Source organism: Kitasatospora sp. NPDC032150 (assembly GCF_055579945.1).
Genome location: NZ_JBVIMH010000028.1, coordinates 55,404 through 99,805, shown reverse-complemented (window position 1 = coordinate 99,805; position 44,402 = coordinate 55,404). Strand labels below are relative to the sequence as shown.

The following is a 44,402-nucleotide window of genomic DNA, read 5'->3' as shown; positions in this document are numbered from 1 at the left end:
AACCACCTGATCGACGAGTACACCGACGGCCGTCCCCTCGGGTTCCTCGGCCAGAGCGGCGTCAACGTCGTCCTGCTCAACAAGGCACTCGGCGAGAACAAGTGATGACGGCACATCAATCCAACGGGTGATCCGACCGACCCGGGCGCAAGGGGAGAACCCTGCACCCGGGTCGGTCGCCCATATGCCGTGTCCGCTGAGCGGGGCCGACCGTCCCGTGTGAGGTTCCGGCAGCCGTTCGACCTCATGTCCGGCCTCTCTCCCAGGAAAGAGCAGCGCCCATGTCCCGTGACCTCACGCCCGGCTCCTTGAAGCGCCGAGGACAGCTGAGGGTCTACCTCGGTTCGGCCCCCGGCGTCGGCAAGACCTACCGGATGCTGGACGAGGCCCACCGCAGACATGACCGCGGGGCGGACGTCGTGGTCGGCTACATCGAGTGCCACGGCCGCCGGCACACCGAGAACCTGCTCCAAGGCCTGGAACTCGTCCCTCGGCTCACCCGCCGCTACCGGGACACCGACTTCCCGGAGATGGACCTCGACGCGGTCCTCGCCCGCAGGCCCCAGGTGGTGCTGGTCGACGAGCTGGCGCACACCAACGTCCCCGGCGGCCGGCACGGAAAGCGCTGGCAGGACGTCGAGGAACTGCTGGACTCCGGCATCGACGTCATCACCACCGTCAACATCCAGCACCTGGAATCCCTCAACGACGTGGTCCAGAAGATCACCGGCATCCCCCAGCGCGAGACCGTCCCCGACGATGTCGTCCGCCAGGCCGACCAGATCGAGCTCGTGGACATGGCCCCGCAGGCGCTGCGCCGCCGGATGGCCCACGGCAACGTCTACAAGGCCGAGAAGGTGGACGCCGCGCTCTCCAACTACTTCCGGGTCGGCAACCTGACCGCGCTGCGCGAACTCGCCCTGCTCTGGGTCGCCGGACGGGTGGACGAGGGCCTGCGCGACTACCGGGCCAGCCACAACATCGACCGGGTCTGGGAGACCCGCGAACGCGTCGTGGTCGCCCTCACCGGCGGACCCGAGGGCGAGACCATCATCCGCCGCGCCGCCCGGATCGCCGACCGCACCGCCGGCGGCGAGCTGCTCGCCGTGCACGTCACCAGGAGCGACGGCCTGGCCGGTGCCTCACCCGGGGAACTCGCCCAGCAGAGACAACTGGTGGAGACCCTCGGCGGCAGCTACCACGTCGTCGTCGGGGACGACATCCCGAGCTCGCTGCTCGCCTTCGCCCGCGCCCACGACGCCACCCAGCTGGTCCTCGGCACCAGCCGCCGCGGCCGGGTCAACCGCTTCCTCACCGGCCCCGGCAACGGGCAGACCACCATCGACCTGTCCGAGGACATCGACGTCCACATGGTCACCCACGAGTTCACCGGACGCGGCCGGCTGCCCTCGCTGGGACGGCGACACTCCCTTCGGCGCACGGTGGCGGGGTGCGCCTCGGGTCTGGTGCTGCCCGTGTTGCTGACCATGGTCCTGTCCCAACTGCGGCACGGGATCAACCTCACCACCGACGCGCTGATCTTCCAACTCGGCGTCGTAACGGTGGCGTTGCTCGGCGGTGCGCTCTCCGCCCTGCTCGCCTCGGTGATCGCCTCACTGCTGCTCAACTACTACTTCATCCCGCCGATCCACACCTTCACGATCGACGAACCCAACAACATCGTCGCCCTCCTCGTCTTCGCCACCGTGGCGCTCACGGTGTCCTCGGTGGTGGACCACGCCTCCCGGCTGGCCGCCCGCGGCGCCCGCGCCACCGCCGAGGCCGAGACCCTCTCAACCCTCGCCGGCAGCGTGCTGCGCGGCGCCGACGCCGTGCCCGCGCTGCTGGACAAGACCCGCACCGCCTTCGGGATGGACTCCGTCGCCCTCCTCGACCGCACGAGCGGTGACGTCATCGCCCGCAGCGACACCGACGGGGAGCCCCCCGCCGACCATGAGGTCACCGAAGTCCACGTCAACGGGAGCGCGTTGATGATCCTGGCCGGCCGTCGGCTGCCCGCCTCCGACCAGCGCGTGCTCACCGCCTTCGCCGGCCACCTCGCGGCCGCCCTGGAACGCGACCGGCTCGCCACCGTCGCCGCCGAGATCGAGCCCATCAAGGCCGCCGACAAGATGCGCACCGCGCTGCTCGCCGCCGTCAGCCACGACCTGCGCACCCCGCTGGCCGCCGCGCTCGCCTCGATCGGCTCGCTGCGCAGCCCCGATGTCGAGTTCTCCCCCGAGGACCAGGCCGAACTCCTCGACCTCGCCGACGAATCGCTGGTCAAACTCACCCGCCTGGTCGACAACCTGCTCGACATGAGCCGCCTCCAGGCCGGCGCCCTCACCCTCCACCTCGCACCCACCGCACTGTCCGGCGTTCTCACCAGCGCCATGGACTCCCTCGCCCGGCCCGACGCCCCCGTGCAGCCGCTCGACCTGGACACCGTCCCACCTGTCCTGGCCGACCCGCCGCTGCTGGAGCGCGTCCTGGCCAACGTCATCACCAACGCCCTTCGCCACAACGCCCCCGGCGCACCCGTGTTGGTCGCCGCCAGCGCACACCAGGACCAGGTGGAGATCCGCGTCATCGACCACGGCCCCGGCATCGCCCCCGAACACCGCGACCGGGTCTTCCTCGCCTTCCAGCGCCTCGGCGACACCGACAACACCACCGGTCTCGGCCTCGGTCTCGCCCTCTCCCGGGGCCTGGCGGAGGCCATGGGCGGCACCCTCGACGTCGAGGACACCCCGGGCGGCGGCACCACCATGCTCCTCGTCCTTCCGGCTGCCCTCGGGGACGCCGAGCACCCGGCCCCGGAGCAGGGGCAGTGAGCACCGGCCGAAAGGGGGAACGGTCATGAGCGAGCGGAGCATGAGGGTCCCCCCGGCCGAAGGGAGAATCGTCGAAAGGCGCGCGTGCGCGAACGCCCCAGCCGAGCGGTGGGGACACCTCCCAGCCGCCAAGGCTGGGGAAGGGGCGGGCACATGAGCCACGTCCTGGTCGTCGAGGACGAGCCCGGGCTGCTGCGAGCGTTGCGGATCAACTTCCACGCCCGGCGTTACTCCGTGCTGACCGCGAGCACCGGGCAGCAGGCCCTGGACGCCGCCAGCCTGGCCGCACCCGACGCCGTCCTGCTCGACCTGGGCCTGCCGGACTTCGACGGCGTCGACGTCATACGAGGCCTGCGAGCCTCGCTGACGGTGCCGATCATCGTGCTCTCGGGCCGCAGCGGGCTCCATGACAAGGTCCTGGCCCTGGACGCGGGTGCCGACGACTACCTCACCAAACCGTTCGAGGTGGACGAGCTGTTCGCCCGGCTTCGCGCGGTGCTCCGGCGCGCGGCCACCGACATCAGCCCGCCGCCGACCGCGGTGATCGGCGCTCACACGGTCGACATCGCGGCGAGCACCGTCATCGGACCGCGGGGAACGGTTCGGCTCACCCCGATCGAGTGGGAGATCCTCAAGCTGCTGCTCGCCGTCCCGGGACGGCTGGTGCCCGGCCGGGAGATCCTGCGCAAGGTCTGGGGCCCCGGGCAGGAGCACCACGGCAACTACCTGCGCGTGTACTTCTCAGGACTACGCCGCAAACTGGAGCCCGACCCGGCCAGGCCCCGCCACCTGATCACCGAACCCGGCATCGGCTACCGGTACCAGCCGTGAGCGGTCGGAGCAGGCCGGATCAGGGGTCGGGCCGTCGCGGCCACCGACCAGGACCTCGGCACCGGCGTCGCCGTCGCCGTCGGCCTCGCACTGGCGATCGCCCTCACCCTGACCGTCCTCGGTGTCCGCCCACGACTGCGCGAATTCGGCTGACGGTCCACCCGCGCCCCTCTCCGGTGATCACGCCCCGTAGGTACGGAGTGGAAGACTCCCCACACTCATGGGCATCACAGCGGTGCTGATCGCACGCGACGGACACCGATCGGGACGGAGCCGCGCACGCCTGCCGACGGTTGCGCCATGTGATCGGTATCGTCCGCCGCAAGGCATCAGCCCTGGAGCAGAGCAACTCGCCCGGAGGAGGACCACCACCATGGCCGACAGTGGTTCCACACCGCGGCCGCCGGAGGCTCGCCACTCGAGCGAACACGACACGGCGCGCGTCGCACTGGTCATCGGTGCTCTCGGCGTGGTCTTCGGTGACATCGGGACCAGTCCGATCTACACCCTCCAGACCGTGTTCAACCCCAGTGACCCGCACCCCGTCCCGGTCACCGCGCAGAACGTGTTCGGGGTCGTGTCGCTGGTGTTCTGGTCGGTGGTGATCATCGTCCTGGTCACCTACGTACTGCTGGCGATGCGCGCCGACAACGACGGCGAGGGCGGCATCATGGCACTGATCACCCTGCTGCGGCGCTCCGGCTCACCACGGGGCCGGCGGACCACCGCCGTACTGGCCGCGCTGGGCATCTTCGGCGCGTCGCTGTTCTTCGGCGACAGCATGATCACCCCGGCGATCTCGGTGCTGTCCGCGGTCGAGGGCCTCAAGGTCGTCGAGTCGTCGCTGGAGAGCGCCGTCGTGCCGGGTACCGCGGCGATCATCGTTGCGCTGTTCCTGGTGCAGCGCAGGGGATCCGCGGCGGTGGGCCGACTGTTCGGACCGGTGATGATCGCCTGGTTCACGGCCATCGGCGCGTGCGGCGTGGCCGGCATCGCCGACCACCCGGAGATCCTCAGGGCTCTGTCACCGAGCTACGCCCTGGACTTCCTGGTCGACGACTTCGGCACCGCGTTCTTCGCGCTGGCCGCCATCGTGCTCGCGGTCACCGGGGCCGAGGCGCTCTACGCCGACATGGGGCACTTCGGCCGCCGGCCGATCACCCGCGCCTGGCTGTTCCTCGTCTTCCCCGCGTGCGTCCTGAGCTACCTCGGTCAGGGCGCACTGATCCTCGCCGCCCCGGACAAGGTCAACAGCCCGTTCTTCCTGCTCGTTCCCGACTGGGGACGGCTGCCGATGGTCGTTCTGGCCACAGCGGCGACGGTGATCGCCTCCCAGGCAGTGATCACCGGCGCGTACTCGGTCACCTCCCAGGCGGCCCAGCTCGGCTACCTGCCCAGGCTGCGCATCGCGTACACCTCCGAGTCCACCATGGGTCAGATCTACGTTCCCTGGATCAACTGGCTGCTGATGGTCTCGGTGCTCACCCTGGTCTTCGCCTTCCGCAGCTCCGCCGCGCTGGCCTTCGCGTTCGGCATGGCGGTCACCGGAACCATCACCATCACCACCTTGCTGTTCTTCTACGTCGCCCGTGCGAGGTGGGGCACACCGGTGTGGCTGGTCGCCGTCGGCGCGACCGTGCTGCTCTCCGTGGACCTGCTGTTCGTGGCGGCCAACGTGACCAAGCTCGTCCACGGCGCGTGGCTGCCGCTGCTGATCGGCATCACCGCGTTCACCGTCATGACGACCTGGCAGCGCGGGCGTGAGATCGTCACCGCGGAACGGGCACGGCACGAAGGCCCGCTGCCCGAGTTCGTCGAAAACCTCCACAGCGGACGGATGCCTGCGCTCCGGGTCCCCGGCACCGCCGTCTTCCTCAACCGGGGCAAGAAGACCGCGCCGCTGGCCATGCGGGCCAACGTCGAACACAACCACGTGCGGCACGACCAGGTCGTGATCCTGTCCATCGAGACCGAGCCGGTGCCGCGGTTCCCGGCCGAGCGGCGGATCACCGTCGACGACCTCGGCTACACCACGGACGGGATCATCCACGTCACCGCCCGGTTCGGCTACATGGAGACACCGGACGTGCCCGCCGCGCTGACGATGCTCGCCCCGTCCCGCACCGAGGGGCAGTTGCAACTCGACCAGGCCTCCTACTTCCTGTCGAAGATCGAGCTCCGGCGCGGGAAGGCACCGACGATGGCGCCCTGGCGCAAACGACTGTTCATCGCCACCTCCTACATCACGGCCGACGCCGCCGAGTACTTCGGTCTCCCCCGCGACCGCACGGTCATCATGGGCTCGCACATCGAGGTGTAGGCGGCCGTACCGACGGCGGACGCGCCTGACCGCAGTGCCGCCAGGCGCAGCGCTGCGGGCGTCGCCGATCTCGTGTGGCGCGGCACCGGAAGCAAGCCACAAGTTCCCGCCTGCGAGTGCCCGGGAATCTGCGTACCCGTTCAGGGCGGGGGCGGGCCGCACCTACGGTCACGGCTCGGGCCGACGGGCTCGCGCGGGCTCGGCATGCACCGAGGATTGCCTGGCTCCGGCACGGCGCTCCGCGGTTCGGTGAAGGCCGGCAGGCGCCTGGCGACCCGCGGCTGACAGGTCGTCGGCAGGTGCTCGAAATTCGTCGGCAACGGGCGGCAACCTGATCGGCGGGGGTGGTGCTCTGGTGGGGTGGAAGGGGGTGCGCCTGAATGCGCGCGGAAGACGAGACGGAGTTCAGGGAGTTCGTCCAGGGGCGGTGGTCGGTCCTGGTGCGAACGGCCTATCTGCTCACGGGGGACCGTCACCACGCGGAGGACGTGGCACAGACCGCACTGGCCAAGGCATACGCGTCCTGGCACCGGGTCAGGAACAGCGACAATCCGGACGCGTATCTACGCCGGATCCTGGTGACGAGCAATGCCGGGCGGTTCCGGAAGCGACGCCCGGTCGAGTTCCCGACCGAAACGCTCCCGGACCAGGCGCACCACGGCGAGAGCGACCCGAGTGTCCGGCTCGAGCAGCGGCACGTCCTGTTCGCCGCACTGGCCGAACTGCCGGCCCGACAGCGCGCCGTGGTGGTCCTGAGGTATTGGGAGGACCTGTCCGAGAGCGAGGTCGCCGCGGCTCTCGGCTGCTCCGTCGGAACCGTCAAAAGCCAGGCGTCGAAGGGGCTCGCGAAGCTCCGCACCCACCCCCAGCTGGCCGACCACTCATGGCAGACCCCCCTACCGGAGGTGCTCAATGGCTGAATTCGACGAGTCCGATCTCCAACTAACCCTCACCCACCAGGTGAACGAGCTGACGGTGGGCCCCGCGCCGATCGATGCAATCATGCGCGAGGGCGGCAGGCTGCGCCGTCGGCGCACCATCACCCGGGCCGCGCTCACCCTGGGCGCTGCCGGGGCGATGCTCTCCGGCCTGTTCCTGGCGCAGTCCGCGGTGGGCCGGTCCTCGCCCGCCGCACCGGCCGGGACCGGCGCCGCGACGGCGGCGTCCTCGGCCGGGCCGAGCGGCACCGGGTCCGCTCCGGCGCAATCGCCGGACGGTAAGGCGGGGTTCAAGCCCGTCCAGGAATCGGGGTCGTTCCCGAAGGACATCGTGGGCGCCACCGTCCAGGGGCGCGCCTCGGGGTTCAAGGGTCAGGTGATGGTGTGGCTGCCACCGCAGTACGACGACCCGGCCTACCGGGACCGCACGTTCCCCGTGATCGAGCTGCTGCCCGGCTTCCCGGGGTCGCCCGCCACGTGGTTCGGCACTCTCCGGACGTCCGAGGAGCTCAAGACGATGGTCTCCAAGCGGGATGTGCAGCCATTCATCCTGGTGGCGGCGCAGACCAGCGTACTCGGAAGCGGACCCGGTGGCACCGACCCCGGTTGCGCCGACGTTCCGGGCAAGGCCGAGGCGGAGACCTGGCTGGCCGAGGACGTGCCGCAGCTGGTGCTGGACAACTTCCGGGCCGCCCCGGCCGCCGACCAGTGGTCCGTGGCCGGTTACGGGACGGGCGCGCACTGCGCCACCCGACTGGGCATCGGGCATCCCGACCGGTTCCACGCGGTGGTGGGGTTCAGCGGCTTCAACGATCCGGCGAACAGGGGGAGTTCGGATGTCGCCGAGGACCCGGAGCTGCGGGAGTCGGCCAACCCTCTGAACATGCTGCGGAGCGCGGCTCGGCCTCCCCAGGTCAGCCTCTACGAGACCGGCAGCCCGAACGACGGGCTGGAGGACGCGAAGGCTCTCCAGCAGGCGGCCAAGTCGCCCACCACCGTGACCGTGGTGGAGACCCCGCCCGGCCACCGTCTCCAGATCTGGCAGCAGGCCCTTCCGAACGCACTGCGCTGGCTCTCCCGGCAGACGCCTGAGCGGCACTGACAAAGCGTCGGAATCCCGGGCACCGGCGGTGCCTCACTCCCGCCGCTCTCGCCGAAGAACCGTCCCCGGATCGGTGGCCATCCGCCCCGGGTCAGTCGGGCGGCTGGGGCAGGTAGCGATCGGCCCCGGACTCGATGACGGCGGCGCAGGCGGTGAACGCCTCCTCCGGCCGGCCCATCGGGTCGGGTACGTCCATGCCCTCCAAGTAGAGCCGGAGCTTGGGGGTGTTGCCGGCGCCGGCGCGGTCGCGTAGCGCGTCCAGTACGGCGGTGTCCATGGCGAGCACCAGGTCAGCCCAGTCCAGCAGTTCGGCACTGACCCGCACGCCGCGGTGGGCGGTGAGGTCGTAGCCGAGCCGGGCGGCCGCCGCGATCATGAAGGGGTGGGCGGACTCGCCCTCCCACTTGGCGAGCAGGCCGGCCGAGCGGACGGTCAGCACCGGCCCTCCTCGCGCGGCGAGCACCGCGGCGGCGAACGGTGATCGGCAGTAGTTGCCCAGGCAGACCGTCAGGATGCGCAAGGGTGCGGTCTCGTCGGTCATCGTGTCACTCCGGTGGCGGCGGGTGGCTGTTTCGGCCTGGGGACGGGTGGCCCGGCACCATCATGATGCGTCTCCGGTCCGGGCGGCGTCCGGGAAGGCTCCGGGCCGTACGGGGAGCCCGGACCGGGGTCACAGGGCGACGTGCCGGAGCACGGTACGCAGGATGACCTCCATCTCGGTCTGGGCGAACATGGCGCCGAGGAAGCGGTGCGCGCCGTCGCTTCCCCCTGGTCCGGGTCGAGCGCCGGCGTCGGTCGCCGCCGGCCCGCCACGGCCGGTCACCTCCAGCCGGGAAGTAGGGGCCGACGGGGAAGCTGGGTACGGGCTCGGGGTCGAGGGAAGCGGGTCGTAGGGTGTGGGCATGATAGGAAAGATCTTGGCCGAGGCCGCTGGTGGCGTGTTCCCGCCCGCCGACGGGTCGGTGACGGTGGTTCCGCAGCCGGACGAACGCGAGGCGGGTGTGGTCGCGTTCAGCGCCCATACGGTGGTGTTCACCCGGGAGGATCCGGACTGGGTGCGCGAGACGATCGCCGCCTCCCCGGCGGATCCGCTGGCCGCGCCGATGTCTCCGTTCTTCCTGAACGCCTTCTCAGCGCGGACCGGTCGTGTGATCAACACGATCGATCTGCTGACCGTGGCCGACCGGCTGCCCGGAGAACCGCCGCTCCCCGTCGTGCCGATCGAGGACCGCGAGCATCCGCGCGTCGTCCGCGCGCTGCTCTTCCGTGACGATGTCCGGGTTTGGACCACACCGGGTGGAGTGCTGGTGCTCGGGCGTGGCGTGGCCGGGCGCTGGGAGGTGGCGATCGAGGTCGACCCGGAGTTCCGGGGCCGCGGACTCGGCCGGGCGCTGGCGGTGACGGCCCGGCACCTGCTGCCGGAAGGCGAGCACCTCTGGTCGCAGCAGGCGCCGGGCAACGCGACCAGCGTCCGCACCTTCCAGGCCGCCGGATACCGCCCGGTCGGCTCCGAGGCCCTGTTGGTCCACCGCACGGGCTGAGGTCTCGCACATCTCCCCCGGCACTTCCGGGCTTCGGTACAGAACTGGCCATTACGAGACCTCTCGGCGGGGCGGAGCGGAGCGGCGGACACGGGACCGGTGATCGGAGCCGACGGATCTGCTGATCGGAGCCGGCAGCCCTGATGCTCGGAGCCCGCAGGGCCCGGTGATCCGAGCCGGCGAACCCGGATCCCGGAACTCGACGGCGGACGGCGAGTTGGAGATCAGCCCTCGGGCCGCTCCTACGGGATGAAGCTGCCGGGCGAGGCGGCGGGCCTGTCGAACAGGCCGGCGTCACGATGCTTCAGCCAGCGGTCGAAGAAGCCGGCGAGGTAGGTCTGTTGGGTGGTCAGCACCGGCCCCGGCGCTGACCAGCCGATCTCCCCCTGGAGGGCGTCGGCGGACAGCCCGGTCTGCTGGGCTATCTGCGGCAGCAGTTGCTCGGCGTCCGTGTAGGAGCCGTGCTTGGTGCCGCGCAGGTGCAGATCGCGGTGCCATCCCGGGGTGTTGTCCCAGAATGCCTCCCAGGAGCGGAAGGTGTGGTGATCGCTCGCCTGGCTGCCCATCAGCAGGAATGGCCGGTCCAGCCCGTCCACGGCGACCGGGGCGAGGTTGGGGCCGCCGTCGTCCAGGTTGGTACCGAGCGGGCCGTCCATGTTGACGCCGGCTTTGATCCGCTTGTCGTCATGCATGGTCTCGCCCGCGGTGTAGCCGCCCGCCGAATGGCCGAACATGCCGATCCGGTTCAGATCGGCGAGCTTGGCCAAGTCCGGCGGAAGCGTACCGGGGGTGGCCAGCCGGTCGAGCACGAAGCGGGTGTCGGCGACCCGGGTGTCGATCGTCTTCTGCGCCAGCGCCTGCATCCCGCCGTCCCGGATCGTCCTCTGGATCAACTCGTCGGTGAGGACCGTGGTGCGCACCGAGCCGTCCGGGAAGCGAACGGCCGGGGACTCGTAGGTGTGGTCGATGGTCACCACCACATAGCCCCGGCTTGCGAGATCCTCGACCAGGGTGGTGTCCCAGGACCTCGGATCCCCGGCGCCCGGGGAATATAGCACCACCGGCAGCGGCCCGCCGCGGGTGTCGGCCGGTGCGCCCCGGTGTGCGTGGGTGAGTGTGGCGCCCCAGTCCACCGTGCCGACCGGTATGCCGTAGTTCCGGTTGCCCGTGAACGTGTCGAAGGCGGCGGCTGTTCCGGGGTCGAGCTGCGGGGCCACCGGATAGCGACCTGTCTGGACTGCGGGATAGACCACGCTGACCATCAGTTCACGGTGCGGGACCGTGGTCACCCAGGGGTCGGGCCGCGAGGTGTCGACCAGGTCCAGGGAGACCGTGCCGAGCTCGTGCGACCCGGTGGGCGAGGGCAGGGTGAGCCGCGCCTGCTGCGCGGCGGGGCGCGGCCCGGCCGGGTGCGCCTGAACGGACCGCTGCTCCACCGGGCGCTGCCCGGATGCGAGCAACCCTGACGAGGGCAGTTCGGACGAGAGCTGCCCGGACGAGCGTTGCTCGACGGTCTGGGCGACGGGTACTGCCGGTGCGGCGGCCGCCGCGGTGAGGGCTGCCGGAGCGGCCAGCGAGAAAACCAGAGCGGAGGGCAGGATCAACTTTCGGACCATGGCACAAGTCTGTTGACCAGCCGTCTGCCGCTCGATAGTGCGGCCACCACTCTTCTTGGTAGGGCCTGCACCACCCTCGCCCCTGTACCCAGGTACAGGGGCGTCCAGGGACCTGGACCCGAGAAGACCTGCAGGACGACCGCCCGACCGGGCTGCGGCATCCTCGCCAGGCCGGCGGCGCCGCAGCCGCTACTCCTCTACGGGCTCCGTAGCCCTGACGATCTCGACGGCCTGGGAGATCTGGTCATCGGTCAGGTCGCCGCGGGCCGTCAGGCGCAGGCGGGAGATGCCGTCCGGGACCGACGGGGGACGGAAGCAGCCTACGGCGAGTCCGGCGGTGCGGCAGTCGGCGGCCCATTGGACGGCGGCCTCCGGCCCCGGGGCGCGGACCGAGACCACGGCGGCGTCCGGTGTACTCGCCCGCAGACCGACGGCGGTGAGCCGGTCCGCCAGGGTCCGGGCGACTTCGCGGGCACGGTCGGCGCGCTGCGGTTCGGCACGCAGCAGGCGCAGCGCGCCGAGCGCGGCGCCGACCGCGGCGGGGGCGAGACCGGTGTCGAAGATGAAGGTGCGGGCGGTCTCGGCGAGGTGTCTGATCACCCGCCGGGGTCCGAGCACGGCGCCGCCCTGGGAGCCGAGCGACTTGGAGAGGGTGACCGTGGCGACCACGTCGGGCCGGCCCGAGAGCCCGGCCTCGGCCGGCGCGCCGCTGCCGCCGGGACCGAGTACGCCGAGCCCGTGCGCGTCGTCCACCAGCAGCGCGGCCCCGTGTGCGCGGGCGGCGGAGGCCAGACCGGCGAGCGGGGCTGCGTTGCCGTCCACCGAGAAGACGGTGTCGCTGACCACCAGTGCCCGGCGGTGGGTTCGGGTGGCGAGCGCCTCGGCCACGGCTGCCGGGTCGCCGTGCGGGGCACGGTGGACGTCGCTGCGGGAGAGGCGGCAGCCGTCGATCAGGGAGGCGTGGTTGTACGCGTCGGAGACGATCAGCGTGTCGGGGTCGGTGAGCGCGGTGAGGGCCGCGAGGTTGGCCGCGTACCCGGAGGAGAAGACCAGCGCCGCCTCGAAGCCGCAGAACTCGGCCAGTTCCCGCTCCAGTTCGGTGTGCAGCTCGGTGGTGCCCGTGACCAGCCGGGAGCCGGTCGAGCCGCCGCCCCAGCGCATCGCGGCATCGGCGGCGGCCCGGGTCACGGCCGGGTGGTGGACGAGTCCGAGGTAGTCGTTGCTCGCCAGGTCCAGTACGGGGTCCTCGGCTGGCCGGCTGCGCAGGGTGCGGGTCAGCCCGGCTCTGGCCCGGAGCTCGGCCGCCTCGTCGAGCCAGTCGAAGACGGCGGCGGGGGTGAGGACCTGCTGCTCGGGAACTGAGGACGTGACCATGGCCCGCACTCTGTCATCCCCGGTGGCGGGCGGGCAATGTGCGTCGCGGCACACGCGCGCACCGGGCGACGCACACCCCCAGGCCCGGCCGCGAGCACGCGCGGCGTCCCACCCTTCACGCGGCCTGCAAGACCACGGCGAAGGCATAGTGCCGTACCGCACCGGCGCCGGATGCCCAGCTGCAAGCAAAACCGCGCCAGGGTGCAAGGCCGGGGCGTACACACCAGGTACACCCCGGCGCGTGCACCCCGGATTTCGCGCCCCGCACGTCTCCTAGACGCCTCCCGTACCCTCAGCGCCCGGCCGAACGCGCCACACCCAACGCGCCACACCGGACGCGCCATGCCCGACCCGCCACACCGAACGCGCTGTGCCGGACGACTATCCCGTGGCCGGGCACCGGTGCTCAACGCCGGACCTCCGACGCCGAGCACCAGGAGCATCAGAGGAACCGGGAGCTGGGCACCGGACCGGGGAAGCGGGAGCGGTCACGCGTTCCGTCCAGCCAGCGCTCCCGCACAGCGGTGGCGAAGGCCGCCAGGACCTCGTCCGAGTCCTCCGGGGACTCGCCGTCCCCCGCGTCCGGGGTCGGGTCGGCGGCGCAGATCTCCGCCGCGATCTCCTCGGCGGGCCGCTCGTCGGCCGGCAGCCGCGACGGCTCACCGCCCTCGGAGAAGTGGGTCCGCTCGCCCCAGGGTTCGACCACCAGCTGCGCCAGCAGCGTGCTGACGTCCGCAGAGACCGCCGGAGGCGCCGTCCAGCAGGTCGCGTGCTCGTACAGCACCTCGCCGGGAGCCCGTTCGTACAGCTCCGCGAGCAGTTCCTCGTCCACCTCGGTCAGGTCGTACGCCACGACGACCGTGTCGGGCGTGCCCGGCCGGTACGGCTGGGCGGGCAGGTCGAGCAACCGGGCGGCCGCGACTCCGAGGATCCGACTGGCGCGGTCCGGCAGCAGCGAGACCGTACGGGGTTGCCGGCCGGTTGCCCGCAGGATCAGCGCCAGCCGCTCCAGTCCGGCCCGGCACTGCCCGTAGCTGTCGGAGAGGTATGCGTAACGACCCGTCATCCCGGCCGTGAAGCCGTACGGCGAGAGCGTGCCGAGCAGACCGCCGGTCAGGACGTAGTGCCAGGCGCGCAGGTTCCGGAAGTCGAGCGGGCCGGCCTCCCGGGCGGCTTCGGCCCGGCCGAGGGCGCGGCTGATCCGGTCTGCGGCGGCCTGCCAGTGCTCCTCGTCCGGCGCGGCCAACAGGGCGAACTCACGCTCGGCGCGCTCCAGATCACCGGCCGTCAGGGCGTTGCGGACCAGCAGGTAGCGGTCCGGCCAGTGCGCCAGGACGGCGTCATGGCGTGCCAGCAGCTCGACCGCCTCGCCATGCCGCCCTCCGTCCTCCAGGGCGACCGCCAGCTCGGTCAGTACGGCTCGGAGGGACGGTCCCTCGGGGCGCCTGCGGCCGAACAGGCCCCGCTGCGGTTCGGCCGACGTCAGTGGCAGCGCCTCGGCGAGAGCGCGCACGGCCAGGGAGGACACACCGCGCTCGATGCAGGCGTAGCCGTAGTTGTAGCAGGCCAGCGCACGCTCGGGTGCGGGCGCCCGCTCCGAGGTCGCGGCGAGCACACTCGCCGCCTCGGCCAGGTCCTCGAAGCCGACTGCGCGGGCGAGCTGCTCGACCAGCGGCGCGGCCGCCCTGGCGGTCAACTCATCTGCACTCGAGCTGAGTTCACGCATGGCGCCGGAGACGTCTCCGGCCTGGAGCAGTTCCTGGGCCTTGACCAGCGCAGTCGTCATCTAGCGGTTCCTCCTGGGATGGGGTGAGAGCCTGCGGCGGATCGGCAGGCACAGGTGACGGGTGACAGGTGACGGGTAACAGATGAGGTGACAGAGCTCGCGGGCCCGCCCTTGGATCACTGCGGCGCAGCAGTACGGTCTCGAAGCTGTCAGCCGGATGCCTCTTGTCCCAGCCTCACGACCACACGCTTCACGACGATGCATGTGACAACCACCCACCTGGCGGCGTGCGCCCTCCACGGCCGCGCGCTTAACGGCCGCGCGCCTCATGCTCCGGGGCGGTAAGCGCCCTTCCTGCTCACGTCGCACACGCGCCCGATCATTCCCGAAGCCGGACCCCAGCCACAACCGAAATATCGCTTCCCGCCATCGAAAGCCCACCCCCGCCCGCGAATGCCACGCCCGACCTCTCACCTCCGCGCGCCGGACGCTCTAGACTCCCGCTCCACCGAAAGGGGAGATCTTGCGAGCGGAGATCCGTTGAACACGGAACCGCCCCCGGCGGCGCGGTTGACCGTGCGGGACGTACTGCGGCTGGAGTTGGTGACGCAGTGGGCCGCCGAGGTGGTGGCCTGTCCGGATCGGCTTGAGCGGCCGGTGCGCTGGCTGCACGTGGCCGAGGCGCCGGACGTGGCGGTGATGCTGGCCGGGGGCGAGATGGTGCTGACCACCGGTCTGCTGCTGGCCGGTGACGAGCGTGCGCAGGTGGAGTACGTCGAGTCGATGCGGCGGGCCGACGCGGCAGCGGTGGTACTCGGTCTCGGTCGGGCGTTCCGCACGACTCCCGAGGTGATGCGGCGGGCCGCCGAGCAGTGCGGGATACCGCTGATCGTGCTGCACCGGCCGGCGCCGTTCGCCCGGCTGACCGAGGAGGTGCACGCGCGGCTGGTGCACGGCCGGTTCGCGGCGCTGGACCTGTCCGAGCGGATGCGCAGCTCGCTGACCGCGCTCAATCTCTCCGGGGTCCCACTGCAGCGGTTGCTGGACGAGATCGCGGGTTACAGCGGTGGCCCCGTGGTGGTGGCGAACCTCGCGCACCGGGTGCTGGCGACGGCGGGTGAACGGGGCGCGCTGGACGACCTGTTGCGCGACTGGGAACGGGTCTCACGCCAGATCGCCGGCCTTCTCGCACCTGCGCCCCCGGACCGTCCCCCGGAGGCCGGCCGGAGTCACCGGCCTTGCCCTGTCCCGGAGACCCCCAATGTGCCGGAGGCCGGCGGCCCGGTCACGGTCGGGCCGGACGGCTGGGTGGTCGCCCGCCTGGAGGCGCGCGGCCGGCAGTGGGGTCAACTGGCGCTTTTCGGCCACCCGGGACCGGCCGAGGCCGGCCGGATGCTGGCGCAGCTGGCGGCCGAGGCACTGGCGGTGCACCGGCTGCTCTCCGACCGTCCCGGTGCTACCGAGGACGGACGGGCGCACTGTTGGGAGGACCAGGCGGCCGAGGCGCTGCTGACCGACCTGGCCTCGGGGACCGCCCGTCCCGAGCAACTGCTGCCCCGCGTCCGGGCGGCCGGGCTTCCGGTCGATCGGCGCCGGTTCGTCCCGGTGGTGTTCCGGCCGCGCCGGGCCGGTGCTTCGGCGGCGGTGCACGGGTCGGTCGAGCGCGCGCTCGCGGACGGCCGGCCCGCGGCGTACGCGAACCGGCGGACCGACGGCCGCCGGGCTCCCGAGCGGGTATCGGCCGGTCTCGCGGCCCGGATCGGCCCGGATGCGACAGCGGTGCTGCTGAGTGTTCCCGACGGGCAGGACGTCGATGCCGAGGTGTCCCGCTTCGCCGAACGGGTGCACGAACGGCTCGGCGAACTGGGCTCGGAGGCCGCCGCGGGTGCCGGCTTCGCCTGCCCCGTCCTGGACGAGGTGCGCCGCTCCTTCCTGGAGGCCGTACACGTGGCGGACGCCGCACTGGCCGCTCCTCCGGCCGGCCCGGTGGCCCGGCTGCGGGACGTACGGCTGCGCGGACTGGTCCGCCTGCTGCGTGACGAGCCGGAGCTGCAGGCCTTCATCGAACGGGAGTTGGGCCCGCTCCTCGGTCGCCCCGAGCTGCTGGACGTGCTGCGCGGCTACCTCCGCACCGGCCGGAACAAGTCGATGACCGCCCAGGAGCACCACATCAGCAGGCCCGCCCTGTACCGCCGGCTGCGGAACATCGAGCTGCTGCTCGGTACGGACCTGGACGATCTGGAGCAGTTCGCGTCCCTGTACGTCGCGCTGCTGGCACACGACGCCCAGCAGCAGACGGGGAGTTGAGCCGCCCGTACCCGCTGGCACGCCGACGCGGCCGGCACCGGCTCCCCGGGCGACGGCCATCGCGGCCGGGCCCGGGCGTCAGGCGTCCCCGTCCAGGAGGTGCTGCTGGACCTCGCGGAACGTCCACTTGCCCGATGTCCGGGTGAGGACCCAGACCAGGTCGAAGCGGTCCGGCCAGGTCCCCGGAACACCGGAGTGCTCGGCGCCGAGGCCCTTGACGATGTGCGGGATCCGGGAGTGCTCCCAGCAGATCAGGACGGGCGAGGAGATACCCAGGACGGCCTTGGCCAGGTCGGCTTCCTGGGACTCGGCGTACGTGAGGTCCACTTGCCGACCGAGTGCCTCGGCCAGCGGGGTGACGGTCTGCCGCATCCGGTGCGCTCCGGCCTTGGGCCCCTGGTCGGTCGCGGCGAAGATCCTGGCCGGGCGGGCCAGGCCCGGCTTGAGCGGCTGGCCCTGCGGCGGGTCGAAGAGCTGCGACAGGGCCTTGGCGCGGGCCCAGCCTCGCTCGGTGAGGGAGTGACTGTCCTGGTGGCCGTTCTCGTCGATCCCGGGCCGGCTGCCATCGGGCTTCTCTCCATGCCTGATGATCATCGCGAACACGTCACCGTCACCGCCGCCGGACGGTGCGGCCGCCGCCGACGCCGTACCTGACGCCCCCTTGCCCGACGAACTCGCCTCGGACGAGGCCTTTCCGCCCTTGCCGCTGTGCGAGGAGCAGCCCGCCAGCAGCAGCGGGACGGCAGCGGCCAGCCCGCCGAGCAGCCCACGCCGTCCGAGTCGGCCGGTCGTGCGTTCCGACCGTCCGGCGTCCCGCGTCGCCACCGTCGATACCTCGGTCATACCGGCCTCTCCTCAGCCTCCAGTGTCCGTACGGACCATAGCGCCCGGCTCGTGCCCGGAGACGAAGGGTCCGCCCGTCGGGCCGGAGCGCGTCGAACCGGACGGCTTCGACCGGCATCAGCCGGCCGCGGTTCAGCCCGATGTGAATTGACATCAGCCCACTGCACGTACGTTCCGACCTGGGGTCGGGCCTTCAAGGTCGGGGCCGGTGTCGCTCGCACGACGGGCGGGTGACGCGGTGCCATGATGCACGGGACTCACGGCCCACTACACGCGGGCCTTCGGCCGCCTCGACGGCTCGGCACCCCACCCGCGGCTGCTGGAGTGGCTGGAGTGGCTGGAGAACGCGAACGACCCGCGCCGGGAGAAGTACCTGCGACTGCTCGCGGTGGTCAACGGCTGGCCCGCCCCGCAGAGCCCGGTGCCGGAGTTCGACTGGGCGACCCGGGCCCTGCGTTCGCGACTGCCGTGACCGTGACCGGCCGACGCCCTGCCTCAGCCGACGGCGCGGGAGACAGCGGCGAGACCGGCGCTGCCGGCTGCGCCGGAGAGCCGCGCCGCCACCGCGGCCGGGCTCGGCATCGCCGAGATCTCGGAGCTGACCCCGCGCGCGGTCCGGGCCAGTGCCTCGTCGGTGAGCAGCCGGTCCAGCAGCGCCGGCCCGATCTCCTCGGCGCCGGCGCTCAGCCCGGCTCCCCGCTCGCGCACCGCCTCCGCGTTGATGAAGCGGTCGGACCCGTCGGGCAGCGCGAGCTGCGGGATGCCCGCGTCCAGCGCGGCGAGCGCGGTACCGCTGCCGCCGTGGTGGATCGCGGCCGCGCAGGTGTCCAGCAGCGCCCGCCACGGCACCCATCCGTACGAGCGGACGTTGTCAGGCAACGTGCCGAGTGTGCTGAGGTCGAGCTCACCGGTCGCCAGCACGAAGTCCGCGTCGATCTCGGCGGCCGCAGCGATCACCCGCTCGATCCTGGTCAGGCCGTCGGTCTTGGGCGGTACGGTGCCCAGCGTCACCGCGACGCGCGGACGGTGGGCGGGCGCGGCCAGGCGTTCGGGCAGTGTCCCTTCCCCGTTGTAGGCGACGGGCCGCATCGCGCAGCCGTACCGCTCTCCCCCGGCCATGCTCGGCGGTGCCAGGTCGATGGTGTCCACCGGCTCGGGCAGCCGGTCGACTCCGTGCCGGGCGAAGGTCTCCGCCATCTCCGCGAGCATCAACGCACGCAGCCTGGGGGTGCGGACGAACCCCAGGTCGTGCTGGACCGCGGGCACGCCCAGGCTGGTCGCCGCGAGCAGGGCCACCGGGAACAGGTACTCGTACACCACCAGGTCCGGCCGCCACCGCGCGGCGAGTTCGACGGTGGCGTCGGCCACCGCACTGTTGACGTGGGCTGCCAGCGGGACGAACGCCTCGCGGTCGGCCGCATTGGTCTCGACCACCCGCCCCATCAGGTCGGGCCGCCGGGTGCGGCCGGCCTCCCGGATCTCCTTGCGCCAGTCCACCCCCGGGGCGAGGGGCAGGTACGGCAGCCCGGACGCGGCGACCGGCTCGCCGCCGTCCATCGAGGCCACCGCGACCTCGTGGCCCAGCTCGCGCATCGCTCTGGCCAGCGGGACCAACGGGAAGAGATGGCCGACGCCGGGTGCGCCGGCGAACAGTACACGCATGAGAGAACCTCGGTAATCGACAGGCGGGATCAGCCGGCGGCCCGGTGCAGGGCGGCTTCCAGACCGTTCAGCACGGCGTTGCAGTCGTGGTGCAGGGTGGCGGCGTCGACCGCGCTCAGCAGGTAGACCCCGAGCCAGTTTCGCGACCCCGCAGAGGGATCGAAGGCGGGTACCCGCTGACCCGCCGGCATGGCGAAGGCGGGGACGGCCTCGATGGTGCTGCCCGGTGAGAGCATGCTCTGCCAGTCCACCGCCTGCGGGTTCCAGACCGGCCTGGTCCGCCAGGGCACTCCGGCCGCGTCGGCCGGGACAACGGCCACCGACGCGGCGGCCCGGACACCGTCGGTCAGCATGGCCCCGGGGAACTCGACCCGCTCGCCCAGCAACTGCCGGACCAGCATGCCGATCGGGTCGAGCCCGAACACCTCGTGGACCTGCCTGGTCGTCAGCAGGCCGCCGAACCGGGCCGCGGTCTCGATGACCACCAGCTCGCCGTTCTTCATCAGTTTGAGCTCGGTGTGGGTACCGCAGTTCTCCAGTCCGAGCGCGTCGACGGCCTGCCGCGAGACCTCCTCGATCCGGCGCTGCAGCGGCACCGGCATGACGGAGGGCGAGGTGCTGGCCACCTCGACGAAGGACGGAACGGTCGGCAGCTTGGCGGTGATGGCCAGCGGATGGTAGACGCCGTCCGCGACGATCCCCTCCACGCTCACGTAGTCGCCGTAGCCGGGCTCCCGGTACCAGCCCTCGGCGGAGCCCTGGGCGATCTCCTCCACCAGCCGGTCCCGGTCGGTGTCCGCGGCGTGGAGCTCGTTCATCCCGACCCGGCTGCCGGCCTCGAGGCCACGCTCGATCTCGGTCCACGCCGGGACGGCGTCCTCGGCCGAGTCCAGCACGATCTGGGCGACCGACCCGGCGCCCCAGGCCGGCTTGAGCAGCAGCGGGGGTGTGAACTCGGTCAGCGCGGCGTTCAGGTCCGCGAGGCTGTCGACCCGGCGGAACCGGGGTATCGGCACCCCGGCGGCGGCCCACGCCTCCCGCATCAACCGCTTGTCCCTGGCGCGGATGATCCCCTCGCCGGCACCCGCCAGGCCGAGCCGGCTCGCGGCGTGCGCGACGGCCAGCACCGCGAACTCCGAGAGCGTCAGCACCGCGTCGGCCCCGATCGCCTTCGCGTACTCGACGATCAGCTCGACCAGGTCGTCGCCGCGCGGCGCCTCGAGCAGCAGCTCGATGCTGGTACAGCTGGGCCGCCACACCTCCTCCGCGGTCGTGGGCAGCGGAGCCAGCGCGAGTACGTGCAGTTCCCCGCAGGCGGCGATGCGCGGGAAGGCGTACTCCAGCGGGGCGCCGCCCTTGACGTAGACGTACAGAATCCTGTTCAACGTACTATCTCCTGACGGAAGTTCACTCGGGCCGCGTCATCCGGCGGTGCTGAAGGGGCGCAGCTGCAGCAGGCTGATCCGGTCGCCCTCGATCGCCCACTCGATGTCGACCGGGGCGGCGTAGCTCTCGTCGGGCGAGAAGTGCGACTGCAGCAGCCGGCTGATCAGGGCCAGCCGGCCCAGGAGGTCCTTGGTCGCGGTCTCCAGGTCGGCGGCGGCCGAGCCCAGCGAGACCGTGCGGCTGCCGCCCTCCATGGTGTTGCACAGGTACTGGAGCGGGGCGCCCTGGCCGGAGACCACCTCGGTCACCGAGTGCGGCGAGATGTTGAGGTAGACGTTGCGGAAGTCCTGCGGGCTCAGCGGGTTGCAGGTGACCAGGACGCCGCCGGTGGTGGCGCCGACCTGCTCCTGGATGATCACGCCCATCCGGCAGTGGTCCAGGGGGATGCCCGCCTGGTGCCGCAGCAGCACGGCGCGCGGCGAGAGCAGCGAGGACCAGACCTCCCGCACCGCGGCGAGGACCGAGTCCGTGCCGGTGCGGTGTGCCACCGACTCGTAGAGTCCGGCGGCGGAGAAGCCGGGCAGGTCCTCGGCGTTGGACGAGCTGCGGACGACCTGGACGGGTACGCCGTACAGGTGCCGGTCGACCGCCCGGTCGATCTCGGTCCGGATCGGGTCGGGCAGCGGGGTGGTGCGGATCAGCCGCTGCGTTTCGAGGCAGAGTCCCTCGATCCGGGAAGTCCCGGTCCGCAGTGCGGAGTCGAGCCGGCCGAGGGCGTCCTGGAGCTCCGCGGAGGAGTCGAGGAAGCGCTGCTGGAGCGAGAACGGCAGCACGATCCCGCGCGGCACCTGGGTGTGCTCCTTCACCAGGTGCTGTGCGGCAGCGCTCAGCTCGGTGTCGTCCGCGCTTTCCGGGACGCCTAGTTGCCGGGCCAGGTAGCGCAGCAGGTTGTCCCGGGGCGGCCGGGGGACGCGGTAGAAGCCGAGCCAGCGCGGTGAGCCGTGCTGCAGCAGGTGGGTGAGTTCACCGAGGTTGGCGGCCTTGGTGCCGAACCGGACGTGGTCGCCCGCGCGCAGTTCGGACAGGGGGGTGATCGGGGTGGGCGCGAGGTCGGGCCGGTCCACGGTGACGCGTTCGGCCGGCGGCGTCGGCCGAACGCCGCCGCGGCGCGGCGGCGCGGCTTCGAGCAGGAGGTCGGAGCCGTCGGCGTCGACCCGGTAGTGGACCCATCGGCCGGCCAGCCCGGCGCGGTCGATCCGGTCGACGGCTCCGGTGCCCACGGCGTTGGGGATCTGCCACCCGGCGGCCATCACGTTGATGTGGGAGAGCGGGGTGGTGTGCTCGGTGTGGATGATGCCGGACACCCGGGGGATGTCCTCGGGGACCTTGGGCATCACCACGATGTCGTGCCACTCCAGCGGCTCGGGGTCGGCCCGGTACTCCTCCTCGGAGCGGAACACCCGCAGCCGCCCGTGGGCCGTCCCGGGGTTCAGCGGCACGAAGGAGGCCGTGGAGTAGAGCTCGTGGGACAGGACGCGCGGCATCTCGGTCTCCGGGATCCGGGCGACGTAGCCCTCCTGCCGGTGATTGGCCGGCTTGAGGACCAGCGGGAGCGACGGGTCGATGTGGTCGCGCACCCTGTGGTAGAAGAACCGCAGCATGTCCTGGGACATGGTGTCGACGTCGACGGTCTCCAACGACAGGAAACCGTCCGCCGCGTGGCCACTCTCCGGGTCCTGCCGGGTGTGCAGGGCGAGGGTGCCGAGATAGAAGCGGCGGTCGGGATTCCGGTAGACGTCGTCGTTGAACGAATCGAGCCCGCGGGCCAACTCGTCGATCGACATGCCGAGTATCTCGCACGCGATGTAGCGGACGTGGAGGGTGCCGTCCGCACTGTCGATGAAGTGGAGCACCGACTCGGCGCGGTCGAGCACGATTTTCACATAGGGATAGCCCCCGACGTTGCCGGCGAGCTGGGAGAACTCCTGGAGGGTGAGCTTTTTGCCTGCGAGGCAAGGCCGCGTGGTCGCTTCGTTGCGATCCGAACGGGGAATGCGCACAGTTCAGCCATTCGTCATCGTGTACACGATCAGTGTGCACCAGGCCAGAAGGTGGTACGGCTACACACATATTGCCATCACATCTGGACTTCTGACGAATAGTCATATGACATTCGGTCACTATGGATTGATTCGGCCATAAAAATCCCACCCGATGAAACTGCGCCGGCAGGTCAAGTTGTGGCAAAGGTCACAACAAGTTGATGCTCAGCCGGTCGGACAATCGAAGATTTCCGGAATGTTGATTCCTGTACGATTTCCAACCCGGAGCTCGGCGAACCTGACGGCCGCCATCCAACTGCATGTCATGTCCAGTGCCACAAAGGTCGTCGCAGATCTACTCCGAGCGCGCTCCTGCCGGTACTGTGCTCGCCACCAACATCCCGTCGGGGAGGGGTCGTCCATGGCGATCGCACGCAGATCGGTGCTCAAGGGCTCGTCGGCGGCGGGCGCCGCCCTGCTGGTCGGCGGGTCCACGGAGGCCTCCGCCGCCGAACCGGCCGCCCCGCCGGGCCCGTTACTCCAGTCCCGCCCGCACCGGCTCGGCGCGCCGAGCGTGAACGGGCTCCACCTGCAGTTCGGCACCGACCCCGCCACCGAGATGACCGTCTCCTGGATCACCCCGCAGTCGGTCCGCCAGCCGCAGGTCCGGCTCGGCTCCCCCGACGGCGGCTTCGGCCGGACCGTCACCGCCGAGACCAGGACGTACCGCGACGCCGTCACCAGGGAGGAGGTGCACGTCCACCACGCCCGCCTCACCGGGCTCCGCCCGGCGACCACCTACCTGTACACCGCCGGGCACGACGGCACCGCCCCGGAGACCGGATCGTTCACCACCGCCCCGCGCGGCCGCGCCGCCTTCACCTTCACCAGCTTCGGCGACCAGGCCACCCCCAACCTCCGCAGGACGGTCGACCTGCCGCCCGGCGTCCCCTCGCCCACCGGGGGCTACCCCCTCTACACCAGCAGCCAGGTGGGCTCGGCCGCCTCCGCGGACATCGTGGCGGCGGTGGAACGGGTCGGCCCTCTCTTCAACCTGGTCAACGGCGACCTCTGCTACGCGGCCGCCAGCCCCCGCTTCGGCCAGAGCCGCACCGCGACCTGGGCCGACTGGTTCATCAGCAACAGCCGCTCCGCCCGGCTGCGCCCCTGGATGCCCTGCGCCGGCAACCACGAGAACGAACAGGGCAACGGCCCGATCGGCGCCTCGGGCTACCAGACCTACTTCGAACTCCCCCACTCCGCCGCCTCCTTCGACCAGGAGACCCTGGGCATGTGGTACGCCTTCACGGTCGGCGCGGTCCGCTTCATCTCGCTCGCCAACGACGACGTCGCCATCCAGGACGCCGGTGACAGCTATGTGCACGGCTACTCCGGCGGAGCCCAACGGGACTGGCTCGAAGACGAATTGGGGTCAACGCGGGCAAACCGGTCGATCGACTGGATCGTGGTCTGCATGCACCAGCCGATGATCTCAAGCACCAAGTCCGGCAGCGGGAGCGACCTGGGCGTGCGCAGCTCCTGGGGCCCGCTCTTCGACCGCTACGGCGTCGACCTCGTCGTCAGCGGCCACGAACACCACTACGAGCGCTCGCACCCCGTGCGCGGCGCCCTCCCCAACGAGACCCGCACCCCGATCCCGGTGTCGACCCGGACCGACGTGATCGACACCGGCCGGGGCACCGTCCACATGGTCATCGGTGCCGGCGGCAACTTCGCCACCTCCCAGAACGACCTCTTCGACAAGCCGTACGGCCGGGTCATCGTCTCGCTCGGCGACCAGGTGGGCAACTACCTGGCGGGCCACCGGGATCCGGTCTGGGTCACCGAGGACGCCCCCTGGGCCTCGGTCCAGGATCGCCGTCACACCCACGGCTTCGCCGCGTTCGACGTCGACCCCGGCGACCGCCGGAGCGGCCGCACCCGGATGCGGGTCACCTACTACACCTTCGACGGCCCGCACGGCGACCTGACCCCGGTGGACGCCTTCACCCTGGAACGGCCGCGCTCCGACGCCCGCGCCTGAGTCCCGACGGCGGCCCCGGTGCCGCGAGCGGGAGCCCGAGCCCAACGGCCCGGACCGGCACCGCCGGTCCGGGCCGTCGCTGCGCCCGGCTGGGACTCGGGCCCCATCCGTGCCCGCCCCGCCGCCCCGGAGTGCAACCCGGCCCGGTCATTCACCCGACCGCACCCCGCCGGCTGCCGGCCGTTCCCAGATCCTGCGGTAGGCCTCGCGGTAGCCCGGCGGGTCCCAGGCGGTGACCCCGGCGCTGTTGGCGGCGGTGGCGATGTGGACCGGTGCGACGTATCCGCTGGCGCTTTCGCCGGCGAAGGCGCGGTTGAACTCGTCGACGATCTGCCAGCCCTGTTCGGTGAGCGGCTCGGGGACGGTGGCGGCCTGGAACTGCCTGCTCTGGATGCGCTGGAAGGCCGAGGGGTCGCCGTCGCCCGCGCCGATGTTGAACGGCGCGCCGTCACCCGGCTTGCCGGCCGCGCGCAGGGCCGGTGCGGCATCGGCGAAGTAGAGGTCGTTGATCGCGGCGGAGAAGGTCCACTGGCCCTGGAAGCGGGCGAGCAGCGAGGAGACCTCCTGGGGCGTACGGCCGCTGGCGTCGGCGATCGGAATGTTCGCGGAGGCCAGCAGCCTGACGCCGGGACAGTCCGCGAGACTGCTCTTGATCAGGTCGGACTTGTTCCTGGCGAACGGGATCGAGTCATCGGTGAAGACCACCACGCCTGCGTTGCCGTTGGACTCCGCGATGACCCAGTCCGCGGTGATCCGGGCGACCTCCGTGACGCTGGTGGTGACGTTGCTGAAGAGTCTGGGATTCTGGCTCGGGCCGGGAGCGGCCTCCGCGTGCCAGCCGACGAGCGGGAGGTGCGCCGCTTCGGCCTGCGCCAGCTGCTGCGCGGTCAGGGTGGGATCGAAGCCGCCGATGACGATGCCCGAGGGGCTGAGGTCGATCGCCTGGCTGAACGCCGCTTGGATGCCGACCGGCGTGCCCTGCCCGTCGATCACCCGGACACTCCATCCGATGACCGCCGCGGCTTCGATCACGCCCCTCGCCACGCCCGCGACGCCGGGATTGGTCATGGTCTGGGCCACGAAGACGATCGTCTTGCCGGGAACCGCCGCGGGACCGCTGGTGGGGCCGTTCCAGGCGAGGTCGATCCGCGCGGCCTGCTGGACGTCGGCCTTGGCCCGGTCGACGACGGCAGGGCAGCCGGCTCTCGTCGGCCCCGCGGTGGCGGAGCCGGTTCCGGTCGACACACCGCGCTGGCAGCCGGCCAGCAGACCGGCCGCGGCCAGCAGGGCAGCGCCCCTGACGGCCCTGCGGTTCACCGGGCGTCCCGGGACGCGGCGGCGTCCGCCGGGGTGTGCCCGCTCCCGGCGGCGTCGGCGCGCAGCCGGCGGCGTGCGGAGAAGCCGGCCAGGCCGACCGCGACCAGCAGGGCCGCACCGTCGAACAGCGGGACGGTCCAGAAGTCGGCGCCCAGTTGGCCGATCCCGGCGAGCCCGATGGCGAGGACGGCGACGGCGACCACGGTTCCCAGGGCGTTGGCCCGGCCGGGCCTGATCGCGGTCGAGCCGAGCAGCGCGCCGACGAAGGCGGGCAGCAGGTAGTCGATGCCGACGCTCGGGTTGCCGATCTGCTGCTGGGCGGCGAGCAGGACGCCCGCGCAGCCGACGACCAGCCCCGATCCGGCGAAGGCGTACACGCTGTACCGGCGGATCGGGATGCCGACGAGTTCGGCGGCACGGGTGTTGGAGCCGATGACGTACATGTACCGGCCGAGCGGCAGCCGTTCCAGCAGCAGCCACAGCGCGGCGGTGAGCACGACCACGTAGGAGGCGGACACCGGCAGGCCGAGGAACTTGGAGTCGTAGAGGTCGGTGAAGCCTGCGGGCAGGCCGCCCGGGCCGGGGACGATCCGGGCGCCGCCGGTGATCCAGCCGGTGAAGGCGTACAGGATGCTGCCGGTGCCGAGCGTGGCGATGAAGGAGTCGATCCGGCCGTACTCGACGACCAGGCCGTTGAGGACGCCGAAGGCCGCACCACCGATGATCACCGCTAGGCAGGCGAGGGGCCAGGGCCAGCCGCCCACGATGAGCTGCAGTGTCAGGACGTGGGCGAGCCCGAGGCCGTAGCCGATGGAAAGGTCGAACTTGCCGGTGACCACCGGGATCGTGGCACCGAGCGCCAGGAGCGCCGGGATCGACTGGTTCGAGAGGATGGAGGAGACGTTGTCCAGGGTGGGGAAGGTGTCCGGCAGCACCACGGAGAAGACCAGGAACAGCAGGGCGGCGAGGGCCGGCAGACCGTAGGTGCCGATGAGGTGGTGGCCGCGCGGCCACCGGCGGGAGGGGTTTGCGGTCATCGGTCCTGGTGCTTCAGTCGACGTCGCCGCCGGTGACGGCGGGCATGGCCGAGGCGGCGCGGGTCAGCCCGGCGACGGTGAGGACCGCGCCGGTCAGCTCGCAGGTCACCCTCCCGCGGACGAACACCAGGGCGCGGTGGCACACGGTGGCGACCTCCTCGAAGTCGGTGGAGCTGAGCAGGACCGCGAGGCCGGCGGCCAGCTCCTGGTCCAGCAGGCGGTAGAGCTCGGCCTTGGCACCCACGTCCACACTGGCGGTCGGCTCCTCGAGGACCAGCAGGCGACGGCGCACCCGGAGCCAGCGGCCGAGCATCACCTTCTGCTGGTTCCCGCCGGACAGCGTGGCGATCGGGGCCTCGCCGTCCCTGGGGCGTACCGAGAGGCGTTCGATCAGGGCGGCGGCCTCGGTGCGCTCGCGCCGGGGGCTGATCCAGTGCAGCGCCGGCCGGTCGCCCACCCCGGGGTTGGCCAGCAAGTTCTCACGGACCGTCAGTTCCGGTGCGCATCCTTCCTCCTGGCGGTTGCCGGTGACGAAGCCGACGCCGGCGGCGGCGGCCGCGGCGACCGTGCGCGGGGCGTAGGGCCTGCCGTCGAGCAGGGCGTGCCCGGCGCGGATCGGCCGGGCGCCGGCGAGGGCGCGGCCCAGGTCGAGGTGGCCGGCGCCGGTGAGCCCCACCATCCCGAGGATCTCGCCGGCGTGGAGCTCGAGGCTCACCGGTCCGGCGTGCTCGGTCCGTACGCCGTGCAGGCTCAGCACGACCGGACCACCGGGGGTCGCGGCGCGGCGGTAGCCGGTCGGCTCGCGGCCCACGATGTCGTGCACCAGGCGCCGGGGGCTGTGGCCGGCGAGCGGGCCGGAGCTGATCAGGCGGCCGTCGCGCAGCACGGCGAAGGTGTCGGCGACCCGGTACACCTCGTCGAGGCGGTGGGTGACGTAGACGATGCCGTGCCCCCTCTCGCGCAGGGCGTGCAGCACGTGGAAGAGCCGGGCGCCGTCGGCGGTGGGGAGGCTGGCGGTCGGCTCGTCCAGGACGATCAGCTCCGCCCGCCTCGCCAGGGCGCGGGCGACGGCGACCAGCGAGCGCTCTGCCGGGGCCAGGTCGGCGATCCGCGCGTCGGGGTCCAGGTGTCCGGCGACGGTCCCGAGGACCTCGGCGCAGCGCTCCCGGGTCCGCCGCCAGGAGACCAGGCCGTGGCGGCGCGGGTAGCCGGTGCCCAGCGCGATGTTCTCGGCAACCGTCATCCACTCGACCAGCCCGAGGTCCTGGTGGATGAAGGACATGCTCCGGGTGGCGGCCTCGCTCCCGATCGGGTGGCCGGCCACCGTCACCTCGCCCTCGTCGGCGCGTTCGACCCCGGCGAGGATCTTGATGAGGGTGGTCTTCCCGGCACCGTTCGGGCCGAGCAGGGCCAGGACGCTGCCGCGGTGGATGTCGAGGTCGACCCCGGCCAGTGCGCGGGTGCCGCCGAACCGCTTGCCGAGACCGCGGATGCGGACGAGCGGGCCCACCGAGGCGTCGCCCACCGTGGCGTCGGGAGCGTCATGCATGGACCTCTCCAGGGCTCGGCCGCCAAGGGCCGTTGCCGCTGCCCCACCGGATCGCGCCGTCTCTCTCGCGGTGCACCGTTCCTACCAGCTGAGCCCCGGCCGCCGCACCGCCGACACACGGTTTCGCCGAGCCGCGTCGCTAGATGGCGGGTATGTCAGCCAGGTAGCTCGCGGACAGGTCCGGAAGGTCTCCGGGCTGCTCCACGGCGCACTCGGCCCAGATGACCTTGCCCCGGTCGGTGTAGCGGGTGCCCCAGGCCTGGGCGAGCTGGGCGACGAGGAACAGGCCGCGGCCGCCTTCGTCCGTGGTGGCGGCATGGCGCAGGTGCGGGGCGGTGCTGCTGGCGTCGGAGACCTCGAAGATCAGCGTGCGGTCGTGGATCAGTCGTACCTGGATGGGCTCGCGGCCGTAGCGGATGGCGTTGGTGACCAGCTCGCTGAGCAGCAGTTCGGTGACGAAGGCGACCTCCTCCAAGTCCCAGTCGCTCAGCCTGCGGGTGACGGCGGCGCGGATGTCGGCGACCCGGGCGGGGTCGGCGGGCACGTCCCAGGTGGCGATCTGGTCGGGGGGCAGCGCCCGGGTGCGGGCGACGAGCAGCGTGACGTCGTCGACGAGGCGTTGGGGGACCACGGTGTCCACGATCGCGCGGCAGGTTTCCTCCGGAGAGCTGTCCGGGCGGGCCAGCGCGCCGCGCAGCCGGTCCAGCACGGTGTCGACGTCGCGCCAGCGGTCCTCGATGAGCCCGTCGGAGTAGAGCACCAGTCGGCTGCCCTCGGGGAGGTGGAACTCGGCGGTCTCGAAGGGCAGGCCGCCGAGGCCCAGCGGTGGCCCGGCGGGCAGCTCGGGGAGCGTCACCGTGCCGTCGGGCCGGACCACCGCGGGCGGCGGGTGGCCGGCGCGGGCCAAGGTGCAGCGCTGGGTGGTCGGATCGTAGACGACGTACAGGCAGGTGGCGCCGATGATGCCGGTGCGGGCGGCGGCGGGTTCCGCGTCGTCCTCCTCGCGGTCGAGGCGGCCGACGAGGTTGTCCAGGTGGGTGAGGAGTTCGTCGGGAGCGAGGTCCAGCTCGGAGAAGTTGTGCACGGCGGTGCGCAACCGGCCCATGGTGGCCGCGGCGTGCAGGCCGTGCCCGACCACGTCGCCGACGACCAGGGCGACCCGGGCGCCGGAGAGCGGGATGACGTCGAACCAGTCGCCGCCGACACCGGACTCGGCGGGCAGGTAGCGGTGGGCGACCTCGACGGCGCTCTGCTCGGGCAGGCCGCGCGGGAGCAGGCTGCGCTGCAGGGCCAGCACCATGGTGTGCTCGCGGGTGTACCGGCGGGCGTTGTCGATGCAGATGGCGGCGCGGGTGGCGAGCTCCTGGGCCAGCGAGCGGTCGTCGTCGCCGTAGGGGGCGGGGTCCCGCGCGCGGTAGAAGCTGGCGATGCCCAGGACGACGCCGCGGGCGAGCAGCGGGACGGTGATCAGGGAGTGGGCGCCCAGGGCGAGGATGCGCTCGGAGCCCCTGGGGGTCTGGGCCCGCCAGCCGGCGGCCGTGCTCAGGTCGGGTTCCAGCACCGCCTGCCCGCTGACCAGGCAGCGGACGTGCGGTGTGGTGGGACGCAGGTCGACCCGTTCGCCGACCGGGTAGAAGGGGCAGTCATCGGTGACGCCGTGGACCACGGTGCGGTGCAGGTCGCTGCGCGGGTCGGCGGACTCCTCGCCGCGCAGGACGGCCTCGGGCAGGTCGATGGTGACGTAGTCGGCCAGCCGCGGGACCGCCATCTCGGCGAGTTCCCAGGCGGTGCGGGTGACGTCCAGGGTGGTGCCGATCCGGGTGCTGGCCTCGGAGAGCAGCTCCAGGCGGCGGCGGGCCGCGACGGCGTACTTGCCGACGCCGGGCTCGCCCACGAGCAGCAGCCCGGCGGAGACGCCGCGCGTGGTGGCATCGCCGGTGGCGGGGGTGTCCGCCGTGCCGCCGGACGGGCGGGCGTCGACGGGGCACGACGGGACGGCTTCGGCGGGGCCGGCCCGGTGGCCGGGCGGCGGGGCGGGCGGGGCGATGGTCATCGGGAGGCTGAGCTGCTCGCCGAGGTGGCCCGGAACGGTGAGCTGCGGCCGGATCGAGCCGCTGTGCAGGACCACCTCGATGACGACGCCCTCCACCCCGGAGCTGCTGGTCACCGGGTGGCTCATCAGGGTGACCCGCCGGCCGCGGGACAGGGTCACCTCGACGGCGGCCCGCTTGGCCCGGGAGATGAGCTCGGTGGCCTGCTCCGCGAGGAGCAGCTGGTCGTTGCGGTCCAGTCCGCTCTGGGCCAGCTCGTCCACCCCGAGCAGACGCCGCCCGTCCCCGGCCGTCTCAACGGCCCGCACCAGGCGCCCGGAGTCGAGGTAGGCCCGCAGCAGCGCGCGCTCCCGCGCCGAGCTCTGCGTCAGGAGCCTCTGTTCGATCACGGCGGCCGCTTTGCGGATCACGGTGTCCAGCGCCGGGTCGGCGTAGCTGCGGGGGAAACCGAGGCAGAGGACCCCCTCGATGCGTCCGCTGAGCGGGTCGCGGACGGGGATCGCCGAACAGCCGTTGACCTGCGATCGCTCGGCGAAGTGTTCGGCGCCGTAGACGTGGATGAGCCGCCGTTCGGCGAGGGCGAGACCGATGCCGTTGGTCCCCCCGTACTGCTCGGCGAACACGAAGCCGGGGAGGCTCTGGAACTCGGGCAGGGTCCTGGCCATGGAGATCTCACCGAAGCGGCGCTGCAGCACCGTACCGGTCTCATCGGTGAGGGCCACGTTCATCCGGCTGCCCGCGAACCTGGCCGCCAACCGGTCCAGCACCGGTACGGCCGCACGGACGAGCCGGCCGTCCGATTCGAAATCCGGCCGGTACGGCAGCTCGATCCGGTCCGGCGAGAGCCCCAGCAGTTGGGAGCGCTGCCACGAGTCGAGGATGAGGCTCCGCACGTGGCCCTCGACCGTCCCGTCGTGCAGGAAGCGCTCACGGACCCGTGCGGGGCCCATGCCCGCCTCGCCGGCACCTGTCACGATCGCCACGGCACTCACACTCCGGGAGCTGCCCCCTTCGAAGCAATATTAGGACTTTGACCACGAAGCGGATTGCTCAGCGGATTCCCCGGGCCCGGCCGGGCCGGGACGCCTCGGTGGCAGCGGCCCGGCAGCCACCGCATCATCGGCTGTACGGGGGAGACGGGATGGAGGAGCGCCATGAACGGTTCTGCCGTCCCACCGAACCCGCCGGCCGGGGATCGCACACCGCCCGCGGGCGGCCCGGCGATGACCCGTGACGAGTTCGACGCGCTCTTCGAGCGACTGCGCCGCGACCGCCTCCCCGGCCTCCCCGGACGGACGCAGCGCGTGGTGGCGGCCGGTCTGGTGCGCACCGGCGAGGTCGTCGCCATGGGCCGGCCGTGGGACAGTGTGCCGGGGCCCGACAACCGCACGCCCGCGCTGCACCTGATGACCGAACTGGCGGACGTCACGCCCGCGGAACCGACAGTGCACAAGGACTTCCTCGCCTCCGACTTCCACGGCAAGTCACAGACGCACCTGGACGCGCTCTGCCACATCGCGTACCGGGGGCTGCTCTTCGCGGGCGTACCGGCGCGCGAGGCCGTCTCATCCCGGGGCGCCTGCTACGGCGCGGTGACCGACCTACTGCCGGGGCTGGTGGGACGAGGGGTGCTGCTGGACGTGGCCCGGCTGCGCGGCCGGGCCTGGCTGGAGCCGGGCGAGGCGGTCGAGGGCCCGGAGCTGCTCGCCTGCGCCGAGCAGCAGGGCAGCCCGCTGCTGCCCGGCGACATCCTGCTGCTCCGCACGGGCCATCTCGCCCGGCGGCGCAGCCTGGGGGCATGGGATGCGGACGGCCTCAGCGCGGGACTCCACCCCGGTGCGATGCACGTCCTGCACGAGTCGCAGGCCTCGGCGCTGGGCGGCGACGGCGACAGTGACGTGCGTCCGAGTCCCGTCCCGGGTGTGCACTCACCGGTCCATGTGCTGGCCGTCACCGCCATGGGGCTGCCGCTGATCGACAACATGGACCTGGAGGCGCTGGCCGAGACCTGCGCCCGCACCGGCCGCTGGGAGTTCCTCTTCCTCGCCGCGCCCCTGAACATCCCCCACGGCACCGGCTCACCGGTCAATCCGCTCGCCCTGTTCTGACCGGGCCCCGGGCGGCCCCGGCCGGCGGTTGCCGCGGCCGGGGCCGCCCGGGGATCCGGGGTCCGGGGCTCGTCGGTCCGCTCAGCTGCTGCCGTTGACCACGGCGTTCTGGACCGCGCCGACGGAGAGCTGGTGCTTGGCGAGGATGCCGTCGTAGGTGCCGTTCCGGACGAGCGTGTTCATCGCCTTCGTCAGGACGTCCCGCAGCTTGCTGTCGCTCTTGCGGACGGCTATCCCGTAGGGCCGGGGCTGGAACTGGGCACCGGCGACCTCCAGGGTCTGCCCGCCGTCGGCGCTCTGGGCGCTGTACTGCGCCTTCGGGTAGTCGGTGAGGTAGACGTCCGCGTCATCGCCGGTCAGGGCGCTCAGCGCCTTCTCGTCGGCGTCCGTCTCCGTGACCTTCAGCGGCTTGCCGAGGCGCGCGCACGCGCCCTGCTGGCTGAGTGCGAAGTCGTCGTGGATGGTGCCCTTCTTCACCACGAGCGTCCGGCCGCACAGGTCGTCCAGCTTGGTGATCTTCTTGGGGTTCCCCTTGTGGACCACCATCCCGAAGCCCGCCATGAAGTAGTCGACGAAGTCGACGCCGTCATTGACCTGCTTGTTGTCCTTGTCGACGCCCTGCTCGCGCTCCCGGGTGTCGGTGATGCCCGACATCGCGACGTCGTACTTCTTGCCCAGCAGCCCGGGGAGCACGTTCGAGAAGGGGCCGACGTCCTGGAACTCGAGCTTGACGCCGAGCACCTTCTCGAGGGCGCCGGCGAGATCGGGGTCGAGGCCGGTCGGCTGTCCGTCCGGACTCTTGGAGATCACCGGGGCGGCGGTGAGCGACGCGCCCACCTGGATCGCCCCGGCCTTCCGGATCGCCTCGGGCAGCTGGTCGTGCAGTGAGGCACTGCCGCTGCCGCCGCTGCCCGAGCTGCAGGCGCTCAGCAGGACGGCGCCGGTGACGACAGCGGCGATGGCACCGCAGCAGCGGTTGGTGAAGGCGGTCATCTTCGAAAACTCCCGGGTGGTCGACGCATGTGCCGCAGGTTCGGGACATGGTGGACACAGGTCGCGTCGACCGCACCCCACCGGCCCCGTTCCGGTGAAAACGGCACCCCGCGCCGGCACGGCCAGGCCGGAACCTGGCGGCGTCCCGAGGCGGAGCCGGTCAGACTATAGACGAGCCCGGTCACACGTTCGTCCAGCGGAGGTCGCGACCAGGTGTCGGCACCGCTCCGGCACCGCCGTCACCTCCGCCGCAGGTGGCACCCGCCACAAGGCCCCGGCCCCGCGCGGCCGGGGCTGCGCGGGGCCGGGTGCCGGACGGCCGGGGCCTACGCCTGGCGCGACCAGACGGCGGTCGGGCGGTCGTCCCGGAGCACGTCGTCGGTGTGGTCACCGCCGTGGGCGACGGTGATGACCCGGTACTGGTCCTGGTGGAAGACCCAGTACCAGTGCAGACCGCCGGCGTTCTGCCGGCCCGGGACGGGGTGGAAGGCGTCGACCCGGGTGACCCCCTCCAGCGACTGCCAGGCGGTGAGCTTGCGGTCGTCCCGCCGCAGCCTGTCGGGGTGGGCCTGCCCGGAGCGACCGATGGAGATCACCCGGTGCCGCTGGCCCACCGCCGTGGTGTGGAACATCCAGTACCAGTACGTGCCGTCACTGCCGGGCTGCCCGTCGGGGAACGGCAGGAAGGCGTCCACGTGGGTGACCGGGCTACTGCCCCCGAACGACGCCCACCTGCTCAACGGCTGGTCCTCGCCTGCCGTTTGAGGGGTGTACGGGTCGGTGTCCGCGATCGTGACGTACCGGTAGACCTGCTGCCCGCCCACCGTGTGGAAGACCCAGTAGCTGCTCTTCCCGTTCACCCGCTGCTCGTCGGGCACGGGCAGGATGGTGTCGAGCTGGGTGACGCCCCTGAGGGCGGGCCAGGTCGGGTACGGGCCGACGTTCTTGACGACCAGTGCGGTGCGATCGCCGACGTCGCCGGTGGTGAGCTGCCTGATCTCGGTGCCGCCGGTGCCGATCACCCGGATGGCGCCCTGCTGGAAGGTCCAGGCGCGGCCCTCGACGTCCGGCAGCGGGATGACGGCGTCCATCGGCAGGTTCTGCGGCCGGGGCGGCTTCGGCGTGACGTCCGGCTTGGTCTCGGTGACCGCGCCGGTGAGCCGGCCCTGGGCGAGCAGGCGCAGGGTGCTGATGGACGGGGTGAAGGCGTAGAGCGCACCCCGGGTGCGGACGAACGGCCTGAAGTCCAGTGTGGTGGTCTGCCGTTCGCCCGAGGGGGCCGTGCCCTCGTAGCTGACCCGGCCGTCGTTGACGGTGGCCAGCTGGCCGCTGACCATCGGGTCGGGGCCGGGCTTGTTCTTGCGGCCCGGCGGGAAGTCCGGGTCGTTGATCCAGTTGACCTGGATGAACTCGAACTGGCCCACCAGGTCGACCTGGTAGCAGACGAACGTCAGACCGCGGGCGGCGTCGGGGCCGTTGCCCGGAAGGTCGCTGGTCGGGTCGAAGGCCTGCCCGTACGGGGCGCCGCGCCGCATGATCCGGCGGGCGTCGATGAACTTCTCGTCCACCAGCGTCCCCTCGGCCACCAGCCCGGCACGCGGGTTGGTCTTGCGCAGGTGGGAGAAGAGCGGGGTGGTGAGGCCGTCCGGGTCGTCCGTCCCGTGCAGGAAGTCGAAGTCGTTGTCCGTGGCGGCGCCCGGGTCGTCGGGCTGCCTGTCGGGGTGCTTGCAGACCGGCGCGCCGTTGCGCCAGCGGCCCACCAGGCGGGCGGCGAACCAGTCCCTCCCGGTGTCCTCCGGTACGGCCTTGAGGTCCTTCAGCCGCCTGAGCTGGGCGTCCACCTGCGCCCACCAGCCCGCGACGTCCTGCTCCAGCCGGCGCACCACCTGGAAGGAACCGTTGTGCATCCAGGACGGGATGGTGGCCGTGGCCGCGGTGCCCTTGTCGTGCCCCGCGGCGAGCGGCTTGCCGACCACGAACTCGCCGGCCGGGATGAGCCGGGTGCCGGGGTGCTCCTTGGCGAAGCCCGTGCGGTTGGGATCCTCCTCGTCGAAGCCCGCCACGGCGGGCTCGCTGACCCCGTCCTTGAAGCCGAAGTGCTCCTTGCCCCGCTTGGCACCCGGCAGGGCCACGCCCTCCTGTTCGAAGACGATCATCGCGCCGGCCTGGCCGGCGGCCAGGCGCTGCTCGTCCAGGGCGGCATTGAGTCCGTCCTGGGTGTCGGAGGCGACGGTGAGCACCGCGTGCACGGCGGGGTGGTTGGTGTCGCCGAACACCCAGAACCTGGGAGCGCTGTCGTCGGTGTCACCGAGGGCCTCCACCCGGCCGGGGTCGGCGGGACCCTGGATGAACGCCTCCAGAGTGTCGCCGGGCTTGGCCTCGGCATGCAGCAGGTCCGGCTGCCCGGTGAGGAACTGCAGGCCCCGGTAGGTGAAGCTGAGGCCCAGCCAGGTGGCCTTGAGGGTCGCCGGGTCGTCACCGCCGGAGGACTTGCGCGCCTTGCTGAACTCCTGGTTGAAGGCGGCGACCTGCTGAGTGGTGGCGATCTTGGGGGTGATCCGCTCCAGCCAGCTCCGGGCCGCCGTGGCGTTGCCGAACTGGAGGAGCAGCAGTCTGACGTAGTCCTTCTTGAAGCCGGCGATGATGTCGCCCTGGATCTCGGTGTCCTGACGCAGGCTCATATCGTCCATCGATTGGTCCGTTCGTTGACTCCGCCGGGTTGGGCAGACCCGGGTGGCACCGCGCGGCCGCCGGCCGCGACCAGGCCACCCGGGGAGTCGGGTAGGGGCTCAGGCGTTGGGGTTGAGCTGGACCCACTTGGCCTCGCTGGGCACACCGGCGTCGTTGAGCAGGAAGAGCATGTAGAAGCCGGGAGGGGCGTCCTTGGCCGAGGCCGGGGTCTGCAGGACGAGCTGGTTGCCCGCGCGGCCGGCGATCCTCAGTTCCAGGCGGCGCTGGCTGGTGTCCACCGAGTGCGTGGAGGTGATCGGGGCGACCAGCACTGCACGGGTGGCCCGGGTCGGGGTGTTGGTGTTGACCCGGAACGTCGCGTTGTAGTTCAGCGGGTCGGTCGGCGCGGTCCGCAGGTCGGGCCGGTCGCCCTGGTGCAGGTACGGGGGTTCGTAGATCTCGATGGTGCCGTTCAGGCCCGACTTGATGTCCGGGTTGTTGGCGATCTGCTGGAGTTCGTCACCAGTGATCATGATCCGGCCGTCCGGCAGGATGACGGCGTTGGAGTGGTAGCCGCGTGGCAGGCGCTGGACCGGGCCGAGGGTCCACCTGCCGCCGGCGTCCCGCAGTTCGGTCTGGCGGTACTTCGGGTCGGCGTTGGGGTTGTACGGGCCGGTGCCGTAGTCGCGGATGTCGTAGGCGCCGTTGACGGTGAACAGGTTGCCGTTGGGCAGGATGAGCGTGTCGTCCTGGGTGCGGCCGAAGGCCCGCGGAGTGTCCTTGGTCCACTGGCCGCCGGAGAACCGGTAGGTGTTGGGGTCGTTGCGGTTGCCGCCGAGCACCAGCACGGAGTCGGGGCCGCTGGTGCCGTTGGGCAGGGCGACTGCGGAGCCGTAGTTGCGCATGCCCCCGTCCGGGCGGTCGGGCAGTGAGCCGCGGGTCTCGTCGGCGGGGTCGAAGACGAACTGCTGGTCGGCGTCGCGCCCGAAGCCGTACACCTTCCCGTCGTCGAGGGAGAACAGGTGCGGGTAGTCCATCCGGTACGGGGCGTCCGCCTTCCACTGGTCCAGCGCGACGCCGTCGGGTGCCTTCGACCTGTCGAAGAACCCGCCGGTGCCCTTGGCCGGGAAGCGTTCGATGACCGGGGTCGGGGTGCCCCAGCCGAGTTCGGACTGGCCGGACATGATGAGCTGGCGTCCGTCGGCACCGGTGACGGCGGTGGGGTACCAGCGGCCCACGGCCATGTCCTGCTCCTGGTGCCAGGTCTCGGTCCAGGGGTCGAAGACCAGGGCGAGCTTGGCGCCGGTGCCGCCGTTGCCGCCGAGGTTGCCGCCGAAGACGCCGACCATGCCGTTGGGCAGGTAGGAGTGGCCGGCGCAGAAGAAGGGTGCGGGGCGCGGTTCGTCCAGACCGTCGGGCATGTTGACGACGGGCGGCGGGACGGCCGTGAAGGAGTCCAGGCCGGTGCCCTTGGCCGGGTCCCAGAGGTAGGCGCGGCCGGCGTTCTGCTTGCCGATCACGTCGGTGGGGGCGGGTTCCTTCTGCGGATTGTCCTCGACGGCCTCGAAGGAGAAGATCAGGACCTTCCCGGTCGGCAGCAGGGCGATGTGGTCGCCGTACTCCGGGGAGGAGAAGTAGTCGGTGAACTTCCCGAACTGGGCAGGATCGAAGGCCGCGTTGGCCTTCGCCTGGGAGTCCGTCAGTGCCTTGAGGCGCAGGGTGCGGGTGGTCTGCGGGTAGCCGGTCTGGACGGCCCGCAGGCCGATCCGGTCGCGGGCCCTGGCCTCGGCGGCGGGCCGGCCGAGCGCGGCCACCTCTGCGGGCCGCACCTCCGCCTTCACCTGCTCGTCGGTGATGCGCAGCGCGCCGGTGCCCGCGAAGCCGTCCAGCGCGGCGGAGGATGCCGACACGGGCGTGGTCAGGACGGTGGTGGTCGACAGGGCGAGCGTGGCGGCGCCGGCCGCGAGTACCGCTCTCAGTCTGCTGCGGGACATGGAACTCCTCACGAGGTGTCGATCGGGGCCGCGAAGCAGCCACCCGGGAGACGGCAATGCGTGGCCAGTAGAGCACTCTGTGTAGTTGTTCGTACGCAGACACCCCAGGTGTTTCATGATCGATCATCAATACGCCGCCACTTTGCGTGTCGCCCCGACGGGTCATCACGGCCGTGCTGAAATGGCCGGAAATCCCCCCTATCCACGACAGGAGTGACACGTGTTCAGCAAGTCCAGGATCGCGATGGCCGCCGCGGCCACAGCCGCGCTCCTCGCGGCCACCAGCGGCGGCGCTGCGGCGACCACGCGAGCGACCGCCCAGCCGCACGCAGTGACCGGGGACGTCATCGAGGGCGGCGCCGACGGCAAGCCCCACCTGTTGCCCTGCCCGCCCGAGGAGAACGCCTTCGGCGGCGGCTTCAGCGTAACTCCCGGCGCCGGACGCCGACTTGACCGGCAGCCGACCGACGTGCTGGAGAACCACCCCAACGACAACGGCAGCGGCTGGATCGTCGCCGTGCGCAAGTACGACTGCCCTCCGGAGGGCGTCGAAGGCCGTCCCAGGCCGGCGAACCTCACCATCCGCGTCGTGTGCACCGAAGGCGAGAACACCCCCAGCGGCTGACCCCCGGCGCACCGACCGGGCCGTCCGGTCGGACCTCCGTAGCCGGACACCCCCGGCGCCGGGACGCGTCCCGTCCGGCCGGGGCTCCCCGGGTACCCGGCGCGGCCCCGGCTCCACCCCTACCCGCCGTGGGCCGCAGCGCCGGGTGCGGGCGGTGCGGCCGAGGAGGGTGTACCGGGCGAGGGCGGAGACGAAGCCGCTATGTGATCACGGCGCGGCGGTCACGGCTCCGGGGCGCCGCCTCGCCTGCGGCCGCCTCCGGTCATCCGGTGGCCTGAACAGGACCCGTCTCGAACACTCCGCACACCTGCAGCCGGTAGGGGATGAGCATCTGCTGGAAACCGGCCGGCGGATAGATGCCGAGGTAGGCCGAGGCCTGCCGACAGGTCGGGACGACACCCGCGTCATTGGTGCGTATCGCCGCACTCACCGTCCGGCCCGGCCGTACGGTCACCGTGGTCACGGGGAGGTTGTTGCGGGTTGCCGGGCTGCCGATCTGGTGATGGTTGACGTCCAGCACGCTCACTCCGGGGAATCCACGCAGGGCGCAGGCGTGCGTGGAGGTGTTGGTGAAGTTCACGGGGACGAAGATGGATCCCGCGGCGCCTTGTTCCTGGCCGACCGAGAGGCTTAAGCCGGCGGCCTGGCAGGTGGGGGTGGCGGGTGCGGCCTGTGCTGCGGGTGCCGTGCCGACCGCGGCGGCAGTGGCGATGAGCGCGGAGACGGTCAGTGCTGCTCTTCTCGTCCTGGGGAGCATGGCGGAACCTCCGTTGGCCGGGCAGCCGCCGGTGTGGCGCCTGCCACACCTCCAGGTTGCGACCACCCGCGCGTGGGCGCAGTTCGGCTGAGTGGTGGCGGTCACCGGGCCTCCGGGATGAATCCCCTTCGGGACGGCGGCCGTACCGGCGAGAAGGGCCGCGCTGAAGGCGGCGAAGCCGCGCGGCAATTTCATTCCGGTGCCCGTTGGCCTCACGGCCAGAGGCGCTCCCCAAGAGCGGCACCCTCCGGGACGCCGGGGAGGACGTAGGCAACGGCCGAGGCGGTGTGCTCCAGGAAGGGGTTGAGGGCGTCGCGGGCGGCGAGGCGGGTCTGGACGCGGGTGAACTGGGCGGGGTCGCGCATGAAGGCGCAGAAGAGGAGCCCGCGGTCGGCCGGGCCGTCGTCGTAGCTGTAGCCGCGCCGGAGCATCCGGGCGCCGCCGTCGAGGCGGGGACTGGTGAGGCGGACGTGGGCGCTGGCGGGGATCACGTAGGAGCCGTCCGGGTTCTTGGCGTAGATGTCCGGGTCGTCGTGTTCGAGGGTGCCGGTGAGGGGGGATCCGTCGCCGGCACGGCGGCCCATCGCCAGGCTGCGCCGTTCCTCGGGGAGGGCGGCGAAGGCGGCGGTGTCCATGCGGATGCGCCGGTAGACCAGGACGGTGCCGTTCTCGTGCGGTCCCGGCGGACCCCAGACCCACTGCCGCGCGGCCGCGTCATCCGGGTTCGCCGTGCCGTCCTTGAAGCCGAACAGGTTCCGCGGTGTGGTGCCCGGGGCCGTCCGGGGCAGGAAGCCGGACTGCGACCAGCGGAACTCGGCGCCACCGGCGTGGACGGCCGTCCCCACGATCTCGGCGACGACGGCCAACGTCCACTGGTCCGCGGCGCACAGCTGCAGCAGCAGGTCGCCGCCGCCGCGCGCGGGGTCGAGGCGGTCACCGGGGAACGGCGGCAACTCTGCCAGCGCGGTGGGGACGTTGAGGCCCAACCGGGCGGCGAGCCCGGGACCCACGCCGACCAGTGAGGTGAGCCGGGTCGTACCGCCGCTCTCCAGACGCGGGTCGGACGGTGTGTCGGAGGTCGCGGCGAAGAGGGTTCGGGTCAGCGCGGCGAGGACGTTTCGCAGGGTCTCCCGGTCCGCTGCGGCGGAGGTCTGCGGGAGGTCGAAGGCGAGCAGCCGCATCGCAGGTTGCTGAGGAAACGTCACGCCGGCCTGCCGGGCGCCGTGGAAGGGCATCGCGACTGCGGGAGGCGGCGCGTCGGAAGCAGCACCGCGGCTGGACGTGCGCTCGCCACCTGTCAGCTCATCGGCCGCCGCGCCGATCCCGGCGGCGAGCACCGCCCCGGCCGCGAGCAGTGCCCTTCGCCGCCCGAAACCGGTCGCGGCGGATCGGGCCGACTCGTGCGCATTTCCCGGTTCGGTATGCATGCGCGCTATTGGAGACGATAGAACACCTGTCATGCAAATCCTGCCTCCTGATCGCCTGTTGACCCGTGCGAAGCCCCGACCGGCACTGTTCCGGGCGGCGGCGCTGCGGTGCCTGCCGGTGCTGGTCGCCTCGGTCGCGATGGTGACCACCGGGTGTTCCTCGACGGGTTCGAACTCCGACGACGCCAAGCACCCCGCCGGGAACGTGCTGCGGGTGCCGGAGGACTTCTCCACCATCCAGAAGGCCGTGGACGTCGCCCGTGAAGGCGAGACGGTGCTGGTCGGGCCAGGTGTGTACCGCGAGAGTGTGCACGTCACCAAGCCCCGCATCGTGCTGCGCGGGACGGACCGCAACACCGTGGTCCTCGACGGCGGGCTGCGGCTCGTCAACGGCGTCACCGTCACCGGGCCCGGCTCGGTGGCGGAGAACCTCACCGTGCACGGCTACCTTGCCAACGGCGTCCTGTTCACCGGCGTCACCGACGAGCGGTTGCAGCAGCACGGCGCCGGCGGCTCGGCGTACAACCCGCTGGACACCACCCGCTTCCCGCCGGTGCAAGGCTTCCGGGCGACCCGGGTGACGGCCTACGACAACGGCCTGTACGGCATCTACGCCTTCGATGCGCGCGGCGGCGTGATCGAGGACTCTTACACCTCCGGACAGGCGGACTCCGGCATCTACGTCGGCCAGTGCAAGCCCTGCGACACGGTGGTGCGCGGCAACACGGTGGAGCGCAACGCGGTCGGCATCGAGCTGACCAATGCCTCGGACGGGCTGTCGGTGCTGGGCAACCGCGTGGTCGGCAACCGGGTCGGCGTCACGGTGAACTCCAACGACCTGGAGGCGCTCGCCCCGCAGCACGGCGCGGTGATCGCGGGCAACGTCGTCGCCGACAACAACGCCACGCAGACCCCGGAGCAGGCGGACGGTGGCTTCGGCATCGGCATCGGGATCGGCGGCGGTACGGCGAACCAGGTGCTGCGCAACCTCGTCCGGGGCAACAGCGCCGCCGGGGTGATCATCACCGATCCGCCGGGGCATCCGGCGAGCGGCAACCGCGTCGAGGACAACCGCACGGAGGGCAACGGCGCCGACCTGGTCCTGGCCTCGGCCGACACCGGCAACTGCTTCGAAGGCAACCAGCCCGCCGTCCAGAGCCCGGACGGTCTGGAGAACCCGGCAGGGTGCGGCGGCCAGGGCCGCGGCCCGCTGCCCGGTGGCCGGCCGGCCCCGGTCCAGGCGCCGCCCGGGATCCCCTTCAGCCAGGTACCGGCCCCGCCCACCCAGCCGTCACTGCCGGACCCGACGGCCCCCGCCCGCCCGGCCACAGATCTACCGGGGGCCGTCGACCCGAACACCTATCAGCTTCCGACCGACCCCGCCGCCGTACCGCAGCAGCGGAGTTGAGCGCGGCAACACTGCCGAACTCGCCGGCGCCGGCCAACGTGCCGATTCACCAGGACAGTTGAGCAGTGCGAGCCGTCCTCCTGGGAGGCAGTATTGGTGATCCGACGTCAGCCGGCGACCCACGGTGCTTCGGGGAGCTTCGCTTCGCCGTTCCGCCCGGAGAAGTCCACCGTGGTCGGCGTGCCCAGGCCGGCCATCCGCATCGTGACCCTCCGTAGCCTGCTGTCGCCGTCGACCCAGTACGTCAGCGGCGACCGCCCGCCGTCGGAGGCGGCGCCCTGGGCGCGCGGCCCGGCGAACCGGTCGTAGCTCTGGTCGTCGATGCGGTCCCGGCCGAGCCAGCGCGCCCCGGACTGGGCGAGCAGCAGCGGGTTGTCCGGCCGGTCCGCGCCGAGCTGGATCAGCAGCTGGAGCCCGGCGTCCAGCGGATCCGCCGTGTACGAGCGCGGCGACCAGCCCGCCCGGGGGACGTGCTCGGCCTGCTGCCAGGGCGGGTCGGTGTCGCCCTCCGGTGCGGGGGCCAGACCGAGTCCCCCGGTGTCCCAGACGATCAGACCGTGGTCGAGCTGTCCGGCACCGGCCCTGGCGGCCCCAGCCGCCCCGGTGACCTCGTAGCTCCCCACGGCCCGGTGGGTGCGGTAGTCCACGATCCCCTTGACCCGCACCACCACACCTCCCCCCTCGGTGGCGGTGAGGGTCACCGTCACCGGGCTGGCCTGGTACAGGTTCAGCCGCGACACGGCCATTCGTGACGCTTCGTCACCTGTCACGGGCCTCTCCACGGCCTCGTCGGATACGGTCCGGTAGACGGCCAGGCCGCCCGCCGCGGTGCCGCACACCGCGATCGCGACAAGTGCCTTGAGCCAGAACATCCGACGCGGCGTACGGACATCGGTCTTCGTCTTCCGGGCCATGCAGGTGCCTTCTCTCCTCGGTCGGTCACAACACACGGGCGGGTTCCCGGACCGATGGTCCGCGAACCCGCCCGATCCGGCCCTCTCCGACGGCCACATCGCCGTGCGACGACCGTCGGGGAGGGGGAGGGTTACCGCTGCTGGGCCCTGCGCCTGCGGAACAGCACGAGCAGCGCCGTGCCGAGCGCGGTGAGCACCGCGCCGCCGGCCAGAACCACCGGAAGCTCTTGACCCCCACCGGTGTAGGCCAGGTGCGAGCCGGGCGCGGTGCCCGGTGCGGCCGGCGTGGCTGGTGTGGTCGGTTCCGGCGTCGGTGTCGGTGTCGGTGTCGGGATGAGCCGGTTGACTGCCGTCACCGAGACTCCGGCGTCGAGGTTGTCCGAGGTCAACACCAGCGGGCCGAACACCGCGACGTCCGGGGCTTCGTAGCCTGTGGGCGGGCTGATCTCCTGCCAGTAGTACGTCCCTGGTGCGCCGTTGCCCTGGCAGATGCCGTCGGCGCCGGTCGTGCAGGGCTCACCGACGGGCGTGTCCGGCTTTGCACCGGTGCTCTGCAGCCCGTCGGTGCCGTTCGTCTCCTTCCAGAGCTGGAACTTCGCTCCGGCCAGCGCTTTGCCGTCCTGGTCGTGTTTGACGACCCGCAGCGCGCCTTCCTGCTGGCGGAAGCCGAAGTCGTAGGTGTGGTTGTTCTCGCCCGGTCCGCCGGTGGTCAGCGCCCGCTCGGGGAACTTGGCACCGGACGGGACGACGCCCTTGGAGTCGATGAAGCGGTTGTCGCCGACGTCGTGGTCGGTGGGCACCCACTGGTACAGCGGGCCTCCCTTGGCGTAGTCCGCCGGGTTGTCGATCCGGATGGTGTACTTCGTCCTGGGCTTCAGGCCGCCGTCGACGTCGGAGTCGTCGAAGTAGTACTCGCCACGCTCCGTCGTCTTCGTCGTGCCGACGATCTTCCCCGACTCGTCGTACAGGTGGACGGTCGCCCCCGG

32 protein-coding genes (1 of these 32 only partly in view) are annotated in these 44,402 nt (G+C 71.9%); 12 read left to right on the top strand and 20 right to left on the bottom strand.

The genetic code is table 11. The features are described 5' to 3' along the window. The first annotated feature begins 6 nt into the window (after positions 1–6). The 6 genes from ACZ5ON_RS27310 (at position 7) to ACZ5ON_RS27285 (ending at position 8,025) form a co-directional block, all read left to right on the top strand. A complete protein-coding gene (locus ACZ5ON_RS27310) occupies positions 7–105 on the top strand; it encodes a hypothetical protein (protein ID WP_465598100.1) in 99 nt (32 codons plus the stop codon). Between the two features lie 176 nt (positions 106–281). Beyond that, entirely contained in the window at positions 282–2,834 is a 2,553-nt protein-coding gene (locus tag ACZ5ON_RS27305) for an ATP-binding protein (protein WP_465598084.1), read from the top strand. Between the two features lie 153 nt (positions 2,835–2,987). Next, positions 2,988–3,665, top strand: a complete 678-nt coding sequence (locus ACZ5ON_RS27300) for a response regulator (RefSeq protein WP_465598081.1) — start codon at positions 2,988–2,990, stop codon at positions 3,663–3,665. A gap of 373 nt (positions 3,666–4,038) precedes the next feature. Next, entirely contained in the window at positions 4,039–5,985 is a 1,947-nt protein-coding gene (locus ACZ5ON_RS27295) for a potassium transporter Kup (protein WP_465598078.1), read from the top strand. Positions 5,986–6,365: 380 nt separating this feature from the next. Then, the gene (locus ACZ5ON_RS27290) at positions 6,366–6,905 is read left to right on the top strand and encodes a SigE family RNA polymerase sigma factor (protein ID WP_465598075.1); all 540 of its coding nucleotides are present in this window, start codon (positions 6,366–6,368) and stop codon (positions 6,903–6,905) included. Further along, positions 6,898–8,025: an alpha/beta hydrolase gene (locus tag ACZ5ON_RS27285; RefSeq protein ID WP_465598072.1), complete on the top strand. Its 1,128-nt coding sequence runs from the start codon at positions 6,898–6,900 to the stop codon at positions 8,023–8,025. The genes ACZ5ON_RS27290 and ACZ5ON_RS27285 overlap by 8 nt, the downstream gene beginning before the upstream one ends. Positions 8,026–8,116: 91 nt before the next feature. On the opposite strand, the gene ACZ5ON_RS27280 is transcribed toward ACZ5ON_RS27285, so the two are convergent. Together ACZ5ON_RS27280 and ACZ5ON_RS27275 are read right to left on the bottom strand one after the other, a co-directional pair. After that, complete coding sequence (locus tag ACZ5ON_RS27280; protein ID WP_465598069.1) at positions 8,117–8,566, bottom strand: low molecular weight protein-tyrosine-phosphatase; 450 nt, start codon at positions 8,564–8,566, stop codon at positions 8,117–8,119. 129 nt (positions 8,567–8,695) lie between these two features. Next, positions 8,696–8,848: a hypothetical protein gene (locus ACZ5ON_RS27275; protein WP_465598066.1), complete on the bottom strand. Its 153-nt coding sequence runs from the start codon at positions 8,846–8,848 to the stop codon at positions 8,696–8,698. A gap of 79 nt (positions 8,849–8,927) precedes the next feature. On the opposite strand from ACZ5ON_RS27275, the gene ACZ5ON_RS27270 reads away from it, so the two are divergent. Then, positions 8,928–9,566, top strand: a complete 639-nt coding sequence (locus ACZ5ON_RS27270; protein WP_465598063.1) for a GNAT family N-acetyltransferase — start codon at positions 8,928–8,930, stop codon at positions 9,564–9,566. A gap of 242 nt (positions 9,567–9,808) precedes the next feature. On the opposite strand, the gene ACZ5ON_RS27265 is transcribed toward ACZ5ON_RS27270, so the two are convergent. The 3 genes from ACZ5ON_RS27265 to ACZ5ON_RS27255 all read right to left on the bottom strand — a co-directional run bounded on the left by ACZ5ON_RS27265 (position 9,809) and on the right by ACZ5ON_RS27255 (position 14,342). Beyond that, positions 9,809–11,182, bottom strand: a complete 1,374-nt coding sequence (locus ACZ5ON_RS27265) for an alpha/beta hydrolase family protein (RefSeq protein ID WP_465598060.1) — start codon at positions 11,180–11,182, stop codon at positions 9,809–9,811. 189 nt (positions 11,183–11,371) lie between these two features. Beyond that, positions 11,372–12,556, bottom strand: a complete 1,185-nt coding sequence (locus ACZ5ON_RS27260; RefSeq protein WP_465598057.1) for an 8-amino-7-oxononanoate synthase — start codon at positions 12,554–12,556, stop codon at positions 11,372–11,374. A gap of 442 nt (positions 12,557–12,998) precedes the next feature. Then, a complete protein-coding gene (locus ACZ5ON_RS27255) occupies positions 12,999–14,342 on the bottom strand; it encodes a hypothetical protein (protein WP_465598054.1) in 1,344 nt (447 codons plus the stop codon). A 480-nt stretch (positions 14,343–14,822) separates the two neighbouring features. On the opposite strand from ACZ5ON_RS27255, the gene ACZ5ON_RS27250 reads away from it, so the two are divergent. After that, complete coding sequence (locus tag ACZ5ON_RS27250; protein WP_465598051.1) at positions 14,823–16,589, top strand: PucR family transcriptional regulator; 1,767 nt, start codon at positions 14,823–14,825, stop codon at positions 16,587–16,589. 78 nt (positions 16,590–16,667) lie between these two features. Here the strand turns inward: ACZ5ON_RS27250 and ACZ5ON_RS27245 are convergent, their stop codons facing one another. From ACZ5ON_RS27245 to ACZ5ON_RS27230, 4 genes are all read right to left on the bottom strand, one after another. Continuing rightward, a complete protein-coding gene (locus tag ACZ5ON_RS27245) occupies positions 16,668–17,432 on the bottom strand; it encodes a histidine phosphatase family protein (protein ID WP_465598048.1) in 765 nt (254 codons plus the stop codon). Between the two features lie 495 nt (positions 17,433–17,927). Beyond that, a complete protein-coding gene (locus tag ACZ5ON_RS27240; RefSeq protein WP_465598045.1) occupies positions 17,928–19,094 on the bottom strand; it encodes a nucleotide disphospho-sugar-binding domain-containing protein in 1,167 nt (388 codons plus the stop codon). A 29-nt stretch (positions 19,095–19,123) separates the two neighbouring features. Continuing rightward, positions 19,124–20,479, bottom strand: a complete 1,356-nt coding sequence (locus ACZ5ON_RS27235) for an ATP-grasp domain-containing protein (RefSeq protein WP_465598042.1) — start codon at positions 20,477–20,479, stop codon at positions 19,124–19,126. Between the two features lie 36 nt (positions 20,480–20,515). Continuing rightward, positions 20,516–22,423: a PEP/pyruvate-binding domain-containing protein gene (locus ACZ5ON_RS27230; RefSeq protein ID WP_465598039.1), complete on the bottom strand. Its 1,908-nt coding sequence runs from the start codon at positions 22,421–22,423 to the stop codon at positions 20,516–20,518. 520 nt (positions 22,424–22,943) lie between these two features. On the opposite strand from ACZ5ON_RS27230, the gene ACZ5ON_RS27225 reads away from it, so the two are divergent. Further along, positions 22,944–24,566, top strand: a complete 1,623-nt coding sequence (locus tag ACZ5ON_RS27225) for a purple acid phosphatase family protein (RefSeq protein ID WP_465598036.1) — start codon at positions 22,944–22,946, stop codon at positions 24,564–24,566. 147 nt (positions 24,567–24,713) lie between these two features. Here ACZ5ON_RS27225 and ACZ5ON_RS27220 read toward each other — a convergent pair whose 3' ends face one another. The 4 genes from ACZ5ON_RS27220 to ACZ5ON_RS27205 all read right to left on the bottom strand — a co-directional run bounded on the left by ACZ5ON_RS27220 (position 24,714) and on the right by ACZ5ON_RS27205 (position 31,470). Next, a complete protein-coding gene (locus tag ACZ5ON_RS27220; protein ID WP_465598033.1) occupies positions 24,714–25,883 on the bottom strand; it encodes a substrate-binding domain-containing protein in 1,170 nt (389 codons plus the stop codon). Next, positions 25,880–26,920 (bottom strand): ABC transporter permease, encoded by a 1,041-nt coding sequence (locus ACZ5ON_RS27215; RefSeq protein WP_465598030.1) that lies wholly within the window; start codon positions 26,918–26,920, stop codon positions 25,880–25,882. The genes ACZ5ON_RS27220 and ACZ5ON_RS27215 overlap by 4 nt, the downstream gene beginning before the upstream one ends. Before the next feature lie 13 nt (positions 26,921–26,933). After that, entirely contained in the window at positions 26,934–28,469 is a 1,536-nt protein-coding gene (locus tag ACZ5ON_RS27210; protein WP_465598027.1) for a sugar ABC transporter ATP-binding protein, read from the bottom strand. 139 nt (positions 28,470–28,608) lie between these two features. Next, a complete protein-coding gene (locus tag ACZ5ON_RS27205) occupies positions 28,609–31,470 on the bottom strand; it encodes a SpoIIE family protein phosphatase (protein ID WP_465598097.1) in 2,862 nt (953 codons plus the stop codon). Between the two features lie 204 nt (positions 31,471–31,674). Here ACZ5ON_RS27205 and ACZ5ON_RS27200 point away from each other — a divergent pair, with 204 nt between their 5' ends. Further along, positions 31,675–32,628: a cyclase family protein gene (locus ACZ5ON_RS27200; protein ID WP_465598024.1), complete on the top strand. Its 954-nt coding sequence runs from the start codon at positions 31,675–31,677 to the stop codon at positions 32,626–32,628. An 81-nt stretch (positions 32,629–32,709) separates the two neighbouring features. Here the strand turns inward: ACZ5ON_RS27200 and ACZ5ON_RS27195 are convergent, their stop codons facing one another. The 3 genes from ACZ5ON_RS27195 to ACZ5ON_RS27185 form a co-directional block, all read right to left on the bottom strand. Continuing rightward, positions 32,710–33,621: an ABC transporter substrate-binding protein gene (locus ACZ5ON_RS27195; protein WP_465598021.1), complete on the bottom strand. Its 912-nt coding sequence runs from the start codon at positions 33,619–33,621 to the stop codon at positions 32,710–32,712. A 326-nt stretch (positions 33,622–33,947) separates the two neighbouring features. Next, positions 33,948–36,302, bottom strand: a complete 2,355-nt coding sequence (locus tag ACZ5ON_RS27190; RefSeq protein WP_465598018.1) for a Dyp-type peroxidase — start codon at positions 36,300–36,302, stop codon at positions 33,948–33,950. A gap of 108 nt (positions 36,303–36,410) precedes the next feature. After that, the gene (locus ACZ5ON_RS27185; protein WP_465598015.1) at positions 36,411–38,285 is read right to left on the bottom strand and encodes a galactose oxidase-like domain-containing protein; all 1,875 of its coding nucleotides are present in this window, start codon (positions 38,283–38,285) and stop codon (positions 36,411–36,413) included. A gap of 220 nt (positions 38,286–38,505) precedes the next feature. On the opposite strand from ACZ5ON_RS27185, the gene ACZ5ON_RS27180 reads away from it, so the two are divergent. Next, complete coding sequence (locus ACZ5ON_RS27180; RefSeq protein ID WP_465598012.1) at positions 38,506–38,910, top strand: hypothetical protein; 405 nt, start codon at positions 38,506–38,508, stop codon at positions 38,908–38,910. 262 nt (positions 38,911–39,172) lie between these two features. Here the strand turns inward: ACZ5ON_RS27180 and ACZ5ON_RS27175 are convergent, their stop codons facing one another. Together ACZ5ON_RS27175 and ACZ5ON_RS27170 are read right to left on the bottom strand one after the other, a co-directional pair. Continuing rightward, positions 39,173–39,667, bottom strand: a complete 495-nt coding sequence (locus ACZ5ON_RS27175) for a DUF4232 domain-containing protein (RefSeq protein WP_465598009.1) — start codon at positions 39,665–39,667, stop codon at positions 39,173–39,175. A gap of 212 nt (positions 39,668–39,879) precedes the next feature. Next, positions 39,880–41,094, bottom strand: coding sequence for a Dyp-type peroxidase (locus ACZ5ON_RS27170; protein ID WP_465598006.1), 1,215 nt, complete (start codon positions 41,092–41,094; stop codon positions 39,880–39,882). Positions 41,095–41,152: 58 nt separating this feature from the next. On the opposite strand from ACZ5ON_RS27170, the gene ACZ5ON_RS27165 reads away from it, so the two are divergent. Next, on the top strand, positions 41,153–42,502 hold the full coding sequence (locus ACZ5ON_RS27165; RefSeq protein ID WP_465598003.1) for a right-handed parallel beta-helix repeat-containing protein: 1,350 nt from the start codon (positions 41,153–41,155) through the stop codon (positions 42,500–42,502). 107 nt (positions 42,503–42,609) lie between these two features. On the opposite strand, the gene ACZ5ON_RS27160 is transcribed toward ACZ5ON_RS27165, so the two are convergent. Both ACZ5ON_RS27160 and ACZ5ON_RS27155 read right to left on the bottom strand, forming a co-directional pair. Further along, the gene (locus tag ACZ5ON_RS27160; RefSeq protein ID WP_465598000.1) at positions 42,610–43,416 is read right to left on the bottom strand and encodes a hypothetical protein; all 807 of its coding nucleotides are present in this window, start codon (positions 43,414–43,416) and stop codon (positions 42,610–42,612) included. Positions 43,417–43,547: 131 nt separating this feature from the next. Further along, positions 43,548–44,402, bottom strand: partial view of an SdrD B-like domain-containing protein gene (locus ACZ5ON_RS27155; RefSeq protein ID WP_465597997.1) — the 3' portion only. The gene runs 1,725 nt beyond the window's last position; only the last 855 of its 2,580 coding nucleotides appear in the window; its start codon lies beyond the right edge, outside the window; it ends in the stop codon at positions 43,548–43,550.

What these genes read in the sequence shown, in the direction of transcription:
- ACZ5ON_RS27170 (WP_465598006.1), bottom strand. Translation starts at nt 41,094, where the DNA reads ATGCATACCGAACCGGGAAATGCGCACGAGTCGGCCCGATCCGCCGCG.
- ACZ5ON_RS27300 (WP_465598081.1), top strand. Translation starts at nt 2,988, where the DNA reads ATGAGCCACGTCCTGGTCGTCGAGGACGAGCCCGGGCTGCTGCGAGCG.
- ACZ5ON_RS27285 (WP_465598072.1), top strand. Translation starts at nt 6,898, where the DNA reads ATGGCTGAATTCGACGAGTCCGATCTCCAACTAACCCTCACCCACCAG.
- ACZ5ON_RS27185 (WP_465598015.1), bottom strand. Translation starts at nt 38,285, where the DNA reads ATGTCCCGCAGCAGACTGAGAGCGGTACTCGCGGCCGGCGCCGCCACG.
- ACZ5ON_RS27200 (WP_465598024.1), top strand. Translation starts at nt 31,675, where the DNA reads ATGAACGGTTCTGCCGTCCCACCGAACCCGCCGGCCGGGGATCGCACA.
- ACZ5ON_RS27240 (WP_465598045.1), bottom strand. Translation starts at nt 19,094, where the DNA reads ATGCGTGTACTGTTCGCCGGCGCACCCGGCGTCGGCCATCTCTTCCCG.
- ACZ5ON_RS27245 (WP_465598048.1), bottom strand. Translation starts at nt 17,432, where the DNA reads ATGACCGAGGTATCGACGGTGGCGACGCGGGACGCCGGACGGTCGGAA.
- ACZ5ON_RS27225 (WP_465598036.1), top strand. Translation starts at nt 22,944, where the DNA reads ATGGCGATCGCACGCAGATCGGTGCTCAAGGGCTCGTCGGCGGCGGGC.
- ACZ5ON_RS27195 (WP_465598021.1), bottom strand. Translation starts at nt 33,621, where the DNA reads ATGACCGCCTTCACCAACCGCTGCTGCGGTGCCATCGCCGCTGTCGTC.
- ACZ5ON_RS27305 (WP_465598084.1), top strand. Translation starts at nt 282, where the DNA reads ATGTCCCGTGACCTCACGCCCGGCTCCTTGAAGCGCCGAGGACAGCTG.
- ACZ5ON_RS27215 (WP_465598030.1), bottom strand. Translation starts at nt 26,920, where the DNA reads ATGACCGCAAACCCCTCCCGCCGGTGGCCGCGCGGCCACCACCTCATC.
- ACZ5ON_RS27175 (WP_465598009.1), bottom strand. Translation starts at nt 39,667, where the DNA reads ATGCTCCCCAGGACGAGAAGAGCAGCACTGACCGTCTCCGCGCTCATC.
- ACZ5ON_RS27160 (WP_465598000.1), bottom strand. Translation starts at nt 43,416, where the DNA reads ATGGCCCGGAAGACGAAGACCGATGTCCGTACGCCGCGTCGGATGTTC.
- ACZ5ON_RS27210 (WP_465598027.1), bottom strand. Translation starts at nt 28,469, where the DNA reads ATGCATGACGCTCCCGACGCCACGGTGGGCGACGCCTCGGTGGGCCCG.
- ACZ5ON_RS27255 (WP_465598054.1), bottom strand. Translation starts at nt 14,342, where the DNA reads ATGACGACTGCGCTGGTCAAGGCCCAGGAACTGCTCCAGGCCGGAGAC.
- ACZ5ON_RS27260 (WP_465598057.1), bottom strand. Translation starts at nt 12,556, where the DNA reads ATGGTCACGTCCTCAGTTCCCGAGCAGCAGGTCCTCACCCCCGCCGCC.
- ACZ5ON_RS27270 (WP_465598063.1), top strand. Translation starts at nt 8,928, where the DNA reads ATGATAGGAAAGATCTTGGCCGAGGCCGCTGGTGGCGTGTTCCCGCCC.
- ACZ5ON_RS27190 (WP_465598018.1), bottom strand. Translation starts at nt 36,302, where the DNA reads ATGAGCCTGCGTCAGGACACCGAGATCCAGGGCGACATCATCGCCGGC.
- ACZ5ON_RS27265 (WP_465598060.1), bottom strand. Translation starts at nt 11,182, where the DNA reads ATGGTCCGAAAGTTGATCCTGCCCTCCGCTCTGGTTTTCTCGCTGGCC.
- ACZ5ON_RS27295 (WP_465598078.1), top strand. Translation starts at nt 4,039, where the DNA reads ATGGCCGACAGTGGTTCCACACCGCGGCCGCCGGAGGCTCGCCACTCG.
- ACZ5ON_RS27280 (WP_465598069.1), bottom strand. Translation starts at nt 8,566, where the DNA reads ATGACCGACGAGACCGCACCCTTGCGCATCCTGACGGTCTGCCTGGGC.
- ACZ5ON_RS27205 (WP_465598097.1), bottom strand. Translation starts at nt 31,470, where the DNA reads ATGGGCCCCGCACGGGTCCGTGAGCGCTTCCTGCACGACGGGACGGTC.
- ACZ5ON_RS27290 (WP_465598075.1), top strand. Translation starts at nt 6,366, where the DNA reads ATGCGCGCGGAAGACGAGACGGAGTTCAGGGAGTTCGTCCAGGGGCGG.